The organism is Kamptonema formosum PCC 10802 (assembly GCF_000332335.1).
Taxonomy (GTDB): domain Bacteria; phylum Cyanobacteriota; class Cyanobacteriia; order Cyanobacteriales; family Oscillatoriaceae; genus Oscillatoria.
The window spans coordinates 384,704-442,374 of sequence record NZ_KB235948.1; the positions used below are offsets into that span (position 1 = coordinate 384,704).

The window sequence follows — 57,671 nt, forward strand, 5'->3', positions numbered from 1 at the left end:
GGCCAATTATAATTGGACAGTCTTGTGAGTTCGACTATTCGGGATCGCAAGCCTGTAAAGCCCTGCGAGAGGAGGGCTTTGAGGTGGTGTTGGTGAATTCCAATCCAGCCACCATCATGACCGACCCCGAAATGGCCGACCGCACCTACATAGAGCCCCTAACGCCGGAAATCCTAGAAAAAATTATCGCCAAAGAACGCCCGCAGGCCATCTTGCCCACGATGGGCGGGCAAACCGGCCTGAACCTGGCAGTTGCCGTGGCCAAAAATGGCGTCTTGGAGAAGTACGGCGTAGAGTTAATCGGCGCTAAGCTGCCGGCAATTGAGATGGCGGAAGACCGGCTGCTGTTCAAAGAAGCAATGGCGCGGATTGGGGTGCCCACCTGTCCGTCGGGAATCGCCAGCAACCTCGACGAAGCGAAAGCCGTCGCTCACCAAATTGGCCTCTACCCCCTGATTATCCGACCGGCATTCACCCTCGGAGGCAGCGGCGGGGGCATTGCCTACAACCAAGAAGAGTTTGAAGAAATGGCCCAAGGGGGCATTGACGCCTCGCCGGTGTCCCAAATCCTGATCGAGCAGTCGCTTCTGGGCTGGAAAGAATACGAGCTGGAAGTGATGCGGGATCTGGCAGATAATGTCGTGATTATCTGCTCGATCGAGAACTTCGACCCGATGGGCGTCCACACCGGCGACTCGATCACCGTCGCGCCGGCGCAAACCCTCACCGACAAAGAATACCAGCGGCTGCGCGACGCCTCAATTAAGATTATCCGCGAGATTGGCGTAGAAACCGGCGGGTCAAATATTCAATTTGCCGTCAATCCGGTCAACAGCGACTTTATTGTCATTGAAATGAACCCCCGCGTCAGCCGGTCATCCGCCTTGGCGTCGAAAGCCACCGGCTTCCCGATCGCCAAAATGGCCGCCAAGCTGGCTGTGGGCTACAGCCTCGACGAAATTCCCAACGACATCACTAAGAAAACACCGGCCAGCTTTGAGCCCACCATCGACTATGTGGTCACCAAAGTCCCCCGGTTTGCCTTTGAGAAGTTTCCCGGAAGCCACCCCATACTCACCACCCAGATGAAGTCCGTGGGCGAAGCGATGGCCATTGGGCGCACCTTCCAGGAGTCCCTGCAAAAGGCGCTGCGCTCTCTGGAAACGGGGCGTGCCGGTTGGGGTTGCGACCGGCAAGAAGTCCTGCCCAGTCTGGAGCATATTCGCGCCGGCTTGCGCACCCCCAATCCAGAGCGCATCTTCACCATCCGCCACGCCATGATGATGGGCATGAGCGTCGAGGAAATCTACGAACTCACCGGCATTGACCCGTGGTTCCTCGACAAAATGGCTGATTTGCTGCAAACTGAGAAATTCCTCAAGCGCACTTCGCTGCAAGCCTTGACAAAAGAGGAGATGTATGCTATAAAGCGGCAGGGTTTCAGCGACCGGCAGATTGCTTTCGCCACCAAGACGACAGAAGATGAGGTGCGGGTTTGCAGGCAGAGTTTGGGAGTCAAGCCGGTGTACAAACTGGTGGACACCTGCGCCGCTGAGTTTGAGGCGGTGACGCCGTACTACTACTCTACCTACGAGGACGAGTCAGAAGTGCGGCAGTCCGAGAAACGGAAAGTGATGATTCTCGGCGGCGGGCCGAACCGGATTGGCCAAGGGATAGAGTTCGACTTCTGCTGCTGTCACGCCTCTTTCGCGCTGCGAGCTCAGGGGTTTGAGACAATCATGGTCAACTCTAACCCAGAGACGGTTTCCACAGACTATGACACCAGCGACCGGCTGTATTTTGAGCCGCTGACCAAAGAAGATGTGCTCAATATTATAGAAGCGGAAAATCCAGAGGGGATCATCATCCAGTTTGGCGGGCAGACGCCTTTGAAGCTGGCGGTGCCGTTGCAGAAGGCGCTGGAATCGGGTCTGGTTGCTAATGTGGGAACGAAAATCTGGGGGACTTCTCCCGACTCGATTGATATCGCTGAGAACCGGGAGCGGTTTGAGAAGATTCTGAGGCAGCTGGATATTAAGCAGCCGGCGAATGGCATAGCTCGTCACTACGAGGACGCGCTGGTGGTGGCCAAGCGAATTGGCTATCCGGTTGTGGTGCGCCCCAGCTATGTGTTGGGGGGACGGGCGATGGAAATTGTCTACTCTGACGCCGAGTTGGAGCGCTACATGACTTTCGCGGTGCAGGTGGAGCCGGATCACCCGATTTTGATTGACAAGTTTTTGGAGAATGCTATCGAGGTGGATGTGGATGCGCTGGCAGATCCGACCGGTCGGGTGGCGATCGGCGGGATTATGGAGCACATCGAAGAGGCGGGGATTCACTCTGGGGACTCGGCTTGCTCTATTCCTTATATCACTCTGTCGCAGTCTGTGCTCGATACCATCCGCAGCTGGACGGCGCAGCTGGCCAAGGAGCTGAAAGTGGTGGGGCTGATGAATATCCAGTATGCCGTTCAGGGCGAGCAGGTGTATATTCTGGAGGCCAACCCCCGCGCTTCTCGCACGGTGCCGTTTGTTTCTAAGGCGATTGGCGTACCTTTGGCCAAGTTGGCGTCTCGGGTGATGGCGGGGGAAACTCTGGAGTCTTTAGGGTTCACCCAGGAAGTGATTCCGCAGCACATTTCGGTGAAGGAAGCGGTACTTCCGTTTGATAAGTTTCCTGGTGCGGATACGCTTCTAGGGCCGGAAATGCGCTCTACGGGTGAGGTTATGGGGATTGACAGCGCGTTTGGAACAGCGTTTTCTAAGGCGGAACTGGCGGCGGGGGTGCGCTTGGCCAAAGGCGGCACGGTGTTTGTGTCGATGAACCACCGCGACAAAGTGGCGGTTGTGCCGGTGGTGAGAGAGTTGGTGGATTTGGGCTTTAAGATTGTGGCCACTGACGGCACCCGCCACGTTTTGCAGGAGCACGGCATTGAAGATGTGGAGCTGGTGCTGAAAGTCCATGAGGGCCGGCCTCATGTGATTGACTGGATTAAGAATGAGCGGATTCAGTTTATTATTAACACTCCTTCGGGTGAGGACTCGCAGACGGACGCCCGCCGCATCCGCCGCACGGCGCTGGATTACAAGTTGCCGATTATTACGACGATTGCCGGTGCTCGGGCCACTGCTGCCGCCCTGCGAGCTATGAACTCCCAACCCCTGGAGGTGAAAGCCCTGCAGGACTATTTCCATTAAGTTGGGCACTGGGGATGGGGCATGGGGCATAGGGCATGGCGCATTGGCAATTTCCCCGGCTCCCCCGCTCCCGTTACTCCCCTGCCCCCCCGCCCCCCGCTCCCTGGCCCCCCTGCTCCCGCAGCAGGGGGGTTTTTTATGGCAAAGATTAAGAAAACTAAATGCCACGGGGTTGGGGGAGTGTTCGGTAATCCGCAAACAGATGGCTGGGGTTTTGTTTTCCAGGATGCAGTCTTCAAGTTGATTTCCCCGTAAAGTGGTGTTTTGAGGCTTGTTTAGAAGGCCACCGGCAGGATCGGTTTTCCGATCCGGGGGGGTAGACAGTCGTTAAAAGAATGTTACAATCGTTTACATACCAAGCAGGCGAGACCTTAACAAAATTTATGACAACCGAAATAATCCTAGTGACGGCAGTGGGTTTGGCGATTGGGCTGGTGTCGAAGGCCCTGGAGGCCAGCGAGGCGGAATCGCAACCAGAAGCGGTGCCGGTGCCGGTGAGAGTCCGAGACCGGTAATCGCAGGTCGGGAGGCGACTGTTTGTAGTTGGGCTAAAGCCCAAAGGTTTGTAGTTGGGCTGATGCCCAAAGGTTTGTAGGGGCGGGTTTATCCAAAATGTCTCTGGGAAGTTCAGATGCTGGTAAACCCGCCCCTACTTTAGCCCAACAGCGCCGGCAGTCGTGGCCCGATACTGTGCCCGCCCTGCGTGAAGAGTCGCACTCGCAAAGAAAACCAAGCTGGCAATGCCAGCAAGATTTCTCCAACCCTGTCGCTATCCCTATCCCGATGCTATGAAGACCGCACAGACTTCTACAGACCTAGTTCGCACTTACCTGCGAGAAATTGGCCGGGTGCCGCTCCTGACTCACGAGGAGGAGATAATGCTGGGTAAAGAGGTGCAGCGCTCAACCGCACTGCAGTTGAAGAAAGATGAGCTAGCCGCCGAGCTGGGCCGCGAGCCGAGCTTGGCGGAGTGGGCGCAGCACGCTGAGCTGTCTGAGGCTCAATTGCAGCAGGCAATAGCCGCCGGCGAAATGGCCAAGCGCAAGATGGTGGAGGCCAATTTGCGATTGGTGGTGTCTGTGGCCAAGAAATATATCAAGCGCAATGTGGATTTGCTGGACTTAATCCAGGAAGGCACGATCGGCATGCAGCGGGGTGTGGAAAAATTTGACCCCACTAAGGGATACCGGTTTTCCACCTATGCCTATTGGTGGATTCGGCAGGCGATTACTCGTGCTATAGCAGAAAAAAGTCGCACAATTCGCTTGCCGATTCACATCACCGAAAAGCTCAACAAAATCAAAAAGGCTCAGCGCCAGCTCGCTCAAAATCTGGGACGATCTGCCACAATTGCTGAATTGGCTGAGGCGCTGCAGCTGACGCCAAAGCAAATTCGGGAATATCTGGAACGGGCCCGCCAGCCGCTGTCGCTAGATTTGCGCGTGGGCGATAATCAAGATACGGAGCTAGGAGATTTGCTCGAAGATCCCGGCCCAACTCCTGAAGATTTTGCCGTGCACTCTTCCCTGCGGACTGACCTGGAGGTGATTATGGCTGACCTAACGCCTCAGCAACGTCAAGTGCTGTCTCTGCGCTTTGGCTTGGACGACGGTAAGGCCATGACGCTGGCCAAAATTGGCGACCGCCTCAATATCAGCCGCGAACGGGTGCGCCAGATCGAGCGCGAAGCCCTAAGTAAGCTTCGCAAGCGGAAAGCTGATGTGGGCGAATATGTGGCCAGCTAGGTCGATCTTGGATTTTGGATTTTGGATTTGGGATTTTGAAGAAAATCTAAAATCTAAAATCTAAAATCTAAAATCTAAAATCTGGTGAGTGAACCCGCCGGTCTTGGTTCGGTTTCTTCTCTCTCGCAACTGACATCAGGCTGCTAAATTAATGTTTAGAAACGTAACAGTTCCCAATTGCAGTTCTTGAATCAACCCCTGTAAAGATAGAGGCGGGAGCTTTTGCCGCTAGGAGGTACAAGGTGAATCACGCATCGAATCGATCTCCAGAATTTTTTGGTGGCGAGCCAGAAGTTGGCAATTTGCTGTGGCACTACGTGCAATCGATGAGCCCGGATACTGTCGCTCAGCTGTCGAGACCCACTACTTCTGAAGTGTTTCAGGTGATGGAACGGAATATTGTCGGGATGTTGGGGAACTTGCCTTCCGAACACTTCGGAATAACTGTTACCACCAGCCGCGAAAATCTCGGTCGGCTGCTGGCTTCGGCAATGATTAGCGGCTACTTCCTGCGCAACGCTGAGCAGCGAATGCACTTTGAAAAGTCGCTGCAGCATTCGGAGGCTAGCGCTTCCGAGAGTGATTAGGTGCCGTCAGTCTGCAAACTGTTATAGAAAAAAGCAGCTTTGAAACCCCAGCACCTAAAAATCTCTGCAGGCTGTCAAGAGAGTGTGCCGAAATCTACTGTTTGGGAGTTGCGGCAAAGGCTGCTGCAGTGGTACGCAGCAAGCGGTCGCGATTTGCCCTGGCGGCGCAGCCAAGATCCCTACAAAATCTGGGTTTCGGAGATTATGCTCCAGCAAACTCAGGTGAAGACGGTTGTGCCTTATTACCAGCGGTGGCTGGAAAAGTTTCCCACAGTCGAACATCTGGCAAATGCGGATTTGCAGCAGGTGCTGAAAGTCTGGCAGGGGTTGGGTTACTACGCCCGCGCCCGCAACGCGCACCGGGCGTCTCAAGAAATTGTGCGGCGTTACGGGGGCGTTTTTCCCAACCGGCCCGAGGACGTGCTAGCATTGCCTGGAATTGGGCGCACGACTGCCGGCGGCATACGAGAGCGCGGCATTTAATCTGCCGGTGCCGATTCTGGATGGCAATGTGAAGCGGATTTTGGCCCGGATCTCGGCGCTGCCTGTGCCACCGGCAAAGGCAGAAAAACAGCTGTGGCAGCTTTCGGAAACGCTTCTCGACCCAGAAAATCCGCGAGATTTCAACCAAGCGCTGATGGATTTGGGGGCGACAGTCTGCACGGCGAAAAATCCCACTTGTTTGCTTTGTCCGTGGCGGGGTAACTGTCAGGGGTATAATCTGGGTGTGCAATCTGAGTTACCCATGCGCGAAGCTGCTTCTCCTGTACCGCATAAATTTATTGGCGTTGCCGTCATCTGGAATGGTGAGGGTAAAATTTTGATTGACCGGCGCAAGCAAAATGGTCTGCTGGGCGGGCTGTGGGAATTTCCGGGCGGCAAGGTGGAGGATGGGGAAACCATCGAAGCTTGCATTCGGCGAGAAATTCTGGAGGAGTTGGCGATTGAGGTGGAAGTGGGGGAGCATTTAGTTACGGTGGAACACGCTTACACTCACTTCCAGGTGACGCTAAATGTTTATCACTGCCGGCACGTTGGGGGGGAGCCCCAGCCTTTGGAGTGCGATGAGATTCGCTGGGTGACGCTCGAGGAGATCGATCAGTTTGCCTTTCCAGTGGCGAATGTGAGGATTATTGAAGCGCTGCGGCGGGATGCTCGGTGATCTAGCAGCAGACAGTAAGTTTAGGACAAGGCATCTCACTTGCTAGTTGAGATAGGGACAGGCGAGACGCCTGTCCTACGTCCTAACCTAAGTGGCTACTGCTATACCAATTTTGGATTTTGGATGCAAGGATTTTGGATGCAAGGATTTTGGATTTTGGGATTGGGCATTGCGGCGGGAGTGGGGCAAAAACTGAAAATATTCCCCATGCCCCATGCCCCATGCCCCATGCCCCATGCCCCATGCCCCATGCCCCATGCCCCATCACCTGTGCCGTGTCAGGCGCGAGGGCGCTCTGGGAAGCGCGCGGTGAAAGCGGAACCAGCGCCGGGTTCGCTCTCGACGGAGATGTCGCCGCCCAGCATCTGGCACAAGCGCTGGCTGATGGCCAGCCCCAAGCCGGTGCCGCCATATTTGCGGGTGGTGGAGGCATCCGCTTGGGTGAACGCTTGGAAAATATGGTCTATCTGCTCTTGTGTCATGCCAATGCCGGTGTCTTTTACCTCAAAAACGAAGAGAGAGGCGGGTTGAAAGCTGGGGGTTGAATTTGTGCCGGTTTCCTCCCCGACAGTTTGCACGGCGACAGTTGGCGCGGGCTCTTTTTTAACGGTGAGGGAAATCGTGCCATTTTCGGTGAATTTTACCGCGTTGCCGAGCAGGTTCAGGAGTACCTGGCGCACTTTGGTGAGGTCTGAGTGCATAATCCCGATATCGGAAGCGCAGTTTACCTGCAAGGTATTGCCATTTTTCTCCACCAGCGGCTGGACAGTGGCGGCTACGTCCTTCACCAGATTTGCAACATCAATGGTTTCCAAATAGATGGTGACTTGACCGGCTTCTATCTTGGAAATGTCTAGAATATCGCTGATCATGTTCAGCAGGTGTTTGCCCGCGTTCTGAATCTTCTCAAGGTCCGGGATCAATTCGTTGACTTCCAAATCCTGCGCTTCTTCTGCGAGGATCTCGCTGTAGCCGATGATCGCGTTCAAGGGGGTGCGCAGTTCGTGGCTCATGTTCGCGAGAAACACGCTCTTAGCCCGATTAGCGGCTTCAGCTTTATAGGCGGTATTTTGCAATTCTTCTGTATACTCTGCTACCCGTTTTATCAGATGATTGAGAGAGACGGTCAGCTTGCCAATTTCATCGCGGGTGGTCACGGGTGCCTGAAGGTCAAAATTTGATTCTGCTGTCACCCGCTCAGCTACTTTAGTTGTGGCTTCTAGGGGCGCGGAGATCGCCCAGCTCGTGTAGGATATGAGAGCGGCTGCCAGCGCAACTGACACCAGCAGGCTAATTATAATAATGCTGGTTCCGAGTGTTTCCGCACTCTCGTAGGCTTGAAAGGCCATACCGGCACGCTCGCGAAATTGGCCCGCTAGGGTGGCGGAATCGCCCGACAAGTTATTCAGCTCGGAAGCCACTTGGCTGCGGTCAAAATTTATCAGGGATTCCCGCGCTGCTTTCAGGTTTGCCTGATTGGGCTTGGGCAAGGTAACTGGCTTTAACAGGTCGTTGATTTCCTTGGAGTAGGCGGCCACCACACCGGCATAATTTTTACTCAGTGTTAGCAGCCTGGTTTTCTCTTCTTGAGTGAGGGTGGGGTTGGCGAGTGTCAAAGCGTTCAGTTCGGCCAGCTGCTGATTTATCCCCACAATATGCTCCCGCCATTGAGAAACTTCTTCCTCAAAAATCTGGGGGCTGTTTAAAACCGGCGCAAGCATATGGTTCTGGACTCTAGCCCGCAAGCCTTCTGCGGTGAGTGCTGTCAGGGTGTCGGCTGTTTTTAAAGTCGCTGTTAGTTGGTCTTTTACTTGTTCCTTATAATGACTTTCAATGACTCTTCCCGTAATAGCGCCGGCAAGAGCTAGACCAATAGCCAGAGCCGAACCCAAGCTAATTTTCTGCCTGATTCCCAATCGCCCAAACAATTGTCTGAACCCGATTTTAGTCAAGTTGTTAGGTCGCTCCTGCGGGGCCATATCATAATTTCTTGTTTTGCTATCCGGGGAGAGTTTAGAAATTTTGGATGCCATAAATAGTTTTCGCACGACGGTCTCAACATAGACGGGCACCGAAAAATTTTAAAATTTTTCGCCCTCTCAGGAGTTCCAGTTTACCATTTCTGACCTGCCCTTGCGCTGGATTCCTAAAAGAAATTTTTTCGCGCTCTTTTCTTACCCTGATGTGCTGTTTAATGTGCCGGCTGGGCAAGCGCAAGCAGAAATTATTCTCAGTCCCGCGCTTGCAGAAATAGGTGCCCCGCTATATTTACCCATGCGCCCAACTTCGCTCCAAACGGGTGAGAGATTGGTGCTGTGCCGGCGGGCTCGGGTGCTCGCTCCCCACAGGCATTTTAAGTGAGCGAAACCCGCCCAACCACCGCTCCTTGCTGGGTGCGGGGAGTATCCGCTTTTTGCAAAGATTTTCTCCCTCACCCGCCGTTCCCCCCCTCTCCGGGGCACCCCCCTCATTCCCCCCCTATTAAGGAAGGGAGGACGGGAGAAGATTTTTTATTCACGGCGAGGGGAGAAAAAATCAATAATTCTGCCCTCTGCCCTTCTGGGAGAGCGGTTGGGGGTGGCGGGAGTGCAAAAATGGGACGCTCCTCGGGCACACCCATATTATTCTAGTTCAAAATGAATTTTTGGATATTACAGCTCTGGACGGCACGCCAGGAAGTCGTGGGGTGTGCGAGAGGACTGGCACTGACTGGAAAATAGGGCACAGGGCATAGGGCGTGGGGCATCATCCCATTGCGGGGGGAGTGGGGCGCGCCGCTCCGCAGGAGCCGCAAAGCTAACGCCCGCTCTCAGCTGTGCCGCCGTGGGGGATCTGCCGGTGCCGGCACCAAACACGCGCTCTGCCCCGTTCTGGATGCCAAGTGAGCGCCGGGGGTAGGGTTAAGCTTTTTCTATTTAATTCGCACTACAAAAATCTATATTCGCCATTAGTTTATGCATGCGCTCAAATCTAGACTGGTTAGATAAATTTCAAAAAATAGGCAGATTAAAAGCATAAAAGCTTATGCCGTATCCGGTAACACCGGCATTCCACCGGCGCGATTCGGCGCTCCACAAGAGTGTTGCAATAATGGTGCTGCCGAATATTGTATCAGGAGTCAGGGGTGTGGGCCTTTGAGCGCCGGCCCCCGTACCGGTACTGAGAAACCCGGTTTCTTTAAGAAACCGGGTTTGTGGGCCATAGTTCATCCAACTGAGAACCGGTATCAATCCTTTGTGGGGGTTCAAAGCCCCCAGAGGTTGGGCAAATCATTGAGAAGAGGCAGCATTTGGGCATTTTCCAGGCAGGTTGCCGGTGGCGTCACCGGCGCTCCGCCTTTTATTCTGCCTCGCTTGGACATGCGCTATAGCAATAGACAGTCAGTTAAGGACACGCTCGATCGGAGGGAACGCCTGTCCTACGAAGTATAGGCGTAGGGCAGGCGTTCCCTCCCTGCCCTCAAGGTCTCTGGGACAGGCGAGACGCCTGTCCTACGTCCTAACCTAACTGCGACTGAGGTAGTGAGAAAGCCGATTTCTTTAAGAACCCGGGTTTCAAAGGGCTACTTCATCCAACTGAGAACCGCTATAAATTAGCAATTTGCTGAGAGAACCATAAAGCAGCATTAATATTATTTCCCTCATTCATACGCTCTAACATTTGCGACAGCAGCGAAATTGGCAGCCCCGACAGCACCGCAGAAGTTTCAATCTGCTGGGATCTCCCACTCTCCTGCAAGTAGAAGGCCAGCACCCGCCAACCCTTGATATCGGCTCCCCAATATTCGGGAATTCCCAACCCAGCATAAAGCTGTTTTTTCTCATCTAAATCCGTAGCTAAGGTTGTATCGGCAATTTCCCCCACTAAATCGGGCACGCGCCAATTATCCAGATTAATTCGTCCCGATTCTCCCTCCGCCCACTGTGGCGAACCTCCGCCTACATACAAAATTTTATCGGGAGCCGCCGAGCGCGAGTTGGGTTTCTCAAGCGCGCAACCGCCTAGGGAATCGACCGGCACCCCTGGCTGACGCGCAAACCAGACACCAAATACGAGGGTAAACAAATCGTTAAATCGAGCGTGGTTAATTCCTTCATTGCCCCTATCTACCCAAAGATACCCCGCGTTAAAAAACAGCCGGACGTCTTTATCCAAATTCGTACTGTCGCGCCACGCTAAGTAATCATCCCAGGTAGCCGGTGTCCATTGGGGAGCAGCAAGAGACAAAGCGGGCGCAACAGGAGTTGTAGAAGTCATATCGATTTTGCCTTTTGGCTTTCACTAACTGTACCAGGCCGGTTGCGATGAGAGCTGATATTTTATTGTATCATTGTTTGTGGTAAAATCTTGATATTCTCTTTAAAATTAGAGAAAATTAAGGGGGGTGACGCGCTTCGCGTCACCCACCCTACAAGGGCAGTTTAAATGGATGACCCGCCATCAATTACGAGCGCTTGTCCCGTCAGATTGCCGGCTTCAGGAGATGCCAGCCAAGCCACCAGCGACGCCACTTCCTCAGCAGTTGTAATCCTGCCGGTTGGAGTGTTCCGCGCTACCTCTGCTGCCGTGGTTCCCAGATCCGAGAAGCGCCCTTGTGCCATCTCCGTATCCACCCACCCCGGACAAATCGCATTGACGGTAATGCCACGAGGGGCGAGTGCCAGCGCCAGGGCGCGAGTCAGTCCAACAACCCCGTGTTTAGCCGCGCAGTAGGCAATTTGATCGGGCACAGCACGCAATCCCAAAATTGAGGCAATGTTAATAATGCGCCCGGTGCGATCTGGCAAAAGCGGAATGGCGGCCTTCGCGCAACGATAGGAACCGTCGAGATTCGTGGCAAGAATTGCCCGCCACAGTGTTTCATCGCCGTCCAGGGTATCGGACCCAGCTAGTCCAGCGCTATTGACTAGCACGTCCAGCTTTTCAATCTGGCGGAACAGTGCCGTAACGGAGTCTGGATCTGCCACGTCACAAGGAATAAAACGCACACCGGCCAGGGGATTTTGCGGTGCGGTCCGACCGCAAATTACGACATCAGCGCCCAATTCCTGGAAACGTGCGGAGATCGCCCGACCAATACCTCGTGTGCCGCCAGTAACCAGTACGTTCACTGCGCCGTTCCCCCTCCATCAACCGGAATCACCGCGCCGGTCATAAAAGATGCAGCGTCGGAGGCAAGAAACGCAACCGCCCAAGCAATCTCTTCTGGTTTGCCAAAGCGTCCCAGCGGCACAGCACTTTTGTACAAATCCTCACAGGCATCGTTATAAAGATTGGGATATCGGGCAGGGAGCTCGCGGATTACTTGGCGCAACATGGCTGTGTCTGTGCTGCCGGGGGCAATACAGTTGACGCGGATGCCGTGCGGTGCCCAATCCAAGGCGGCGCTGCGCGTTAGCTGCGCCAGTGCTCCTTTTGTCAGTCCGTAGGCGGCGCTGACTCGTTTGCCAATTAAAGCTTGATCGCTGGCAATATTGACAATAGAGCCGTGCTGGCGCTGGATCATTCCAGGCAGTACGGCTTTCATCAAGACAAAGGGCGCGCGGACATTAACGGCGAAAAGGTTGTCCAGCATCTCAATGGGGGTGTCAAGGACGCTGCCAAATCCTGTGGCCCCCGCATTGTTCACCAGAATATCTACCTCACCAAAATCGGCAGCCCGTTCTTCAATGGCGGCGACATTGCCTAAGTCGATTTCCGGCAAGTCGAGTCCGATCACCTTGACGCCTTCAGCTTCCAGTCGGGCGACGATCGCCGCCCCGATTCCGCCTTTGTGGCCGGTGACGACCGCTGTTTTATTACTAAGTCCGGGTAAAGTCAAGCTCACTCCTTTGCTTTTTGGCTTTTTCGGTCACTCCAAAATTTATCACAGTTAGCAGCACATTTTCTATCGACTTTGTTAAATTTTATTTAAACCTTAATTGCTACTTGAGGAGGCAGTCGCTTCGGAGTTGCGCACACCGCCACATAAGAAAACTTGGCCTATCTCAGGCGAGCCGGTAGGGCCGGTAGGGGCGGGTTTACTTAAAATGTCTCTACGAAGTAATGCGCTAACGCGCATCGCTTCGCTATCAGATGTGGGTGAACCCGCCCCTACAAACATTTTAAAGTCAGAACCTGTAGGAGCCGGTCCCCGTGCCCGCCCTGTTTCCCGGCTGTAGGGGCGGGTCCCCGTGCCCGCCCCGGAACGAGGGTATGAGGGGTAGATTTTCCCAACGTAGGACAGGCGTTCCCTCCGACCCAAAAAGTCGGGGGGGTTCTGGCGGAACTGTGCCAGTCATGCCGGTGTCCCAAACCTCTCCCGAAATCAAATCATCAAGATTATATTATAAAGTAGGCAACCGTGCCGGTCTTATGAAAAAACGAGGCCAATGAAATGGTTTCAGACAAGTTTCGCCACCAGCTGCGCCAGGAAGCCAAACTCTGGCGCGCTGAGGGGCTAATTCATGAAGATTTATACCAGCAACTGTCAGAGCGCTATCAGTTTGACAGCCTGGAAACCGCTGCCAGCAACAGCTTTATTGCAGTTATCACCGGCTTGGGAGGAATCCTAATCGGCTTAGCCGCAATTACCTTCGTAGCAGCGAATTGGCAATTTTGGTCGCGGGAATTTAAAGTCGCCCTGCTCCTGAGCTTCTTTATCGGGGTGAATGCCGCCGGCTTCTATCTGTGGCGAACGCCCACCGGCACTGCGGCAAAGCGAAACGGGTGGAAACAGCGGCTGGGGCACGCATTGTTGCTGCTCGGCGCAATAATCTTGGGGGCGAATATGGCGCTGATGTCGCAGATGTTCCACATCTCTGGCTCCGCCTACGGATTGTGGCTCGTCTGGGGGCTGGGCGTGATAGCAATGGCGTACAGCCTGCGCTTTACTTCTTTGGGCGTCTTGGGAATGATTTTAATGGGTTCGGGTTACTGGCTGGGCGTGTTCGACTGGCGCTCAAAAGAAGAATTTTCCTGGCTGCAGTTGCTGGTGCAGCACATGCCGGTGGTGTCTTGTGTGCTGTTTGTGCCCCTGGCTTACTGGTGCCGGTCCCGCGCGATTTTTGCCCTAGCTGCGATTGGGACAGTCTTTTCCCTGGAAACCTCTCTTTTCCAAGGTTCTAGTGTGTCACCGGCTTGGATTGCCGCCATTGCCTGCGCCCTCCCACCGGCTCTGCTTTGGGGCTATGACGACACCCTTTGGCCAAACATTCACAGCCGGCTCTTTCAGTCTCTCGCCCGAAATCTGGCGCTGTGGTTTCTCGGCGGAATGTTTTATTTTTGCTCCTTCCGGTGGTGGGAAAACGCTTCCAGCCAGCAACTTGAAGCTGCAGCGCTGCTCAGCTGGATTCCCCTGCTCGACGTGGCGCTGCTTGGCGGTTTGACAGTTTGGGAATGGCTATATCTAGCGCGTCAGGGAAGAAAACACCCATCCCGCAGGGGAGTCGATCTCACCACCAACACCATTGCCTGCTTTATTGCAGTCAGCGCCCTAATTCCCCTCTGGCATTTCAGTTTCAGTCCCATTCCCCTGCTGGCTATTTTTGCCTTCAACGCCCTGCTGTTTCTCTTAGCTGCCGGCTTGATTCGGGAAGGGCTGGCGCTGGGGAATCGCGGCACGTTTTGGGGCGGCATGCTGCTGTTAGTCCTGCAAATTATCAGCCGGATGCTGGAGTACGACACCGGCTTGCTGTTCAAAGCCTTTGTCTTTTTCCTGTGCGGCATTGGCGCGATTGCCGCCGGCTTGGTGTTTGAGCGCTACTCCTCTACTTTAACCCCTTCTCAGGAGAATTAGCTATGACTTCTAACTTGGATGATTCTAACAAACAGCTGCTTCCAGAAACACCCCCTGCGGATGTCAGCGGTGAGACTGAGCGAAATATCAGCTGGGAGGCTCCCAAAAAGCCTCTGCGAGCTTGGCGGCTGTGGGTTCCCCTGCTGTTCCAAACGGTGCTGATTGCTGCCGTGCCGGCACCGGCATTTTACACCTACGTCACCGGCAAGACTGTGACTCTGCAAACCGCGCCGGTTGACCCTTACGACCTGTTGCGCGGCTACTCCCAGACTCTCGGCTATGATATCTCCACTCAAAACACTCTGAAAAGTCTCCCCGGCTGGAAAGATTTGCCCGGTCACACGTCAAGTTGCCCTGCGGTTAAACCGCCGGCTAAAAGCACTTGCACGGAAGAGAAATATGTCGATGCGGGAACCAGTTTTTATGTTATAATGGAAGCGCAAAAATCGGCGGCGGCTTCTGGGCGTCCCCAACCTTGGAAGCCGGTGCGTGTCAGCCGGGAGCGCCCCAAGGATTTGCCGGCAAATCAGGTGGCTATCAAGGGCAAGTACAGCGGGTGGAGCGCCGAGTACGGACTGGAAACCTATTATATGCCAGAAGACCAGCGAGAGCAAATTAATAATGAGATTAATCAAGCTCAGCAACGCCAGCCTGGGCAGAACAGACAGGCCATACCTTTCGTAGTAGAAGCGAAGGTAGACGCGCAGGGAAATGCCGTGCCGGTGAGTTTGTGGGTGCGCGAGCGCAACTATCGCTTCTAGAAGTATATATAGCGGTTCTCACTTGCATTATAGCCCAGAAACCCGGTTTCTTGAAGAAACCGGGTTTCTCGCCTTAACATTTGGGCCAAACGGGGATGATGCCGGTGGCAATGAAGGTGCGCCGGCCTGGATTTTCCTCTGAGTTGGAGTTGGATTCGCCACCGCCGGCTGGAGCTTCTACCGGCAGCTCAATGATGAATTCCGCTCCCTCTCCCGGTGCGGAAATGCAGCTCAGCCGGCCCTGGTGTTTTCCCTCCACAATCTGGCGGGAAATATATAGCCCCAGTCCCGTGCCAAACCCTACGGTTTTAGTGGTGAAGAAGTGGTCAAACGCCCGGTCTTTTACCTCACCGGACATTCCGGGGCCATTATCTTTGATAGAGATGATAGCGTGAGTGCCGTCGTAATTCAAGCCGGTGCGGATGGCAATCGTATTGGGGCGAGCGATGATCTCATCAAAGGAATAACCCTGAGACAGCTCCTCAAGGGCGTCAATGGCATTGGCTATTAAGTTCATAAATACCTGGTTGATCTGTCCGGGGTAGCACTCAACCATTGGCAAATCGCCATATTCAGTTATAATTTTAATCTCAGGGCGTTTTTTGTTGGCTTTCAGCCGGTGTTTTAAAATCAGCAGGGTGCTGTCGATGCCCTCGTGAATATTGAAATCTACTGGAGCCGCAGTATCGGAGCGCGAGAAAACCCTCAGAGAAGTGCTGATGTTGCGGAGGCGCTCTGTGCCCGCTTTCATCGAGGTGAGCAGTTGGGGCAAGTCCCCCATCAAAAAGTCCAGGTCAATATCCTCCATTTTGGACTCAATCTTTGCGCCGGCCTTGGGAAACTCGTCTCTGTAAAGATTTAAGAGTTCCATCAGGCTGTTTGTGTAAATTTCTATGTAGTTGAGATTGCCGGCGAGAGAGCCAACCGGATTGTTAATTTCGTGGGCCACACCGGCGACTAACTGGCCGAGTGCGGACATTTTCTCGGTTTGTACCAGCTGGACTTGAGTTTGCTGCAGCCGCTCCCAGGCGCTTTGCAGCTCAGCCGTGCGCTCCCCCACCCGCCGCTCCAGCTCTTCAGTGAGCTGCTGCAGTGCGGCTTCTGCGGCGCACCGCTCAGAGATTTCCTGTTTCAATAAGGAATTTTGCTGAGCGTACTGTTTTGTTAATAAACTCAGTCTCAGGTGCAGCCTAACCCTGGCTATCACCTCTTCTTGCTGAAATGGCTTTGTGATATAATCTACTGCTCCTAGGGAGAGCCCTTTTACCTTATCAATCGTGTCTGAAAGGGCGGTCATAAAAATTACCGGGATGTCGCAGGTTCCCGGGTTGGCCTTCAGCCGGCAGCAGGTTTCAAACCCATCGATTCCTGGCATCATTACATCCAATAATATCAAGTCAGGTTTGGCATATTCTGCTAGATCGATAGCCGTTTCCCCCTCGGTGGCCACCAAAATTTCCCAGCCGCAAGAGGTAATCGCTCCAGTCAGCACTTTCAGATTGGTCGGGCTGTCATCCACCAGCAATATAGTAGCCTCATCAATGTTAATCTGATTCATGGGTTATCACACCTAAAAGAATTGATAAACTCCCTGATTTTCTTGACCTGAAAACCCTCGGCTAAGTCCCGTATCTCGGTGGCAAAAGGCGCGAACTTGGCATCCAGCTGTTCCAGCTCTCCCACTGCTTTTTCTATCCCTTGGATGTTGCCTCTCATGGCCAAATTAAACAGCTTTTCCAGTTCTTCTGCCGGTGGGGCGACAGCACGTGCCGGGGTTCCAGAGGGTAGAGGTTCAGCGGCGAGTGGGGGTTGCAATTTTCCACTGTTCCTCTGGGCCGGCACGATTGGCCCCTCCCCGGCGGCCCGGCTCTGTTGATAAATCCACTCCAGTTGCAAATACTTCTGCAAGTGAGCCAGAAGAACATCTAGCTCCACCGGCTTGGGCAAGAATTCATCCCCCCCCGCCCGCAAACTGTTCTGTTTGTCAGTCTCAAATACGCTGGCAGATGATACTATAATAACCGCATTTTTGAATTCAGGCGATTGCCGCAATGCCCGAATCATCTCAAACCCGTCCATTTCTGGCATGGCCAGGTCAGTCACGATGGCATCGGGCTGGAGTTCGGCGGCTCTGTCCAAACCCTCTCGACCGCTAGCCGCCTCAACGCAAGAAAATCCAATCGGTTCCAGCATCTTGACTATAACCGAGCGATTTTCCCAGCGATCGTCCACGATCAGAATTTTCGGCTTTTTCTCTTTAATCCCAACAATCTTTCCGCTGTGGGCTGCTGCAGCTGCCGGCGTCGGGCCGGTGGCTACCGGCACCACCAAATCCAGCCAAAACCGGCTGCCCTTTCCAAAAGCACTCTCGACGTTTAGCTCGCTCCCCATTATCTCCACCAGCTTCTTGGAGATCGCCAGTCCCAAGCCGGTGCCTTCTGCCTGTTTCTTCCTGTCCCCCACCTGCTCAAAAGGCAAAAATATCTTTTCCAGCTGTTCGGGCGTCATCCCCACACCGGTGTCTTCCACTTCAAACCGGATTTTGGCGATCGGGCATTGGGCCTTTGGCACGGGCAATTCTTCAGTTTTTCCCTCTTCCCCATACCCGGTGCCCCCTGTCCCATGCCCGATTACCCCCACCTTAAACGTCACCCCCCCGCTGCTGGTAAACTTAATCGCATTGCCGAGCAAATTAATCAGCACTTGCCGCAGCCGCTTTTCATCAGCCTGAATGCCAGCCGGCAGCCCGGAGTCGAATTGCGGAACGAACGAAATCCCTTTTTCGCGAGCTCGAATCCGGCAAATTTCCACCACTCCCGTCAAAAACGAAGGGAAATGAAACTCACTCTGGTGCAGGTCAAGTTTCCTAGCTTCTATTTTCGACAGGTCTAGAATATCATTGATTAGCGTTAGCAGGTGTGACCCGCACTGGTAAATGATGCCGATGCCATCAACATCTGATTTTGCCAGAGTTGAGGAGCGCTGCAAAATTTGCGCGTATCCCAGGATACCGTTTAGAGGGGTGCGCAGTTCGTGGCTCATATTGGCCAAAAATTCGCTTTTGGCTTTGTTGGCCACTTCAGCTTGGACTTTTGCTGCTTCTAATTCCCGGGTGCGCTCGCTCACTTTTATCTCTAGGGTGCGGGTATACTCCTGTAGCTGCTCGTTGGCTTGCTGTAGCTGCCACTGATTTTTCCAGTTTGTTACCACAATAGCAGACGCGACAAGCGCCAGTAACGGGGAAATCACTGGAATCCACCAGCCTCCTAGAAAGGCCAGATAGCCGGCACTGAGCAGAGTGCCGGCTGCCACAGCTGCGGCAACAGCGGTCCCTTGAGAGGTTGCCTTCTCTCTCAAAAATTTGGACTCTGGAAACGCCCAAGCGATCCAGGAGCCAATCAAAGACCAGCACACAACCCACAGCCACTCTCCCAGCTGTGGCCACACTCGAATCAGCGGTCTGCCATCCAGCGCCGCACTCAAAATCTGGCTGATGGTATTGGCGTGAATCACCACACCGGCCATCAGTTCCCCAGGAGCCATGAGACTGCTATTGTAGGGCGTGTGAAACAAGTCATTGATACTCTGTGCTGTTGAGCCAATCAAAACAATGCGACCCCTGATCCGCTGCGGCGAGACCTGATTAGAGAGCACCTCACTCATGGTAACCGTATGGAAGCGCTTCTCGGTGCCGCGATAGTTCAATAAAATCTGGTAGCCGCCAACATCTGCATTTTTATACCCCCACTCCTTTCCTGTCAGGGGAACAAATCTTGCCCTCCCCAACCCCAAAACCTTTCTTTTGGCATCCAGCTTCTTGAGGGTTACGCCCTTGCTTTCCAGATACATCAAGCTCAAGCGAGCCCCTAAGCTTAATGCAATTTGACCGGTGCTATCGTTCGCAGAAATAAGGCTGCGCCGCACTTTGCCGTCCGCATCCAGCACCAAATCTGCTAGGGCAACTCTATCGAGTTTAGAGAGAGCCGGGGGTGGTGCCACTTTTTCTCCCGCCACTTTCTTGACCCCAATCAAGTCAGGTGACGACTTCATCACCCTCACTAATTGCTGGTGTCCTGGTTCCACCGGCAAATCCCGATAAATATCCAGGCCAATGGCCGCTGGCTGCTTGGCTTTCAGTTTTTGAATTAACTCAGCTAACACAGCATCAGGAATTGGCCACTGGCCCATTTTTGTGATGTCTGACTCATTAATTTTAACAATCAGAACGCGCTCATCAGCCGGTTCAGCCGGTCGCAAGCGAAAAAATTGATCCAGAGTTGCCCACTCCAACTGCTGGAACAGTCCTGCCACCCCCCCAGCCATGACCGAAACCGCCACCGCCGGAGACGCCGCCAGGACAAACCGCCACCGCCAAACAAGCTTTTTGAGATCGGGAAACATGGCGCTGTTGCTATTCGATCACCGGCTCTATGGCGATGGCGTCCAGTTTGACTGACTCCAGCAGTTCTTTCCAGTGAGCTATCAGGGCCGGATTTTCCGGTTGCGCCTGCCTTAACTGGGCCAGTGCCGACAGGGCGTCGTACCAAATGCCGGCCTTCGCCAGCTCGGATGCCTCCTCCAGTGAGGCTTCCTGGTGTTTCTCACGCTTGAGGTTGGCCGACGGCGCGACTCGGCGAACCCATCCCTCTACCCCCGGACTGTCCGGCTCGATCTCGCTACCGCAAACCATCACCAAAGACCACTTGTAATTCTTCCCGACTTCCAGCGCCGGTGCGGAATCCGGGAGTTTCACCCCGATCACCCCCGGCTTGTCAGGCAGGGGTAAAGTGGTCTGGTAAGCCTGCTTCCCGTCTTCATCTTGAACCGAGAAAAACATCTGCTTAGCTCCCGTTTTTGGGAGGTACACAAAGAAAGTCGGGCGCTCGGCCACCGTCAGGCCATAGTGAGTGTCCGGCGTCAGCGGCGTCACCGCCGCACTTGTCTTTGCCTGACTGAAGCACTGCCCTCCGTCCCGCGACGCTCCCCCACTCGATTGTTTGGGCGCGTCCCCCGCCGGCGGCTCAAAGGTCACCGCCTGTGCGGGCCATTTGGGGAGCAGCGTCACCCCCAGGCCAAAAATCAGCCAAAACAGAGCGCTTCGCAATGACAACTTGTTGCAATACATAAAGCAGCCTTTTGCGCATCTATCTATAGATATACTTCCCTCAAGGGGTCGGAAATTCTCAAAAAAGCTAGCGTCCCCGCACCCGACAGCAAACGCAGAAGCTTTGCCTGCGGCACCCCACCACTCCCCAGAAAAACGCACCCCACAGCTACATCCAATTTCCTATCAGCAGAAACGGTGCCCAGTAAAAGGGGTGCTGGTACTGCGGCTGCTTCAAAAGCGCAAGCTGGGCTTGACGGACGGCTTCCGCTCTGCTAACGCCCGGTTGGGTGAGCTGCTTGTAAAACTCAGCCATAAAACCGGCAGTAGACTGGTCGCGCACCGCCCACAGCGTAGCCAGGGTGCTTCGCGCCCCACTGCGCACCGCCACTCCCGCCAGCCCCAGGGCAGCTCGGCTGTCCCCTTTGGCAGTTTGGCACGCACTCAGCACCAGCAATTCAACCGGATTTGCTGAGGATTGGTTTCGCGCTCGCAGCAGCTGATCTAATTCTCTCACATTAATGCGCCCGTCCCACGTGAGAATAAACGTGTCCTCAGCGCTGCTGCTGAACTGCGCGTGGGTTGCCAGGTGAAGCACCGGAAAAGGCGTTGAGCCGATCTGGTTTTTCAGGTTGGTGTCGGTAAACTCCTGATTCAAAAGCACTTTCGCGGACACTTCAGACGAAATCTGAGCCATTTCCGACTCCACCCCTGGCAAAGCTCTGAAGCCCTGGACAGCTTGCGACAGCCCCGCCGTTATCGCTTTGAGCTCTCCGGGTTTGAGGGATCGCGGCTCCAGCAGCTGCCACCCCTGCGAGAGAGCGACGCTATATTTCTCCACCAGATACTGCTGGCCATCATACAGGGCGGCCATTGGCAGATTTCGCAAAGAACCGTCGGGCACAAAAACCAGCGTTTTGATGCCACCGGCCCGCAACTCGGATTCCACCGGCCCCACCAGCCAGCCATACATCTGCAGGTATTGCTTCAAACGCTCCTGATTTGAAAACGCTGGATTCAAAGACTGCCGCATTTGGCTGATAATTTTCTCCAGCATCTCTTGCGGCACAGCCGCTTTGTAATTGCGCAGCAGCTGCCCCGGCAGCGACACAATCACCTCTAAGCGATCCGGCAAAATAATCGGATAAATCACCGCAGCAGCCGCGTCAACCCGGTCAACCGGCTTGCGCTTGGCACTATCCAAACACGCCTCTCGAAAAAAGTTCTCTAATTCCGCAATTTGCAGCGATTCCATCACCTCCAAACTTTGCTTGAGGTTCTTTTGGCTGGGAGTTTCCGATTGCAGCAGCAACCCCACCAGCTCGCGATACACCGGCTCGACACTCTCCCGAAAATTAAACTGCACCTCCGGATTTACCGCCACCAAATCACTGCGCAAAGACTGGAGAGCGCTAACTGCAGAGCCATAAGCTGCGATTGCCCCATTCATGTCTCCCTGCTGTTTGAGAAGCCGGCCCAGCTGCCACCCCGCCCCAGAGGCAATATCCGAAGCGCTCATCCCCTGCGCGATCGCGAGCGCCTTTTGCGTCAGCGCTAAAGCGTGAGCTTGCTGCTGCGTCTTTTCGTACAGCGAACCCAACTCCGTGAGGGCTATTGCTTCCGCTCGCAAATCCTCCAGCTTTTGCGCCTGCTGCAGCCCTCGCGCCAAAACTCGCGCCGCCTTTTCATACAGAGAAGCTTTTTCAACGCCCGAACATTTACTAGCAACATCTCCAGCTTCTCCCTCACGGCAGCCCGCCAACTTCTTCAGGCTATCGGCAAAATTAACCGCCGCATAAACCGACATCCGGCTCGGCGGCAAAGCCGCGATTTCCGCTTCAATTTCCGGCAGCAAAACAAGCGCTATAGAGGGCTGCCCTATTTTAACATAAAGACTGAGCTGGTTGAGCAGCGCTTCCAGTTTAACCCGCCGGCTGGTTGCAGCCGCCGCCGCCTTTTGGTAATAATCCAGCGCCGCTTCATTCTGTTTAAAATCTCTAGCCGTATTTCCCAGACTGAAAAGAATGTCGCTCGTACCGGCAGGGGAGCCGGCTCGTTTCGCCGCAGCCAAACTTTGCGCTAAAACCTCCTGAGATTGCCGCAAAGACCCCCCCACTTGCAAAGCAACTCCCAGACTCCGCAATGCGGAAGCTTTCAGAGGAGAGTCCGGCTGACCGGCAACTCGCGCATTCGCAGCGGCTAAAATATCCTGCGCTCGCCGGTACAGCCCCAAAGTTTGCAAAGCTTGCGCTTGATTGATCTGGCTCCCCAGCACTCCAACCTCATCCCCCGCCTCCGCATAGACTTTTTCCGCCCGCACCCAGCTATTGAGCGCCGCTTCAGTTTCTCCCGCTGCGAATCGGAGATTTCCCTCAGCATTCAGCGCTTGCGCCAGAATCGCCGCATCCCCCTGCTCGCCGGTGCGCTGCAAAATATTCAGGGATTTATCAATCGCACCCCGCGCCTCATCCCATTTCCCCAAATTTTGATAAGCCAGCGACAGATAGCTCAAACTCCAAGCATAACCCGTCTCATCCCCCATTCTCTCAAAACTTGCCGCCGCCTGTTTCCAAACCTCAGCCGCCTCAGAAAACCGTCCCGCTTCGTAAAGATTTCGCCCAGCATCAAGCAAACTGCCGGCACGGTCTTCTGCGCCCTGCGCCACCGGCTGAGGGGCCTGCTGCGCGGCGGATGGAATCGCCACCGTCACAAGAAACATCGCCAGCACTCCCAACCAAACCCTCGCCCAGACAGATATCCTCAACACTCGCATTTTTGCCATATCGCAGTTCTAAATAATTTGTGAAATCCTCTCTCTTACCTTGGCGTTCTACCCTTGGGAAAGCCGCTTCGCGTCTAGGGCGTCTTGGCGGTTTTTCCCCCCCCACATCTCCCAGATTTTTGCCACCCTTCTTGCAGAGTAACATCAGGAGAGTTCGCCACCAGCCGCACCCTACCTCTCTCGTCAATCGCCCAACCGGTAGCCTCTACAATTGGCGATTGGTAATTCTCCCCAGAATAAGACGAGATTCGGCGTTCTACAACAGAAGCAAAGCTTGTGCGCACAGGGCGCACATCCGACCAAAGCGTCGCGCCTCTGAGTGTTTGGCTGGGATCTTCCGGCAAACCGCCCCGCCCGCTAACTGAAAATCTGTTCCCCCTATCCGCCGCACAGCCAGTGACAATTTGCCCTGCAGGATCGGTTAAGTTTGCCGGCAATTCCACCAATCCCGAACTCGGATCTACCTCAGGGTTGGAGATTGTCACCGTGCCAGAAACCCCAAACTCCGAACTGGCAGTAATGTCACTTTCTGCGGTGGGCGCAACCCGATACTGGGTGCCAAAGATGCCAGAGGTGCTGATTTGGATATTGCCACCGGCACCTTGAAAGGCATTAGCGCTGATGTCGCTATTTTCCAGCGCTGCTATCACCGGAGCGTCAATCGTCAGGTTGCCCCCATTGCCGGTGCCGCCGGCAGTGGCAGAGATAGAGCTGCCATGTCTCAGCAGCAAGGCGTCGCGCACTTGCAGGTTAATGTTGCCCCCTGAACCGGATGCGGTTGATGCTGTGATGCCAGCTTCAGTGTCGAGAAAAATAGAGTTGGCACTCACCCTGAGCGTGCCGGCATTTCCTGAGCCATCATTTTTCACCGTCACTTGAGCCCCATCTCGCACAATCAAAACAGGTGTGTTAAGCCTCACGTCTCCAGAAGCTCCAGAAGGCGCAGCCGGCAGTCGGAATGTCTGCTGCAATATCGGATCTGCAAGATTGGCAGAAGAAATCACCTGGCTGGGATTGCGAGAGCCCGGCACCGAACCGCTCACCTCTACAAACTGCGAAGCGTTGATGGCAAGACTTCCGGACGAACCACTCCCTACAGTCGAAGAATCGACCCTCCCCCCATCCCGAACTGTCAGCCTTGACGTGTCGAGCGTCACGCTGCCGGCATTTCCCTGACCGAGACTTGCAGATCCCAAAAGGCTTGGCGTTAAAATAAAGGGTATTACTCCGGTGACTTCTACCGAGTCTGCGGCCTGAATTTTCACATTCCCACCGGCTCCCGTCCCAAAGGTTCCAGATACCACAGTCCCCCCGCCGGCAGCTCTCAACCGCCCCGCTGATATAGCGATATTTCCTGCCGTCCCTGAACTCAAAGTTCCCGCACTAATCAGGCTGTTCAGTACAGGGTTTACCGGTGAGAAACCCATTAATTGCACTTCCTCTGAAGCGAGCGCAGTGATATTGCCTCCCGCCGCTGACGTGAAGGTTTTAGTGGCGATTTGTGCCCCCCCCTCAAGAACCAAACGCCGGCTTGAAACCGCAATATCCCCGCCTTTCCCCAGTCCCAGATTTTCATTGAGCAAGATGCTGCGAATCCTTCCATCTGGGGTAGTTCCAGCCAATTCCAGAGACTCGGAAGCGGAAACAGTGATGCTTCCGGAGGCTTGACTCCCCTGGTTTTGAATCAAGATTGCCGAACCGTCGCGCACCTCAATGCGCCGCGCCGCCACCGCCACCGCACCCCCACCGGCACCCCCACCGGTATTTGTGCCGCTGGCGTCTGCTAGCGCCTGCTGGGAGAGGCGAATATCCCGAAAGCTTTGCACCCCAGAATACCCCAGCGCCGGCACCCCCGCACTCGAGCTGAGGCTGACCGCACCCCCGCCAACACTGCCGAGCTCAATCCGCCCTCCCTCCGCAGTCAGCACTCCGCCTTCTATAGCGATATCGCCCCCAACCAGGGCGAGTGTGTTTCCGGGGCTGACGCGCAAACCGGAATTGCTCGCCGCACTCCTGTCGATTGGGGAGAAAAATGGATCGGCCACGCTTAGCGTGTGACCGGCACCCCGGACGCGAATCGCTCCCGGATTTGGCCCAAACTGCAGGCCGGCAGGCACGCTCACGGTCAGCAGGGGTGGCGCTTGCGGGCTGGCAGCGCTGTAAAAGCTGCCATCGGACAGTTGGATGCTGCTGGCGGTACTGCCTATAAACGAACCGCCAATATTTAACCGGGCATTCGGGCCAAAAATAATCCCGTTGGGGTTGATGAGAAATAGGTTCGCCTTGCCGTCGGCGCTTATTATACCATCTATATTGGAAACTGTCAACCCCGTGACTCGCGCCAAAATGTTGATAATTTCGGGGGCGCTTGTGAAGTGGGCCGTCGTGCCGGTTTTGACAGAAAATTCCTTGAAACTGTGGAAGAGATTGCCACCGGCTGCTGTGCCGCCGGCGATCGCACTCGTGGTGCCATTTGGCGTCACGGCAGAATTCACCGGCAGGGTGGCATCCGGGACAATTTGCGCGCGGAGGGGGCCGGTTGTGGCCAAACACAGCAGGAAAATACTGCAAGCCGTGTGGAATCGGTCAGCACCTTGTTGCATATACGTCGCGCTGCCAGCGCACTCGAGGGGGCGGTTGCCTGAAGCCGCAGGTTTATTGACGCTATCTGCCGGTGGCAGAGTTCTCGCTGCAGATGATTTCTCATTCCCTTGTGCTAATGCAACCCTGCGGCTAGCCTGGGAACGAAGGTTTGAAAGCTCTGCTTCCTGCTTGTTGCGAGAGGTAAAGGATGTGAATTCCAGAAAAATTGCTCGCTACCTTATTCCAGGAGAGCTGGCTTTGTTTTTCTTGCTTCCATAATAGCCGAGTTTCGTACTTCACGTCAAGGTTGGGATTGAACCGCCGGCAGCTTATTCAATCAATCCTTTTCTAGGAACTTTTGCCCACTCTCTCAGCCTCACCGCCAGTAAAGCCGGCTTTCTTGCAGCGCTGATTGCAGAGACTGCTGCTGCCCACTGGCGGCAGACCTGACTGACCCCGGAAATAAATATTATCAAATCCGTTTGATTAATTTATTTCCTAAGGGAGGGGTTCCGGTGAATTGCCCAACATTAAATTTGCTCTTTCTCCCCCTCACCCCCCAAGCCACCGGCACTATCGGTTCACCCAACGGTCGCTCTTAGGGCAAGCTAAGCTTAAAGAGAGGTTTCTTAAACATTTTTTAAGTATGGGGGAGAGACAAAAAGCCAAAAACCAAATTCTGCACCTATTGAAAACACACGGCTCCCAGAGTGCCGCCGCCCTAGCCAAAGAATTGCAGCTGTCTCCGATGGCGGTGCGGCAGCACTTACAGGCGCTGCAAGCCGAAAAGTGGGTAGCCTATAAAGAACAGCGGCGGACAAAAGGGCGACCGATTAAACTGTGGCAGCTAACCGAGGCAGCTCGACATTTCTTTCCCGACAGCCACGCAGACTTGATAGCTGACTTGCTGCGAAGCGTCGAAACCGTGTTTGGCGCAGCGGGACTGGAAAAACTGCTCTGCGAGCGCACCCGCCGGCAGGTGCAAAACTACCAGTCGGGACTAGCGCCGGCTGCCGGTGGCGGCGGCTGGCAAAATGCGGTAGCCGCACTGGCGCAGTTTCGCACTCAAGAAGGCTACATGGCAGAAGTCATGGCACAGCCCGATGGCAGCCTGCTGCTGGTGGAAAACCACTGTCCGGTTCAGGCAGCGGCTCGCACCTGCCAGTTGCTGTGCCGGTGCGAGCTGGAGGTGTTTAAAACCGTGCTGGGGACAGCAGTGACCGTGGAGCGGGTGGAGCATATCATGCAAGGAGATCGCCGGTGCGCGTACAGGGTAAACCGCATTGACGCCAAGATCGTCAAGGAAGAAGGGGAGTGAGGGGCAATTTTGGATGCCCGGATTTTGGATGCCCGGATTTGGGATGCCCGGATTTTGGATGTCCGGATTTGGGATGCCCGGATTGGGCATTGGCTTCCCCCTAAACCCTAAACCCTAAACCCTAACCCCTCAACCTTAAACCCCTAATCCCCTAATCCCCTAATCCCGGCCCAAATCCCCACCGGTCAGTCAATCCGGAAGTTGTAGGGCAAGCGGGCGTAGATGCCCCAGCGGTTGTTCAGGGGGCTGAGAATGGCCACCTGCTGTTTGAGTTGCTCCCACTCAGCCGTCAGCGGGTCGAGCCGCACCCCGGAAGGGGCAGCCTTCGCGCCCAGCAGTTTTTTCACAATCCGCTCTTCCAGACTGCGGGTTTTCGGGTACTCTTCCACTTGCCAGCCGTCCCCCAGCTTGGCCAGTGTGGCAGCCTCAGCGATGGCGTCTCGGATGCCGCCGATCTTATCCACCAGGCCAATCTTCTGCGCTTCCGCGCCAGACCACACCCGCCCTTGGGCAATCTGGGCTACGGTTTGCTTGGGCATGTTCCGAGACTCGGCTACTTTATTTAAGAATTGCTCGTAAACCTGCTGCACCATCTGGCGGTAGATGGCGAGCTCGCGCTCGGTTTTGGGGCGGACAGCGGTTTGAGTGTCGGCATAGGGGCCGGTTTTCACGACATCCCAAGTGATGCCGTTGTTATTGGCTATCTTTTGCACGTTCAGCAGCAGCCCGAATACGCCAATCGAACCGGTAATGGTGGTCGGTTCGGCAAAAATCCGGTCGGCATCGGTGGAGATCCAGTAGCCGCCGGAAGCGGCAACGTTGCCCATAGAGACAACCACCGGCTTTTCTTTGCGAGTCAGTTTGACTTCTCGCTGAATCACCTCAGACGCTGTGGCGCTTCCGCCCGGACTGTTGACTCGCAGCACTACGGCTTTGACATCTTTATCCTGTCGCAGCTTGCGCAGCTGTTTGGCCAAGCGCTCGCCGCCCACCTGTGTGCCGCCCCCATCGCCATCGACGATTTCGCCCTCGGCGTAGACAACGGCAATCTGGTTTTTTGACCGGAAAGCGGTTTGATTTTGGTTTTGCACTGCTTTGGCGTAGCCGCTCAGGCTAATTTGCCGGAATGACTGGCTTTCAGAGTCTTTGCCTGTGAGCTTTTTCAGGTCGGCAACCACTTGGTCGAAGTACGCTACCTTATCGACGAGCTGGCGCTGGCGGGCTTCTTGCGGCATCAGCAGCCCCCCACTGTCTGCTATCGCTTGCAGCTGTTTGGGGTTCAGCTGCCGGTGCTTGCCGGTGGTGTTGCGGAACTCGCCCCACAAGTCGTCGAGCATTTTCTGAGTCTGCAGCTGGTTCTCCGGACTCAGCTGGGTGCGCTCGAAGGGCTCGACTGCAGCTTTGTATTTGCCGGCTCTCACCACTTGCACGCCGATGCCGTATTTCTGCAAGGCACCGGTGAGGAACATGGTTTGGGAGCTGAAACCGTTGAGTTCCATCGCACCGAGGGGGTTGATGGCGATGGTGTTGGCCACGGAACCGAGGTAGTATTCTCCCTCTGTCCAGTCCTCGTCGTAGGCGACTATCTTTTTGCCGGTGGCGCGAAACCGCTCCAGAGCTTCGCGCACCTCTTTTAGGGTGGCCAAGCCGGCGCTGGTGCCGGCACTGCTGCCCTGGAGATAAATGCCTACAATCCGCTTGTCGCGGCTGGCTTTGTCCAGAGCGTCCAGCACCGCCCGCAGGGTGATGCTCTCGCTATCTTCATCGGAAAGCGCTTGTTCAATCGCTTCACTGGTTGTGGCCACCGGCTTGCTGTCGGTAATGTTGGCGGACAGGTCGAAAACCAGCACGGATTTGTTTTCGACTTTTGGCCCGCTGTCTTTGGAGGCGGCGGCAATCACTAGCATGACTAGCCCCCCAATCCCCAGACTGGCAATCAGCGCCAGTCCCAGCAGGCTTCCCACTAAACTGGCAAATGTGTATTTCAGGAAATCACGCATTGAAAACATCCTCGGCAAGAGTGCGGGTGCGGGAGTGAGGGAGTTTGGAGCCTGCGCGAGTATTTATATTTTCTATTAAAACTCTCCGCTAATTGCTCATTGCTAATTGCTAATTCAGCCACAGCATCGCTGGCTTTCGCCCAACTCCCCAACCCCCCACACCCAATACCCGTTACGCTTCTATCCTAATCGCTGCAAAACGCCAGAGTCTTTCAGCTCGGAGAGTGTGGCGCAACCGGCGCACAGCAGCACTGTAGCCAGCTCTGCAATTAAGACCTCCGCCAGCTCACCGGCAGCTTGTTCGGATTCAGCGGCGGCTTGCAAAAATGGCCGTGCCAAACCGGCCATGTCCGCACCCAACGCTATCGCTTTGGCGGCGTCCAAGCCGTTGGTCAATCCCCCAGAGGCAATCAGGGGAATCGCCGGCGCGACGGCGCGAATGCCGGTCACGCACTCGGCGGTGGGCAGCCCCCAGTCGGCAAATGTGGCTCCCAACCGGCGCTGGCGGGCGTCTTTGGCCCTCTGCCCCTCCACCTTCGCCCAGGATGTCCCGCCGGCACCGGCCACATCAATCGCAGAAACGCCGGCATCGATTAATTTCTTGGCCATTGCTGCGGAAATGCCGTTTCCGACTTCTTTGGCAATCACCGGCACTTCCAACTTATAGCACAACTTAGATATTTTGTCAAGCAACCCTCGAAAATTGGTGTCGCCCTTGGTTTGGACGCACTCTTGCAGGGGGTTGAGGTGCAAAATTAGGGCGTCCGCTGCCAGCAAGTCAATGACTCGCCGGCACTCATCAATGCCGTAGCCATAATTCAGCTGCACCGCGCCTAAATTGGCAAACAGCAGGATATCCGGGGCGACTTTTCGCACCGCAAAGGTATCGCCAACCGAGGGGTTTTCCACCGCCACGCGCTGGGAACCGACGCCCATCGCAATTTTATAATGCTGCGCGACTTCCGCGAGCCGGTAATTAATTGTCTTGGCGAGTTCTGTCCCGCCGGTCATGGAAGAAATCAGCAGCGGCGCACCCAGCTGTTTGCCGAGGAATGTGGTGCTTAGATCGATATCGCTGAGGCTGAGTTCTGGCAAGCAGCAGTGGGTGAAGCGGTAGCGTTCCAGCCCGCTGGTGGTTTCGCGGAATTGCACGTCCTCTTCGAGGCAAACTCGCAGGTGGTCGGCTTTGCGGTTTTGGGTTTCTGCCGGTTGGCTATTGGGCGAATTCACAGGTAGTAGTTCAGACAAACGCTGATAAAAAGACTCCTGATCTAGTTTACCTGCCGGCAGCCCCCCAGTCACTCGCTGGCGCTGGAATTTTGACAGGCCGGTTGGGTTGGGTCGCTCTTGGCTGGCGTCAGCTAAAGAGCGCACCCCAGCACCGCTGGCACTTTATCCCTTATCCTCGCGCCCTTATTTGATGAGCTCCACCGCATCTCGCCCATCTATCTCCTGTAAGTAAACCTTCACCTGTTCTTCATTGGCAGTGGGCAGCTTTTTGCCGGTGAAGTCTGGGTGAATTGGCAGCTTGCGATGCCCCCGATCTACCAGCACCGCCAGGTAAATGGCATCGGGCCGGCCATATTCATTGACCGCATTTAACGCGGCGCGAACCGTGCGCCCCTCGTAAATCACGTCATCGACAAGCACGACCATTTTGCCCGTGAGGTCAAAGGGAATATCTGTTCTTGCCGGCGTTCTCATGCCAATCTGATTCAAGTCATCCCGGTAGAACGTGATATCCAGAGCGCCCACCGGCACTTGGACTTGTTCGAGCACTTCAATTTGACGCGCCAGCAAGTGAGCCAGGCACACACCTCTGGTGTAAATGCCCAACAGCACCAGATCGGACAGATCGCCAGACTTTTCGACGATCTGGGAAGCCAGGCGGGTAAGAGTACGGCGCAACTCCTCAGCTGAGAGAATTTCTACCACTGTTGGGGACATACCAAATACCTAACTTGAATAACTGTTAACTTTTTCTCCTGACCTGTCCAGCACTTCTAAATGATTTGTGAAATTCTCTGCCTGTTCTTTCCTTGGCGCTCTACCCTGCGGGAAGCCGCTGGCGCGTCTAAGGCGTCTTGGCGGTTTCTGATTCAAAGAATTCTCACAACTCACTTAGAACCGCTACAGTTTTTATTGAACCGCAGGGCGCAAACCCTGAGTCTTCCCAAAGGCAGCCTGTTTGGCTTGGCTTCCCGCAGGTAACCCCGCCCGCGCCGGCCTGATGCCTGAATTATTAATCAACGGTATTTCATATTATAGCACGGGAGGCGAGGAGGATTTTGCGCTCTGCAAGCCGCTTCCCCTCGATTGAGGCGCATCTCAACGCCCGCACCTCACACCCCAGTGCCGGTGGCAACTCGGCAGTCATTTTTTTGGAAACTATAAATTATAGCTTATTGTGCGATGAATGTAAAGTCGGGTGCGTTCCAGAGGAACGCACCCGACTGTCTGCTGTCAAGTCCCTGGGAATCTTATTGTAGGGGTGGGGCCAGTTTAATAGATAATCTTTGCCCCTCGCAGATATCTCGTTTTAACCCGATACTTGAGCTAAAACTTCCGCTGTAACGGACACTTTCAGTGGGCGAATAAAAACGCAGCCAGCCTGAGTAACTAAGTTTATTTAAGACTCCCGGGTTTCTTAATTTTCAGTATCCTTATGTATACTTGCCGGTCACTTATTCTGACAGCAGCCCCTGTAGAGCGTACCATTCTCCAGGCTCACCAAGACGTGATGGGAGTATTTATTGTCGGACATGCCATCGATACAGCTATTATTCGCCGCTCTAATCACCGAGAGGACAATCTTCTCGGCACCGCTGTTGCGCGACGCCCGCACCTGGAAGGCAGTATTTTCCATTGCTCCCCTTGCTGTAGTGACTTGAGCGCCCCAGTATTTTTTTGCCTTGTTGCCCGAAAATTCCGGCGTGCTGAACTGCACCATGTTTCCCTCCACTTCGACGCCCCAGAAAGGCTCGGTGCCGATGCACTTGAGCTTGGAAGTATTGGGGCTAGCCGCTGAAGCAGACGCCGAAAGCGCCAAAAGGCAAAAGGCACTCAAAATTATCCCAGCTTTCATATTCAACCTCAATTCGTTTAATGGGCGAGACGGCTGAACCGGCGCTCAAAAGACGCGCCCTTGCTCTCTTGAAGAAGACGTGGATAGCGCCCCTGCTGTTCCACTGATTGTGCGAACGCCCCCGGGGTTACGCACTTATATTATAACTCAAGTTGCAACTTACAATCCGTAAGTTTTTCCATGCGCCCAGACGGGGCGGTTGTGCCCCACCCACGGAGACTGCTTTCAGGGCGGTTTTCCCCTCGCTTCCCCTTCCAGCCTTTGCCTGGGAAGGCGGCTTTCCCCGCTCCGCCGACTTCAGGCACAACTTAGGTGATGAGAAAGTAGGGTGCGTTCCGCAAAGCGGAACGCTACTACACTAAATAGATGCTCCCATCACTCTCACTCAGAGAAGTCACCCCCCGCACAACAGCAACGAGATCCGGAGAGGGTGCAGCTCCGAACCCCCCATTGAAAGCGTAATAAATATTAACATTTCCCTCAGATGTCTGGAAGAGATAGTCACTGATATCGAAACCGGCTAGCTGAATCCTGTCCTTTCCGACTGCAAAATTTTCAATCATAGCGAAGTCCGCATCACCGGCACCTGTATAGAAGCTCAGAGGCGTGTAAACTCTCGAATTGGCAATACTGCCCAGAACGAATGTATCGTTTCCGCTGCCGCCAATCAGCACATCAGCTTCACTCACACCCAAACTCCGAAAATCCAGACACTCTCCGCCGGTGGGAGTGCCGCCAATAACACAGGAACCGGGAGACAAATCAACTCCGCAGAGGGTATCTTGATTGCCAAAGCCAGTTACGGTATCATTCCCACTGGTGCCGCTAAAATAAACACCAGTGCGGTTTTCAAATTGTCCGAATTTGCTATAATGTTCTAAGCCCGATTTAAAAGCGCCCGCCGCAATTGCCGCCGCCACATCGGGGTTGGCCTCGCGGTAGCCAAATTCATTGAAAGTCGTGCCAGAACGACCTTCAGCTTCCCCGAAAAGCCTGTAGTGATCCAGCCCAGAACTGAAATCGCCCGCCGCTACCGCCGCCGCCACATCGGGGTATCTTCGCAGATACCACCCCAGATCAAATAATGAACTCGGCGCTCGACCTTCTGCTTCCCCAAACAGGATATAGTGTTCTAGCCCAGAACTGAAACCGCCCGCCGCCACCGCCGCCGCTACGTCGGGGTTTTTTTGCAAATAAAACCGCTCGTCATACAGCGGTGACACCAGCACCCGGCGTTCCCGCAGCCCAAACTTTTGAAAGTGTTCCAAGCCTGATTGAAAAGCCCCCGCCTTGACAGCGGCTTCAACATCGGGGTAACTTTTTAGATAGAAAGCTTCGTCAAATATAGCAAAACTCATCGCCTTATCTCCAGGAAGGTGCACTGGGAACGTGCCCTACAGTTCTTGCTAATTATTAAGGCCAAGTTGAGATATAGCGGCTCTCAGCTGGATGAACTATGGCCCAGCAACCCGGTTTCTTGGAGAAACCGGGTTTCCCAGTACCTCACTAATCTGAGAAACGCTATATAGCGGCTCTCAGTTGGATGAAGTACGCCGCAGGACCCTGGAAGGGGGCGGTCTCCGTGTGCCGCACCGCCCCTACCCTCACCGGGTTTCTCAGTACCTCACTAATATGATAAACGCTATAGATAGGATTTTTCCTGTGGCGGAAAAGGCTTTCCTGCCGCCTTTTTCAATCCAAAATCCCAAATCCAAAATCCAAAATTGCTACCAGCCCCCACCCCACAGCAGCCACTCCCAACCAACTCAGAAAGCACCACCGATTTAGCCGCAAGGCTTGACGAATGACAGCCGGTGTGATAGGATTAATATCATCCCCAAGTAAGGGCTTGTGTTTTGCCACTCCCCGGTAATAGTTCGTCCCGCCCAACTGCACGCCGAGAATGGCGGCGCAGGCACACTCACTCCAGCCAGAGTTGGGACTGGGGTCTTTTATCGCGTCCCGCCGGCACACCTGCCAAACATAGCCGAGTTTCCCAGAAATCAGCCCCAAGGTAATTACCGTGAGCCGGCAGGGGAGCCAAGTTAGGGCATCTTCCATCTTAGCACTAAACCATCCCAAATGGGTGAAGGGTTCCTCTCTGTAGCCGACCATTGAATCGAGAGTGCTGGCAGCCTTGTATGCTAGAGCGAGGGGAACGCTGCCCAAGGCTGGCACGAGCAACCCGAGAATGGCATAAAATAAGGGCCCAGTCACGCCATCCACCGCATTTTCACTGACCGTTTCCAAGACAGCGCGGAGGATTTCTGGCTCGGAGAGATTTTCTGTGTCTCGCCCCACATAAAGGCTCAACCGGCCTCTCGCCGCCGGCAAATCGCCCGCTTCCAGGGGTTGCAAAACGTCAAGAGCGGCGGATCGCAAACTCCGACCGGCAAAACAGCTCGCGAGAAGGACACTTTGTGCGGCGACGCCCAACACAGGAGAAAGCCGGTAGGAAACAGCAGCGATTAACCAGCCGGCTGCCCCAGAAACGGCGAGCAGTCCAGTAGCGAGGACAGCACCGGCAAACCGTCTCGTTCGCGGACGATTACACGTTTTAAATATAAGCTGCGTGTAGCGATTAATCGCCCACCCCATGACCCGCACCGGATGTGGCCACCCCCAGGGGTCGCCGACAAGATAATCCAGGAAAGCCGCCAGCAGTAAAACGGTATGGGAAATGGGGAATTGGGCGCTGGGCATTGGGGAGTGGGAAGGGGTAATTTGGGCCGGTATTTGGGGATTTGGGGACGGTCACCCCAGACAAGGGGGCGAGCTATTCTTGGGGGCGCGATAGGGGATTCTATCATGTTTGGCCAATTGCCGGGACTAATTTCTCCCTCCCCCCCGCAACGGTATATTGCGGTAAAATCACCAGACTTGATTGGGATTCCATCCCTTCAGACGGCGCGTGGCGGGACGCGCCCCTACAAAAGGGGGCACAATCTTAGCCGCCCTTTTTAAGGGGGGTTGGCGGGATCTAAAACCGGCAGTGCGTGCGTCCGTCCTTAAAATATTAGCCCTGCGCCCGCAGCTGTTCTATGCTTTGCTCCCAGTTCGCGCCGTCGAAGGGCGTAATGCGAAATCGGGAGAGCTGATCGCCATCGAGACAGCGCACGTTCACTGAGTAACCGTCTGGATGGGAGCGGGGGCGATAAAAAGCGTGAATGCCGCAGATGCGGCAAAACCTGTGCTTGGCAGTGCCGGTGTTGAAGGTGTAGGTCGCCAGCACATCTTCGCCCTGGAGCAGGGTAAAGCGCTCTGCCGGCACAATTAAGTGTAAAAAGCCCTTTTTTGTGCAGATAGAGCAATTGCACTCCACCGCCTCGTACTGGTCAACAATCACCTGGAAGCGAACTGCGCCGCAGTGACAGCCGCCTGAACAGGTTACAGGTTCATCCACTGTTGCCATCTGGTGCCGGGAAAATTATATACTCCTTATTTATATAACAAAGCGGGCTTCTTCTCCTTGGGCGGCGATCCTGCTGCGGGCGTCGTAGTAGAGGTCTTCGAGGGAAATGCTGTACAGCGCTTCCTTGAGTTTTTGGTGCAGCCGTTCCCACAGGGTAAAGGTCACCCAGTCCCCAGCTTGCTCGCTGTCGGGAGCGTACCCGGAGAGGGGCTCAATGGTTTCGCCCACAGCTTCCAGTATTTGTCCGAGGGAAATTTGTGCCGGCGGTTTTGCCAGCTGGTAGCCCCCAGAAGCGCCGCGAACCGACTGGACTAAACCGGCGCGGCGCATTTCAATCAGCAGTTTTTCCAGGTAGGGTGCCGGTAAGTCTTGGCGCTGCGCAATCGCTCTCACCGGCGCAGGGCCATACTCAGGCTGCATGCTTAAATCGAGCAGCGCCTTGACGCTGTAGTGTCCGCGAGTGGTTAGCTTCATGCCGGCAGTCAACCTAGGAATTCTTACCTCACCAGTTACAGCATACTTGAGTTTATCCGAGGCGGAGGGCAGCCGGCTTCAAGTGCGCCTCCAGATCCTCTGGTGAGCTTATCGATTTTTTCCCCGCAATGGCTTTGGGAGGGCGCGACAGGTGTGAGGGTTGTGTCGCCTGGGGGGTGAGGGCGGTCCTCACTGCGTCTTCCGCTGCCGGCTCAACCCCGTCTTTCCCTCTTCTCCCATCCGTTACATCTGATATAATCAGCTGTCGGCCTGAAGCAGCTGCCACTGCCGGCGATCGATTCAATTGGCTCAATCGGTATTGAGGCTATTGCCCCCAGGATCTGACCGGCAGCACAGCCGAAAGGAATTAGGGAGCGATTCGACATGAGTGCGAGCCGGCATGAATGAGCTCGTTAGCTTCTTCAAGATAGCCGCTCTCCCACACCTCGACCGGCAGCCAGGATCTGACTCGCCCGCAAGGGTGATCCATCGCTCCCCCAACCGCCCGGACGCTGCCCGAAACATGGCAGCTCAACCGAGATCGGGGCAGCCAGTGAACCCATTAACCCAATTGGCGTAATATAGTTTCACAAGCTGACATCAAACTATAGTTTCTTTTTCTACCAAAGGTCAGCTAAGATAGACTACTGTACACCACTTGTTGAGAAGTAACAGACAAGATGACTAAGGACAAGAAGACCGACCCACTAACCGGCGAGGAGCTCCTGCAGCGAGTTAGAGAGCTCGGGAACCTCAGCAAAGAAGAAAAAGCCAAAGCCTGCGGCTACTCTACCATCACCAAAAATGGCATAGAGCGCGTCAATATGATGCAGTTCCTCAACGCCCTGATCGATGCCGAGGGGATCGAGCTCGATGGCAAGGGCGGCGGACAAGGCCGTGGCGGACGCACTGCCAGCTATCGGATTAGCGTCCAGTCCAACGGCAACCTCCTGATTGGCGCAGCTTACACCAAACAGATGGAACTCAAGCCCGGAGATGAATTTGAAATCACCTTGGGACGCAAACACATTCATCTCAAACAAGTTGACCGCAGTCGCGCAGAAGATGCGGATGCTGCCTAGCAATCCCGAGGCAGCCGGCAGATGTCCCCGCCGCACCAGACGCTCGCGCTAAAAGCGCGGCTCAATGAATTCCCTGATCAGTGATGGCAGCGGTGGCTTAGCAACCGCAGCCCACTTGCATTCGCCACAGCGGCTTTCACGCTTGTGATTGAGAGGGCGGTCGGGTTTCCCAGGGTTCGCCAAAGCGCTTTCCTCACGGAACAAACCGGCTGCCACCCTTGCAATTTCTGGCAAATTCATTAGGCCCAAGCGCCGGCAGCCCGTGCCGGTGCGACTTGCGTTTCGGGGCTGATTCTTCCCGGATCTCCGCCCTCACGGAAACCTCTGCGCTGGAATGGCGCTTTTGGGAGCTTCCTGAAAGCTTTGCGGGATACCGCCTCTATCGTCTTTGATGGCGATAGGGCCATCGTTGCATTGTCCGGAGATTACCGGATAAATGTCGCGTAAATGTATCAGAATTGAACATTCTCTGCCAGCCAGACGGATGTGCCGGCACTGGACTCAATCTTTGAAACAGTTTCAGCGTTTTTAACTGCCATTTTTTGCGCCCCCTAACTAGCGCGCAGCGTGCGGTCTTAACGCACCCTGATGTTAAGCTCTTACGCTTTTAATATGCTTATTTAAAAAAGGGGGCAGAGCCTCCGGCGGCCCGTTAACAGGCGGAGCCTGGGAGCGAGGAATAGAGATGGATAGCACAAATTAAATGCACAATAGCTTGCGCCGGCACCCCCCGGCGCAACAAAAAAATAAGCAACAGCGGGCCGCCCGATCTCCAGATCGGGCGGGAGCTGGATTTTCATGGGGGCGGAGGGACTTGAACCCTCACGACCTTTTCGGGTCAACGGATTTTCACTCTCCCGCAGCTTTCGCTGCTGCCGGTGGGCAATTGCCCGCCGGCTTTGAGAATTGGACTCTCCCTTTACCCTCGACTTCACGTTAGGGCAGCTCCCGTCGAGTCTCTGCACCTTCCGACAGGCGCGCGGATCGGCTTACCGCAGGGAGCGCGTTTTGAGCTCAACTCACTCGCGTCCCCGCTCCCGACACCGGGCCATGATTTCGGCTTGGCTCAGGATTGCCTTATCTGTGGCCAGATTTAGGTTTCCCTGAATTTGAGAGCGTTCACTTGCAGGATTTCTCCTCCAAGGCTCAGCTGTCTAAGTCCGTAGCGTCTACCATTCCGCCACGCCCCCCCAATTGGGCTGACTGAGGCACTCGCACAGATAGCGCGATTCCCTCACTTTTCTTATTTCACCACAAACAGGATATTTATGCAAGGGGTTGAGCGGCAGAACTCCCTGAGGCGCGCCCCCAGAGCGGGCCAGCCGGCGGCCAGCGCTCTCCGGCCAAAAACCCTCTCCCCGCGAGCCGGTGGGGCGGTACAATAAAAAAGTTCAGGACACCGGCACCCTCCAAGAGGCCAGCAGTGGCGGCAGGTCAAGACCGGCACCCGATCTGGGGACACAGTTTCTGCGAGCGCCTTCATCGGGCGTGCGCCCACTCTTGGGCCGGTGCCGGTGCCCTGACTGGCGGATCTAGTTGTTTCAGCTGTGGGTTCTCAAGGGATGGAAGTTGCGCTGCTCCTGTATGTGATTTTGGGTGGAGCTTACCTGCTGGTGGTTCCCTTCGCTCTGTTTATTTACCTGCAAAAACGCTGGTATGTGGCTAGCTCCTTTGAGCGGGCCTTCATGTACTTCCTAGTGTTCTTTTTCTTCCCCGGTTTGCTGCTGCTCAGCCCCTTTTTGAACCTGCGCCCCCAGCGCCGGCAGCTCACCTAATGCGGTTGGGCTGTGAATTTTGAATTTTCAATTATACAGCGTTTCTCGATCTGAGTGCGGTGTCCAGAAACCCGGTTTCTTGCAGAAACCGGTTTTCTGGGGCGTCCTCAATCCAGCGGAGAACCGCTATAATGCAGAATTCAGGATTCAAAATTCACGTCCCAACGCCCCCAACCAGATGCGACGAATTGACATCATCGGAATTGGCCTGGGTATTTTTGCTGCAGGCGGCTTGGCGTACCTGGCTTTGCAGGCTGCCGGTCTTGACAGCGCAAATGCCGGGATATGGAGCCAAGTGTTTTTAGTCGGCGGGTTAATCGGCTGGCTGCTGACCTATTTATTCCGCGCCGTGACTCAGAACATGACCTACAACCAGCAGCTGAAAGAGTACGAGTCAGCGGTTTTGCAAAAGCGCCTCGAAGAACTGACGCCAGAACAGCTGGCACAGCTGCAAGCAGAAATTGAGCGGGAAAAGGAAAGTGAGGCGTCTCCTGACGCAAAAAAGCAGTAAGTGTTCAGAGAAACCGGGTTTCTTGGTGCTGGCCGGTTTAAAATCTTAAGACAGCTTCAAGAGAAATCCGGTTTATGGCCGCCGGCGGGGCTTAACAGTTACGTTAAAACCCTCTCCCAGTCTAGAGCCTGAAAAATTAGAAAATTTAACAGTTATTGGAATGAATTCGGTTTCCCATTGCTTTGAATCCCTGCGCGCAAAAAACGAGTGCGCCCTGATCCCGTTTATCACCGCCGGCGATCCGGACTTGCAGACAACCGCTGAAGCCTTGCGCGCGATCGACCGCAGCGGTGCCGACCTGATTGAGCTGGGAGTTCCCTACTCCGACCCCCTGGCGGACGGGCCGGTGATTCAAGCGGCAGCCACCCGCGCTCTCGCTAAGGGAACCCGCATAGATGGGGTGCTGGAAATGCTTGCCGGCACGGTTCCGGCACTGCGAGCGCCGATTGTTCTGTTCACCTACTACAACCCGATTTTGAACTTGGGGACAGAGAAATTCTTGCAGAAAATTGCCGGTGCCGGCGTCCGGGGGCTCGTCGTCCCCGACTTGCCCCTAGAAGAAGCGGACGCCCTGCTGCAACAGGCGGATAGCTTCGGAATTGAGCTGACTTTGCTGGTGGCTCCCACCAGTCCCAGAGAGCGCATTGAAGCCATCGCCCGCCAGTCGCGGGGATTTATTTACTTGGTGAGCGTCACCGGCGTCACCGGCATGCGCTCCCAAGTGCAATCGCGAGTCCAGGATATACTCGCCCAGATGCGGCTTCTCACCGATAAACCGATTGGCGTCGGTTTTGGCATTTCCGATCCCCAACAAGCCCGTCAGGTAAAAGACTGGGGGGCAGACGCCGTAATTGTCGGCAGCGCCTTCGTCAAACGCCTCGCAGAGGGCCCGCCGGCAGAAGGGCTCTTGGCCATCGGCCAGTTCTGCCACAGCCTGAAAGCCGCTCTCACCACTCCCTAAATCAGAACCGCGAGCCTGGGGGAGGCCAAACGCCGATTTCATACAGGCTCGCCAGCGCCGGACCGCCAGTCCCGCCAGGCTGGAAATCCCTCCGCCACTCCGCCCCTTGATGCGGGCCGGCCCGCCAGGAAATGTTAAGAATTCTTAACACAGGCGAAATTTTTGCTCTACAGATTCAAAACTAAGCTGTTAAGCTTTTAACCTGCTTTTCCGTTGAAAGGGGGCAGATCCTCCAGATTGCCTTCCCAGCTTGAGCTGGGAACGAGAGAATAGAGATGGGCAGTGCAAATTCAATGCGCCATAGCTAAAAATCTCCTGCTGCCTCCTGCTGGCTTATACATCTGCTGCCAGACCGGATGGCGTTTATAAACATTTAACTAGCACAAATTTATAAAGCTTAACAATAGGGAGAATATTTTAGTATCGTATATAAATGGTTATTTTGACCGCATGATGGCTTCCTGCGGATTGTAAAAAACGCAAATTAGATGCGTGATATCGGGCAGCCGGCCACGGGCCCCCTAGAGGTAGGGCCGCCGGCAGGCCGCTCTGTTGCCAAAATCCCTGAAATCAAGGCGGGAGAAAGCGTCTAGGTCTTTTTGCCGGCTCTAGCTTCCGGGAGGGGCGCGGCGAGGTCGGGGAAGCGCCGGCTGGCGCTGCGGCTGGCAGCAGGGGCTGGGCCCGACTGGGCCGACTTTGGAAATAATTAAGAATCTGCTTATAATTTTGACAGGAATCTTAGTATTCCTGAAAAGGTTCTCAACGAACCTTAAAAAAACACTGCAGTCAAACTTTTTAATGATGCCCCGCATACTTGTCATCGACGACGACCCCGCCATCTCGGAACTTGTAGCCGTCAACCTGGAAATGGCTGGCTATGAAGTCAGCCAAGCCGAAGATGGCATCAAAGGACAGGCGCTGGCGCTGCAACTGATACCCGACCTGATCATGCTCGACCTGATGCTGCCCAGGGTGGATGGATTCACCGTCTGCCAGCGCCTGCGGCGAGATGAGCGCACCGCCGACATTCCCGTCCTCATGCTCACCGCCTTGGGCCAAACCCAGGATAAGGTAGAGGGCTTCAACGCCGGTGCGGACGATTACATGACCAAGCCGTTTGAAGTCGAAGAAATGCTGGCGCGGGTGCGAGCCCTGCTGCGGCGCACCGACCGCATCCCGCAAGCCGCCAAGCACGCCGAAATTCTCAACTATGGCCCCCTGACCCTCGTCCCCGAAAGATTTGAGGCGATCTGGTTCGACCAGACTGTCAAGTTGACTCATCTGGAGTTTGAACTGCTGCACTGTCTGCTGCAGCGCCACGGGCAAACCGTTTCGCCCAGCGAAATTCTCAAGGAAGTCTGGGGTTACGATCCAGACGATGACATAGAAACCATCCGGGTGCATGTTAGGCACTTGAGAACCAAGCTCGAACCTGACCCCCGCCACCCCCGCTATATTAAGACGGTTTACGGTGCCGGCTATTGCTTGGAGCTGCCCGGCACTCCGCCAGGAACCGAGAGCGCAGCAACAGCCAGTGGGGCGGGAACCGGGGCAAATTTTGCCAAGGAATCTTGAGCCTCCAGAATTCCAACACCTGGAGCGGTAAGTCTTGGACTTGCCCTTCGGGCTGGAGTTTGCCCACCGGCAAGCCGATGTCTGTATCTCGCTCCCTCTCCCGCACTTGTGGTGGGAACCCCCTTTTTGGGCACAGATCCTAGGGCATAGGGCATGGGAAATGCCTTATGCAGCAAGCCTGGGAAAAAACGAAGAATTTTTGCCCCTCGCCAGAAGTCCACAAGCGAGTCTTGCTGCTTTTAAAGGCAAATGATATGAGAGAAATCCGTCTTTTCATAAAAAACGGGTTTCCAAATTTTTACACCGGCCCTCTGTGCGCCAGCCGCTTGGGAACTTGCGCACCGCTCTATTTTCGCAGTCATGTTGGTTTGAATCCCCATCTGGTGCCGGCACTGCCTTTTCGCAGAGATAGCGGTCGAACCCCAGCTTTTGCGCGTCCCGACCGGCACGCCTCTCCAAGAAATCTTTTCCGGTGGCGTCAGGACAGGCGCACTGGCGGCAAAACTCCTCACCAGCCAGGGGTGCTGCTGGCTGCCGGCTGTATTATTTTTTCAAGGAAAATTAAATAAACGCAGCTCGACTGAGCCAAATTTTGGATGCAAGGATTTTGGATGCAAGGATTTTGGATGCAAGGATTTTAAAGCCGGTTGGGAGCTATTTTTACTCCTGCTAAAGAGCCGATTGATAGCCCTTCTAAATAATTTGTGAAATTCTCTCTCTTTTCTTTCCTTGGCGCTCTTGGCGTCTAGCCAACGGGCAAGCCGCTGGCGCGTCTATGGCGGTTTATAAAAAAAATCATTTTCACCCATCAATTAGTTAGTGGGGCAGGGTGCGTCACTCCGAATGCACCCTGCCGCCATCAGCGACTCAGCCGCTAGGGAGCGAGGGCGTTACCGCGCAGCAAGCTGCCAATGGTTTTGGCAGTAATCTTCATCTGAATGAAAGGATTTGCCGGCACCACAGTCTTGTAGAGATAGCTGTCAAACGTCAGCTTCTGAACATCGCGGTCAGAGCACATTTCCACGAAAGCTTCGCGGGTGGCGTCAGTGCGGTAAAACACGGTTTGCAGGATGTCAAGCACCTTGTAGGTGAGACCGTATTTCTTATCCCACCGCTTCAGGTAGACCTTGAGTTCATCCTCAGTGGGAATGCGAGATCCCCCGCTGGAAAACTCGACAATGGTTTCCGCGCACATGCGACCGGACTTAGCGGCAAAGTAAATGCCTTCGCCAGAGGATTTAGTCACGTAGCCGGCGGCGTCTCCCACGAGGGCGACGCGCCCCACCACGCGGCGGGGGCGGGGGTGTTCCGGAATCGGGTGAGCTTCCACCTTGATAATCTTACCGCCTTCCAGCTTGCGGGCGGCGCGGGCGCGAATGCCGGCTTGCAGGTCTTTGATTTGGGCCTTGTTCACCTTCATCGTGCCGGTGCCCACAGCCACGTGGTCGTATTTGGGGAAAACCCAGGCGTAGAAGTCGGGGGAGACATCATTCCCAACGTACATTTCGGCGAGGTCTTCGTAGAAGGCCATTTTGTCTTCCGGGAGGCGAATTCGCTCTTGGAAGGCGATGGCGTAATTGTAGTCACCGGCATCGATTTCCTTGGCGATGCGGGAGTTGGCACCATCTGCGCCAATCACCATATCCACTTTCAGGGTTTTCACAGTCCCTGTCAAGCTGCCGTTGGAGTGGTCGGCGTAGTGGATAGTGTAGGGTTGGGAAGTGGAAGCAGGCAGCTCCAGTTTGTGGACCGTGCCGTTAATCAGAGTCGCCCCCAACTTTGAGGCGCGATCTCGCAGGAAGCCATCGAGCACTTCCCGCCGGCACATGCCGATATACTCTTCTGGGTTATCCAGCTTGATATCGACCTCAATGTTCGACGGTGAGATCATCTTCATCTGTCTCACCCGCCGGTCAATGATATGGGGCGGTAAGTCAAACTCGCTCACCATACACAGGGGAATCGCCCCGCCACAGGGCTTGGCATTGTCTAGCTTGCGCTCGAACAAAAAAGTTTCAATACCGGCTTTTGCCAGAGTCTCAGCGGCAGACGACCCAGCAGGGCCAGACCCAACAACAGCAACCCTCAGTGCCAAAGCTTTTCTTCCTATATTTTGGTCTACAACGTCTGATGGTATCACGGACGCGCCGGACCGCTCACCCACACTGCCCCCAAATCCGGCGAAGTTGCAACATAGCTTAACAAAACCGGGCAAAAACCCTGAAGTTTTCTTGCGAATTGTGTACTTTGCCATTCCGGCACTGCCAAAAGCACCCATCTGTGGTATAAAACTACAGTAACTCCATCGGCAAACCGGGGTTTAGGGGGCGGCGTGCCGGTCGGCTCAGCCGCAGGGCTGTGCAGCGCCTTCCGCCATCTGGGGCGTCAAAACCGGCCCCTGGATGGAGTGCCGAGAAACCGGGTTGCTGGTGCGAAACTGGCGGAAGCTAGGCGAAGGGCGCACTCGCGCTCCCGTTGGGTCTGCCGCGCCCCACAAGTGGGGGATACAGTCGCGGACGGCCTGAGCCATCTTCTGGAACTGGGAGAACACACTTTTGCCATAATGTCAAGAGGCCCGGGAACTCAGCAGATGTTCCCGCCAGGTGGGTAAAATTCAACCCAACATCCCCAGGCTCAAGGGTTTCCCAGAGAAGCCCGGTTTGTCAACCCCGTCACTGATAACTGCTATTGTCCAGAGGTTTCTTGCAGTGGGCATTGTTGTTGAGAACGTATCCAAACAGTTTGGCAGCTTTCAAGCTGTGGACTCTGTTAGCTTAGAAATTAAAGCCGGCTCCCTAGTCGCCCTATTAGGGCCCTCCGGTTCAGGGAAATCCACGTTGCTGCGGCTGATTGCCGGTCTGGAGACGCCAGACACCGGCAAAATCTGGCTCACCGGCGCTGACGCCACTTTCCAGAGCGTGCAAGACCGCAATATCGGGTTTGTCTTCCAGCACTACGCCTTATTCAAGCATCTCACCGTGCGGCAGAATATAGCCTTCGGGCTGGAGATTCGCAAGGTGTCCCCGGCGAAGGTGAGAGCGCGTGCCGAAACACTGCTGGAATTAGTGCAGCTCAAAGGGCTCGGAGATCGCTACCCCTCGCAGCTGTCCGGCGGGCAGCGGCAGCGGGTCGCCCTGGCCAGATCTCTGGCGGTGGAGCCGTCAGTATTGCTGCTCGACGAGCCGTTCGGAGCCCTGGACGCCAAAGTGCGCAAAGACTTGCGAGCTTGGCTGCGACGCCTGCACGACGAGGTGCACGTCACCACAGTTTTTGTCACCCACGATCAGGAAGAGGCGATGGAAGTCTCCGACCAAATTGTGGTGATGAACAAAGGGCGCGTCGAGCAGGTGGGGACGGCGGCAGAAATTTACGACCGCCCCGCCAGCGCCTTCGTGATGAGTTTCATCGGGCCGGTCAACGTGCTGCCCAGCAGTTCGCGGATCTTCCAGGACAGTGGGGTTGACTCCACTCACCCACAAATTTTCCTCCGCCCCCAAGACGTGATCGTGCAAACCCAACCAAACGGCACCACCGCACCGGCCAGAGTCAGCCGGCTGATCCATCTCGGCTGGGAAATTCAGGCCGAGCTGACCTTGGATGACGGCCAAGTCGTCACCGCTCACCTCACCCGCGACCGATTTGACGAGCTGCAGCTGGAGCCGCAACAGCGGGTTTATGTCAAGCCAAAAGATGCCAAGTCTTTTCCGCTATCTTACTCGATTTAACCGGAAAGGATAACGGTGTGTGCTCTTAGATAGTTTTATTTAAAGGGATGTAACAGATAGTTGAGCAGCATATCCGGCAAAACAGTATCTGTTACACCCTCCGGCTGGCCCGAAGTGGGAGGTGCCTGGAGACTTGCCGGCTCTGGAGGGCTGGAAACCGGGGAAAAATCCGCCACAATTTTCTTTAATTTTCTCCAGCCGGCATCTAACTGCGGTATAATGTAGGTTTGATGAAAAAAGCGTTCTTGCCTCAGGCCCTGCGATGGGCTGCCTCCGGGGGTTGAGCAGTGCTAGCCACCACAGGAGTGCCGGTGCCTCACAGCAGCTAGCCGGCCCCTGACGCGAGAAACCAGACGCGAGAAACCCTTCTGTGTGCAGCTGCTCGCCTTTCCCCCACAGCGGGCCACGGGTTTTGGAGCGCCCGGTCTGGCCGCAGGAAAGCAAGGATATGAGCGGCTTTCAGCCATTGGAAGCGCAAAAGCTGCCGGGCAGCAGTCCGGGAGCAGCTTTGGCTTGGAATGGCCGGCGTTGCCACCGGGAAGGAGAGACAAACATGATAGGAGGGTGCTATCATATACTATAGGGAGAGGCGATGAAAAGTTAATTAAAAATTAAAACTTAAAAATTAGAAACCCAAAAGGCAACTCTGTTAAATTTTTAATAGATGAAACCGCCCCTGCGCTTCCTGCTAAGTGACGGCACCCAGATGACCGAGCCAAGGCTTGACGGCAGCTGGAAGGGGAATTTTCCGACATTACGGTACAGGGAATCAGGCTCAGCTGAAGGCTTTTATCAAACGCTTTGCGGGGCGAATTCGAGGCTGGCAATTGCAGACGGCCAGCTGCTGCCGGCGAATGGTCTGAAGGTGCTGGAAACTTTAAAAGAGCGCTATCCCGACTGCGACAGCAAGATGATTTGGATAAGCCACAGTGAATCAGTCAAGTTTTGTGTTGGGAAGGGACAATGGAGGACATCACCTCGGAAAGGCGGGCGCAAGAGGAACTCAAACTTTGTGAGGAGCGGTTTCGGATTGCGCTGTTGCACTCACCGGTGACTGTATTCAATCAAGACCTCAACCTGCGCTACACCTGGATTCAGAATCCGCCGCTGGGGTACAGCGTCGAAGAGGTTTTGGGGCGGACAGATGCCGAGCTGTTTCCGCCAGAGAACGCTGAGATCCTGAGTGCAATTAAGCGCCGAGTCATAGAAACCGGAATGGGGGTGCGCGAGGAGATCCGGACCGCCAAGAACGGAAAGACTTTTTACTGCGACCTCACGGTGGAGCCGCTGCGCGACAGTAATGGCAGTGTCCGGGGCATCACCGGCGCTATAGCGGACATCAGCGATTGCAAGCAGGCGGCTGCTGAGCGCGAGCTGCTGCTCAAAGAACAGCGCCGCCAGCGGCAGTTCCTGGAAAAGCTGCTGGAAAACGCACCCATAGGCATCGCCGCCGTCAAAGGGCCCCAACACCGGCACATCCTGGCCAACCCCACCTACAGCGCTATTGCAGGGCTGCTGCCCCAAGATGTGGTGGGGCGGACGGTGGCGGAGGTGTTCCCAGAGGTCGCCGCCAGAGGGGCGACCGACTGGCTCGATGAAATCTACCGCACCGGCAAAACAGTCAGCGTGCGCAATTGCGAGACGAACGCCGGCCCTCAAAAACAGCAGACGTACTGGAACATCGATGGCGTGCCGGTGCAAAGCTCTGATGGCCAAGTGGAAGCAGTCCTAATTCTGGCTCAAGAGGTCAGCGAAACCGCACTCAGCCAGAAGCGGCTCGCCTTTCTCTCCGAGGCTTCCGCTGTGCTCGCCTCCTCGCTGGAGTGTGAGACCACGCTCGCCAACGCCGCCCGCCTGGCCACACTCACCCTCGCTGACTGGTGCACCGTTGAGATGCTCGAAGACAGCCAGTGGGTGAGCCGAGTGGCGGCGGCGCACCAAGACCCAGTGAAGGAGCGGCTGGCACAGCAGCTGCCTCCGCGCTACCGCCTGGACCCGCAAGCCAAAATAGGCGTGCCGCAAGTGCTGCGCACCGGCAACCCTGAAATTTACCCAAAAGTCACTGACTCGCTGCTGGAACTGGCAGTTGGAGACTCGCAACAGCTAGAAATCCTGCGCCGGCTGGGCCTGAAGTCCGCCATGTGCGTGCCGCTCACCGCTCGGGGCAGAACCCTGGGCGCAATCTTTTTCGCCCTGGCCTCCAGTGACCGCCGCTACGGCCCAGAAGACCTGGCCTTAGCTGAGGAGCTGGCTCGCCGCGCTGCAGTGGCTGTGGATAATGCCAGACTCTACCGCTCGGCAGAAGAAGCGAACCGCATGAAGGACGAGTTTCTCGCCATCCTCTCTCACGAGTTGCGCACCCCCCTGAGCGCCATGTTTGGCTGGGTGCGGCTGCTGCGCTGCTCCGAACTCGACGAGGCCACCAGCGCTCGCGCCCTAGAGGCAATCGAGCGCAATGCCAGGGCGCAAACGCAGCTGATTGAGGACTTGCTAGACGTATCGCGGATTATTCGCGGCAAACTCCAGCTCAATGTAGGCCCAGTGGATTTGGTGAGTGTGATTGAAGCCGCCACCGACACCGTAGAACAAGCGGCTGAGACTAAAGGAATTGCCCTCAACCTCAGGCTCGAGCAAACGGTTGGCCCGATTGCCGGCGATGCCGACCGCTTGCAGCAAGTGGTCTGGAACCTGCTGTCCAACGCCATCAAATTCACTCCCGAAGGGGGGCGCGTCGATCTCCGCCTCGAGCGGGTTAACTCTGCTGTCGAGATCCACATAACCGACACCGGCAAGGGCATCGGCCCGGATTTCCTGCCCTTCGTCTTTGAGCGCTTCCGCCAAGCTGACAGCAGCAGCACCCGCGCCTACAGCGGCTTGGGACTGGGGCTGGCCATTGTGCGCCACTTGGTGGAGCTGCACGGCGGCAGTATCAGCGCCTTCAGCGCCGGCGAGGGGCAGGGCGCAACCTTTACCGTGAGGCTGCCGGTCGGGGCTGTATCCTTCGCGGATGTGAGCTTTGAGCAGGTTCGCGGGCCGGTTGAGGGAGTTTCTCCCCCTGACAGCGCCCCTTTGCTGGAAGGTTTGCGGGTGCTGGTTGTCGATGATGAGGCTGACGCCCGCGAGCTTGCAGGGACGGTGCTGGAACAGTACGGGGCTGAGGTGACGCTGGCGGCTAGCGCTATCGAGGCGCTGGAGGCACTCGACCGGCAGCGGGCGGATGTGATGGTCAGCGATATTGGCATGCCAGAGGAGGACGGCTATTCTTTAATGCGGAAAATCCGGTTGCGGTCAGCAGAGCGCGGCGCACAGGAGATGCCGGCAGTGGCGCTGACGGCTTACGCTCAGGAAAAAGACCAGCAGCAAGCCCTCTCTGCTGGGTTCCAGGTCCACCTGTCCAAGCCGGTCGATCCCGTCGGGCTGGTGGCCGCTGTCGCCCGGGTGACGGGGCGAAGTTGAGAAACCCGGTTTCTTAAAGAAACCGGGTTTCTGGGACAACTAACCCCCACCCCCTAATTGCGTTTAGTCTCGATTGGTGAGTTTTTCCAGCGCGCGCTCCACCTGTTCCTTCACGCTAGTGGCGTTCGCTGTTTCTGGGGTGATCATCTTGTCCCTGTCAGCGTCGCCCTGAACTTCATTGATACCTTTATTTGCTTCCGCCTGGGTTTTTTCCAGGTCGTAGGGTTTGGACAGGACCGCTTCTTGTGACTTCTTCTCAATTTGTGTCAGGTTCGCCTCACCTTCTGTGGGGTCGCTGCGGTGAGCAGCAGAAGCCGGCAAGGCGCTGGAGACAAACAGCAATACGCACACGCACAGAGCTGCCAAAACGCGAAACACACGCCGCACGGGTAAGTTGAATCGGATAGATTGCATAAAGTCGTTTTCTCCCACTTGAGAATTTAACATCGTTCAGGCTGGCGCGCCGTTTGAGGCCAACCGGCATCCTGAACAATTTGTTGAACTACTCTACTTCTAATTGATATGGCATCCCGACTGAATCTTTCCCGGGATAGATTTTCTGCCCGCCTTAACCTATAGGGTCGGTTAAGAATCCCTCCCTCTTCCCCTAGATAGATTTGTGCGATATATGGGGTTTTTCATCTGACGGAGGTACTGAGAAACCCGGTTTCTTTAAGAAACCGGGTTTCTGGCATGTACTTCATCCAACTGAAAACCGCTATAAATGATGATTAGCTCAGTCATAATTGATTGCGCTCTATCCCTCACGCGCAGGATCTGGCAGCGAACAGTGAAAACTTCTCCCCCACGGCGTCCCGATCTCAGACGCGATCCGGCACTCGGCAAGATGAAACAGTGGCACCGGCTCGGACAATTGCTCTGCTCGCTGTGTGTTTGCGGCTTGCTGCTCGCCACCTGCACTCTGCTGCCGGCACCTGAGGGGCACAATGCCGGCACAGATCGCATCACCATTGGCACTACCTTGAAAGTTCGCACCCTTGACCCAGCTGACGCCTACGAACACGGGTCGAGCTTGTGGATTAATAATCTGGGCGACCGGCTCTACAGCTACGAGACAGGCACAACCGAGCTGAAACCCCAACTGGCCACAGCCTTGCCGAAAATTAGCAAAGATGGCCTGACTTATACTATCCCCCTGCGCACCGGCGTTCTCTTCCACGACGGAACTCCCTTCAACGCCGAGGCGATGGCCTTTTCCCTGCGCCGGTTTGTGGCAAACAAGGGCAACCCTTCCCAGTTGCTGGCGGAAACCGTGGAATCCGTCAGCGCCACCGGCGAGTACGAACTCACCATTCAGCTAAAAAAACCCTTCGCGGCCTTTCCCGCCCTCTTGACATTTTTCGGAACTTGTGCTATATCTCCCCAAGCCTACGAGATAGGTGTCGGCAAATTCAAGCCAGACACCTTTACCGGCACCGGCCCCTACAAATTGGCCAAATATGGCCCTGATTCCCTGAAATTGGACGTTTTTGAGGAATACTGGGGCGAAAAGCCGGCCAACGGGGGGGTAGACGTTCAAATCTTCAGCAGCGCGGCTAACCTGTACAGCGCCTTTCGCGCCGGTGCGGTGGATATCGCCTACCAAGACCTCGACCCAGAGCAGATTAGCAGCCTGGAGCAAATGGCACCGGCACAGGGGTGGGGTGCGATCGCAGCCACCGGCAATTATGCCAGCTACTGGGTGCTCAACACCAGCAAGCCGCCTTTGAACAGCCCGGATGTCCGGCGGGCGCTGGCGGCATTTACCGATCGCCCCTTACTGGTGGAGCGGGTGCTGAAAAAGCAAGCCGAACCGCTCTACAGCCAGATTCCCACCACCTTTGACGTTTCTGTGCCGGCGTTCAAACAGCGGTACGGGGATGGGGGTGCCGGCAAAGCTAGAGAACTGCTGCGAAAAGCGGGATATACCAAAGACCGCCCCCTGAAAATAGAAATCTGGCACGCTTCCGACGCACCCGTCCGGGGTTTGGTGGCCAGCACCCTGAAAGCCTTGGCGCAGCAGCGCCTCGATGGAGCCCTGCAGCTGGAAATCAGGAGCGTCGAGTCCACCACCGCTTTTGACAATTTGGAAAAAGGCATCTACCAGACATTTTTGCTCGGCTGGTATGCAGACTTTTTCGACGCCGACAACTACGTCCAGCCGTTTCTCGACTGTTCCAAAGGCTCGCCAAAGGACGGCTGCAAGTCTGGGAGCAGCCAAATGCTGGGTTCATTCTACTACAGCGAGCGAGCCAACGAGCTGATTGACCGAGAGCGAAAAGAGCAAGACCCCCGAGCTCGCAAGGCAATTTTTGGCCAACTTCAGGAGTTGAGCGCCGAGGATGTCCCCTACATTCCCCTGTGGCAGAACATCGATTACGCTTTTGCCCAGAAAGGCGTCACCGGCGTGCGGGTAGATCCCACCCAGCAGCTTCCCCTGCCGGCAATTCGCCGCAGTCGGGGCGTCCCGCCTGTCGAGAAAAACCGCAATTAGGCGTAGGACAGGCGTCCCGCCTGTCCTTCCCCCTTGGGGGAACGCACCCTACTTTGGCAGATATAAGCTTTTAGGCTTTTAATCTTCCTATCTGCCCAAAGGAGGCAGTCGCTTCGGAACGGCGCACACCGCCACCAATGAAAACTGGCTCCACCGCAAAGGAGCCGGTAGGGCTAAAGCCCAACTGCGAACCTTTTCAAGGCAGAGCCTCCAGGACGGCGTTCCCCGCCTGAGGCTGGGAACGAGGGATAATTAGGCGTAGGACAGGCGTCCCGCCTGTCGGGGAAAACCCCAGCTTGCAGGGCGCACCGCGACAGCGACAGATAAGAGCAACAAAAGCGCGGAACTGAGCTCTCGTCTCCCGAAGGGCGGTGGCGGATGGCGAAAGCTGATACCTAACAGCAGATAGCTGATAGATTCTTTATTGTCGCACTGTTTAGAATTCCGCAAGGGAGGCATTGGGTTGAGGGAAATGTTGCACAAGTATGCCGCAAGGTTAAACAGCCGCCGGTGGCGGTTGATGGGAAAATTCCTCAGTTTGTTCAGTTTGTGCTGTTTTTTGGCCGTTAGCTGCGGTCAGCGACCTGCAGCCCCACCGGCAGCCACCGGCGGCGAACCCGGTCGCGTTATTATTGGCATGACCTCAAAGCTGCGGACGCTAGACCCGGCTGACGCTTACGAGGTCGCTTCCGGCACCCTGCTGTACAATCTGGGCGATCGCTTGTACACTTACAAGGCGGGAAGCACCGAGCTCGAACCCCAGCTGGCGACGGCGCTGCCCACAATCAGTGACGATCGCTTGACTTACACTATCCCCCTGCGTCAGGGTGTCACTTTTCACGACGGAACTCCATTTAACGCCAAAGCGATGGAGTTTTCCCTGAAGCGGTTTATGGAAAACGGCGGCAACCCCTCATCGCTGCTGGCAAACGTGGCATCTGTGGGGGCGACGGGCGAGTACGAGCTAACTGTTAAGCTGAAAAAGCCCTTTGCTGCTTTTACGTCAGTCTTGACATATCCGTCAATTTGTGCTGTGTCGCCGAAAGCTTATGAAATTGGCAAGGGGAAATTCAAGCCGGACAGTTTTGTGGGCACCGGCCCGTACAAACTCGCCAAATATGGGACGGATTCTATCAAATTAGATGTGTTTGAGGGGTACTGGGGCGAGAAGCCGGCGAACAAAGGGGTGGATATTCAAATCCTGAGCAGTTCATCTAATTTATACAGTTCCTTCAAGACTGGCGCGGTGGATATTGCTTACCAGAGTCTGGATTTGGATCAGGTGGGGGATTTGCAAAAGCAAGCGGCTTCTGCCGGCTGGCAAGTGTTTTCGGAGCGCAGTAATGGGATTTCCTACTTGACGATTAATATGAAGGACAAGCCGCTGGACAGTCTGCCGGTGCGGCAGGCGATCGCAGCGATGGTGGACCGCCCCTTGCTGCAAGAGCGGGTGTTCCGGGGGCAGATAGAGCCGCTGTACAGTCTGGTGCCGGCAACGCTGACTGATGTCTACAAGCCGGTGTTTAAGGATCAGTACGGGGATGGCAATGCGGCGAAAGCCCTAGAAGCGCTCTCGCAAGCCGGTTATTCTAAAGACAAGCCGGTGAAACTGGAGCTCTGGTATCGCTCTAACCTCGCCAGCAACAGTCAAGCGGCGCAAACGCTGAAAGCAGTTGTCCAGCAGAAATTGGGCGGGGCGATGGAACTGGAGCTGCAAGGTGTGGAGTCGGCGACGGCTTACGAAAATCTGGATAAAGGCGTTTACCAGATGTTTATTCTGGATTGGAGTCCGGACTTTTTGGATGCGGATAACTACATTCAGCCGTTCATGAGTTGCGAGAAAGGTTCCGCAGCCACCGGCTGTGAGGAAGGGGAAACCAAGCTGCAAGGTTCGTTTTACTATAGCGAGCGCGTCAACGAGCTGATTGACAAGCAGCGACAGGAGCAAAACCCCGAAGTTCGCAAGCAAATCTTTAGTGAGCTTCAGGATATTCTCGGGAAAGATGTGCCTTTCATTCCGCTGTGGCAAGGCAAAGAGTACCTGTTCGCTCAGAAAGGCTTGCAGGGAGTTCGCTTGGAGCCAACCCAGAGAGTTCCTTTCTGGACAATCCAGAAGGCTTAACTATCTGTGATGGCAACCTGATGCGAGTGCCAGAAACCCGGTTTCTTAAAGAAACCGGGTTTCTTCACCTCGATCTCAGGCAATCGAAAGGAGGCGGAGCCTCGTAACTTTCGCTCCCTGGCTCCGCCAGGGAGCGAGACAATTAGCGATTAACCCTTAGCAATTAGGCTCGATGTCACGTTCTAAAGCGCTACAATATTATATCAGCATCCGTCTGCTCCTAGCACCGTTAATGCTGTGGACAATTACCACTGTGGTGTTTTTGCTCTTGCGGGCGACTCCGGGCGACCCAGTGGATGCGATTCTAGGCCCGAAAGCGCCGCAAGAGGTGAAAGATGCTCTGCGAGAGCAATTGGGTTTGGGGGGTCCGCTGTGGCTGCAGTATCTCAATTACATGGGAAAATTGCTGAGTTTTGACTTGGGAACTTCCCTCACCAGTCGCGGACAAAAGGTGTGGGATATTATCCAGGCTTATTTTCCAGCGACGGTGGAATTGGCGATTTTTAGTATGGTGGTGGCGCTGGTTGTGGGGGTTGGCGTCGGGATGATGTCTGCTTCGCGCCCGAATACGGCGTGGGATGCCGGTGGGCGCTTATTTGGCATTATCACTTACGCCGTTCCCGCGTTTTGGGTGGGGATGCTGCTGCAGCTCATTTTTGCGGTGCAGCTGCGTTTGTTTCCCCTGGGAACGCGCTTTCCGCTGTCGCAACCGGCACCCCAGCCTATCACGGGACTATACACGATTGACAGTTTGCTGAGCGGCAATTTCGGTCAGTTTTTCACTGCAGCGCACCATTTAGCTTTGCCCTGTCTGACGCTGGGGATTCTGATCAGCGGTATTTTCGAGCGGATTGTGCGGGTGAACCTCAAGCAAACCCTGCAAGCGGATTATGTGGAGGCGGCGCGCGCCAGGGGCGTTCCGGAATTCCGCATTTTGGTGGCTCACGCGCTGAAAAACGCTCTGATTCCGGTGATTACGGTGCTGGGGCTGACTTTGGCGTCGCTTTTGGGCGGGGCGATTTTGACGGAAGTGACGTTTTCTTGGCCCGGACTGGCGAACCGGCTCTACGAGGCGATTTCTTTGCGGGATTACCCGACTGTGCAGGGAATTGTGGTGTTTTTTGCGGCAATTGTGGTGATGGCTAGCATTGCGATCGATATTCTCAACGCCTACATCGATCCGCGAATTCGGTATTGATATCCAGAAACCGGGTTTCTGCGACAACTTTTGCCCGCCGCCGAAAGATTAATTCAGAAACCCGGTTTCTCAGCGCCCGCCAGAGGCCAGAAACCGGGTTTCTGCGACAACTTTTGTCTCCCCCCGATAGATTTATTCAGAAACCCGGTTTCTCAGCCCCCTCAGCCCCCACTGGGTTTCTGCTACAGCATGGGCATCCCCCTTGCGATAGATTTATTCAGAAACCCGGTTTCTCAGCTCCCCACCCGCACCCAGAAACCGGGTTTCTGCGACAGCTTTTGTCTGCCGCCGAAACATTGATTCAGAAACCCGGTTTCTCAGCCCCTAACCAGAAGCCAGAAACTGGGTTCCACCGGCACTCCCCCTCTCCCCAAAGTGCGGGCGCGGAGCAGGTGACGGAGTATTTCTAGGTTAATCAACTGTTGGGACAGGCCGTTCCGTGCGGGCGCGTAAGCGCGACGCCTGTCCTACGTCCTAACCTCAGTGCGTTCCCGGGGGGAACGCTACGACTTGACAAATGTATGGGAAGGTGGCATGATATTACTTGCTGGATCTCCACGCTCTATTGAGGGTGAGTTGGGTAAGCCGAACGGGCACAGCGTGGGGAACCTTTTCGCGAACAGAGCTGATTCAGGGTGTCTCAAATTTCAAACTCGTAATTTGGGCCGGCAGAGCGGTGACGCTCGTCCTGTTTGAAGTTCTGCGAGACTTAACTATATTTAGATTTCAGGAGAGAGCAGTGTCCTCAATTACCATCACGCCAAATACAGAGTCAGTCATCCTCTCAGAAGGAGAAGTTGTTGAGCGCGTAGCCAAGGTCTATGTCCCCAAGCCGACCCCAATCCCCCAAATCGACGTTTATTTTTTGGCCGACACAACCGGCAGCATGGGGTCGATCATCAACAGCGTTAAGTCGGGGATAAACCAGATATTAAATGGCTTCCGTTCGGAGATCGATATTTGCTTCGGTGTGGGCGATTATAAGGATTTTAATAGCAAAGATCCCTACGCCTTTAACCACCGGCAGAGCCTCACGGCAGATAAATCCCTGGTGACTGCAGCGATTAATGCTTTGAGCGCTGCAGGCGGGGAGGATGGCAGCGAAGGCCAGCTGTACGCGCTCGACCAGCTGGCGCAGCCTGCCGGTGGCTCAATTGGCTGGCGGCAGAATTCCAAGCGCCTCATCGTTTGGTTTGGCGACGCACCGGGACACGACCCGATTTGCAGAGCAATGTCACCGCTGCTGACTGCCGATATTACGGAAGCCTCTCTGACGGCGAAGCTGGTTGCTGAGAAAATCTTGATCATCGCCATCAGCACCACGACGAGTTACCCGCAAGGGCTGGATGACGATCCAAACGCACAGGTGGCGAATTACCAAGGACTATGCCCTATTGGTGGGAGTCGCGGTCAGGCGACGCGCCTGACTCAGGCGACGCGCGGGGTCCACTTCACAGGAATTGACGCCAACCGGATTGTTAATCAGATTATTACGTCGGTGGAAACGGTAATGTCTGCGATTAACAATCTGACGCTGGTTCCCAGTAAGGATCTGGCTCCCTTTGTTGCGTCGATTTCGCCGGCAGGCGGATATGGCCCGCTGGAGACGACGAAGGAACACTACCTCGACTTTACTGTGCGCTACACCGGCAAGAAGTCGGATCTGGAAAAGAAATTGAGTTTCCAGGGGACGATCGATGTGGTCGGTGATGGTGCGGTGATGGCGAAGCAAGATGTCACGATCGGGCGGCGGAAAGTGCCGGTCGAGTTTAAGGTGGAATCTGCCGGTGCGGACTGCGGAAATTTTGCCCGCATTCTCAAGTCGGGAGAGGAAATCAACTTTGGCCCCTACACGCGCGGCTTGAATGTGGCTGTTTTTGATGAAATTACAGGTCAGCTGCTGGTTAGCACCGCGTTCGACACGTTTATCGCCGCTAATTGCCGGAGCTTTGCTAACTTCATTGAAAGTCTTCCCGCTGGGCGAATTGTGGCGATTGGCGTTAAGGATGAAGCCAGTTACAATTTGCTGTCAGACCCAAGTATTGCACCGACTGTCTCGCAAGCGTTTCAATCGATTGGCAGCATTAAATTCCCAACGCTGACATACCGAGCTTCTTGGGCGCTAATCGGGCAAAAAGGCAGTGCGCCGGGAACCGCCGTCGAAGAGATATCTCCTGTCTCAGCGGTGAGTGTGACTCGTTCGTTTGAAGTGACGCCTTTAATCCCGCTGACCCCGGTGGTGGTGGCGACTTCCGCTACCCAAGACCATCACGGAGAGCCGGTGGGAATTAGCGTCAATGGCACAAAGGTGGAGATTGCCGGTGGCTATCAGGCGGGACTGAATGTGGCGGTTGTTGATGAGGTCAGCGGCGCTGTGGTTTCGAGTCGCGCTTTTGATGTCTTTGCCAATCCTGCGGCGGCGAATGAGTTTGTGCAGCTGGTTGACAGTCTGCCGGCGAAACGAATCGTGGCGATTGTGATGAAAGAAGGGAACAAAAATTCCCCCAACAGCAACCCATTTCCAGAGTCTGTCAAAACAGCTTGTATGAGTCTGGGTTCTTTGCGGGTGCACTATGTTTGGGAGCAAGGAATCTGGGCGATGGTGGGCGCGAAAGGCGCTGCGGTTGGCACGGCTCGCGAAAATATGGACAACAGCTATCACTATTACGTTACCTACGGTTGGGGTTTCGTGCTGGGGGCTGGTGTTTCTGTCCGCTCCTGCGGCTCTCTGTGAGCTGAACTTTGATTTAGATTTTCCATAGTCTGGTTCTGGATTCCGGCA

The 57,671-nt window shown here is 55.2% G+C and carries 45 protein-coding genes and 1 pseudogene (1 of these 46 cut by a window edge); 24 read left to right on the plus strand and 22 right to left on the minus strand.

The genetic code is table 11. The features are described 5' to 3' along the window. The 6 genes from carB to mutT all read left to right on the plus strand — a co-directional run. Nucleotides 1–3,200, plus strand: partial view of a carbamoyl-phosphate synthase large subunit gene (carB, locus tag OSC10802_RS0101660; RefSeq protein ID WP_026098075.1) — the 3' portion only. 46 nt of this gene lie to the left of the window's left edge; the window shows 3,200 of its 3,246 coding nt (coding positions 47–3,246); its start codon lies off the left edge, out of view; its stop codon occupies nt 3,198–3,200. A gap of 383 nt (nt 3,201–3,583) precedes the next feature. Further along, nucleotides 3,584–3,715 carry a hypothetical protein gene (locus OSC10802_RS55380; protein ID WP_017715050.1) on the plus strand — a complete coding sequence of 44 codons (132 nt, stop codon included), beginning with the start codon at nt 3,584–3,586 and terminating at the stop codon, nt 3,713–3,715. Nucleotides 3,716–3,988: 273 nt separating this feature from the next. After that, nucleotides 3,989–4,945, plus strand: a complete 957-nt coding sequence (locus OSC10802_RS0101675; RefSeq protein ID WP_026098076.1) for an RNA polymerase sigma factor, RpoD/SigA family — start codon at nt 3,989–3,991, stop codon at nt 4,943–4,945. 242 nt (nt 4,946–5,187) lie between these two features. After that, the gene (locus OSC10802_RS0101680) at nt 5,188–5,532 is read left to right on the plus strand and encodes a DUF760 domain-containing protein (RefSeq protein WP_017715052.1); all 345 of its coding nucleotides are present in this window, start codon (nt 5,188–5,190) and stop codon (nt 5,530–5,532) included. Nucleotides 5,533–5,616: 84 nt separating this feature from the next. Next, nucleotides 5,617–6,015, plus strand: a complete 399-nt coding sequence (locus OSC10802_RS53945; RefSeq protein ID WP_232731598.1) for an HhH-GPD family protein — start codon at nt 5,617–5,619, stop codon at nt 6,013–6,015. Continuing rightward, the gene (mutT, locus tag OSC10802_RS38255; protein ID WP_232731599.1) at nt 5,972–6,694 is read left to right on the plus strand and encodes an 8-oxo-dGTP diphosphatase MutT; all 723 of its coding nucleotides are present in this window, start codon (nt 5,972–5,974) and stop codon (nt 6,692–6,694) included. The genes OSC10802_RS53945 and mutT overlap by 44 nt, the downstream gene beginning before the upstream one ends. Before the next feature lie 278 nt (nt 6,695–6,972). Here the strand turns inward: mutT and OSC10802_RS0101690 are convergent, their stop codons facing one another. The 4 genes from OSC10802_RS0101690 to OSC10802_RS0101720 form a co-directional block, all read right to left on the minus strand. Next, the gene (locus OSC10802_RS0101690) at nt 6,973–8,727 is read right to left on the minus strand and encodes a sensor histidine kinase (protein WP_017715053.1); all 1,755 of its coding nucleotides are present in this window, start codon (nt 8,725–8,727) and stop codon (nt 6,973–6,975) included. Nucleotides 8,728–10,279: 1,552 nt separating this feature from the next. Further along, nucleotides 10,280–10,951: a Uma2 family endonuclease gene (locus OSC10802_RS0101710; protein ID WP_017715057.1), complete on the minus strand. Its 672-nt coding sequence runs from the start codon at nt 10,949–10,951 to the stop codon at nt 10,280–10,282. A gap of 164 nt (nt 10,952–11,115) precedes the next feature. After that, nucleotides 11,116–11,805, minus strand: a complete 690-nt coding sequence (locus OSC10802_RS0101715) for an SDR family NAD(P)-dependent oxidoreductase (protein WP_026098077.1) — start codon at nt 11,803–11,805, stop codon at nt 11,116–11,118. Then, complete coding sequence (locus OSC10802_RS0101720) at nt 11,802–12,521, minus strand: SDR family NAD(P)-dependent oxidoreductase (RefSeq protein WP_017715059.1); 720 nt, start codon at nt 12,519–12,521, stop codon at nt 11,802–11,804. Before OSC10802_RS0101720 ends, OSC10802_RS0101715 begins: the two co-directional genes overlap by 4 nt. 549 nt (nt 12,522–13,070) lie before the next feature. On the opposite strand from OSC10802_RS0101720, the gene OSC10802_RS0101725 reads away from it, so the two are divergent. Both OSC10802_RS0101725 and OSC10802_RS0101730 read left to right on the plus strand, forming a co-directional pair. Next, nucleotides 13,071–14,471 carry a DUF2157 domain-containing protein gene (locus OSC10802_RS0101725; RefSeq protein ID WP_017715060.1) on the plus strand — a complete coding sequence of 467 codons (1,401 nt, stop codon included), beginning with the start codon at nt 13,071–13,073 and terminating at the stop codon, nt 14,469–14,471. Nucleotides 14,472–14,473: 2 nt separating this feature from the next. After that, nucleotides 14,474–15,232, plus strand: coding sequence for a GDYXXLXY domain-containing protein (locus OSC10802_RS0101730; RefSeq protein ID WP_017715061.1), 759 nt, complete (start codon nt 14,474–14,476; stop codon nt 15,230–15,232). 73 nt (nt 15,233–15,305) lie between these two features. On the opposite strand, the gene OSC10802_RS56280 is transcribed toward OSC10802_RS0101730, so the two are convergent. The 6 genes and pseudogenes from OSC10802_RS56280 to OSC10802_RS38260 form a co-directional block, all read right to left on the minus strand. After that, nucleotides 15,306–16,211 (minus strand): sensor histidine kinase, encoded by a 906-nt coding sequence (locus OSC10802_RS56280; RefSeq protein WP_369797109.1) that lies wholly within the window; start codon nt 16,209–16,211, stop codon nt 15,306–15,308. 198 nt (nt 16,212–16,409) lie between these two features. Further along, nucleotides 16,410–16,790 (minus strand): annotated as a pseudogene (locus tag OSC10802_RS56285) (response regulator); the annotation flags it as partial. Further along, entirely contained in the window at nt 16,787–19,633 is a 2,847-nt protein-coding gene (locus OSC10802_RS0101740; RefSeq protein WP_017715063.1) for a CHASE2 domain-containing protein, read from the minus strand. The gene OSC10802_RS0101740 and the pseudogene OSC10802_RS56285, both read right to left, overlap by 4 nt. Nucleotides 19,634–19,643: 10 nt before the next feature. Continuing rightward, a complete protein-coding gene (locus tag OSC10802_RS0101745) occupies nt 19,644–20,336 on the minus strand; it encodes a DUF928 domain-containing protein (protein WP_198525039.1) in 693 nt (230 codons plus the stop codon). 169 nt (nt 20,337–20,505) lie between these two features. Then, a complete protein-coding gene (locus OSC10802_RS0101750; RefSeq protein WP_017715065.1) occupies nt 20,506–23,118 on the minus strand; it encodes a CHAT domain-containing protein in 2,613 nt (870 codons plus the stop codon). A 74-nt stretch (nt 23,119–23,192) separates the two neighbouring features. Continuing rightward, entirely contained in the window at nt 23,193–25,721 is a 2,529-nt protein-coding gene (locus OSC10802_RS38260; protein ID WP_017715066.1) for a beta strand repeat-containing protein, read from the minus strand. A 626-nt stretch (nt 25,722–26,347) separates the two neighbouring features. Here OSC10802_RS38260 and OSC10802_RS0101760 point away from each other — a divergent pair. Beyond that, the gene (locus tag OSC10802_RS0101760; protein WP_017715067.1) at nt 26,348–27,019 is read left to right on the plus strand and encodes a helix-turn-helix transcriptional regulator; all 672 of its coding nucleotides are present in this window, start codon (nt 26,348–26,350) and stop codon (nt 27,017–27,019) included. A gap of 185 nt (nt 27,020–27,204) precedes the next feature. On the opposite strand, the gene sppA is transcribed toward OSC10802_RS0101760, so the two are convergent. The 3 genes from sppA to pyrR form a co-directional block, all read right to left on the minus strand. Then, nucleotides 27,205–29,019, minus strand: a complete 1,815-nt coding sequence (gene sppA, locus OSC10802_RS0101770; protein ID WP_026098078.1) for a signal peptide peptidase SppA — start codon at nt 29,017–29,019, stop codon at nt 27,205–27,207. 180 nt (nt 29,020–29,199) lie between these two features. Further along, entirely contained in the window at nt 29,200–30,249 is a 1,050-nt protein-coding gene (gene fni / locus OSC10802_RS0101775; RefSeq protein WP_026098079.1) for a type 2 isopentenyl-diphosphate Delta-isomerase, read from the minus strand. A 183-nt stretch (nt 30,250–30,432) separates the two neighbouring features. Next, entirely contained in the window at nt 30,433–30,966 is a 534-nt protein-coding gene (gene pyrR, locus OSC10802_RS0101780; RefSeq protein ID WP_017715071.1) for a bifunctional pyr operon transcriptional regulator/uracil phosphoribosyltransferase PyrR, read from the minus strand. 60 nt (nt 30,967–31,026) lie between these two features. Here pyrR and OSC10802_RS0101785 point away from each other — a divergent pair, with 60 nt between their 5' ends. Further along, nucleotides 31,027–31,230, plus strand: a complete 204-nt coding sequence (locus tag OSC10802_RS0101785; protein WP_017715072.1) for a hypothetical protein — start codon at nt 31,027–31,029, stop codon at nt 31,228–31,230. Between the two features lie 77 nt (nt 31,231–31,307). After that, a complete protein-coding gene (locus tag OSC10802_RS48580) occupies nt 31,308–31,508 on the plus strand; it encodes a hypothetical protein (protein ID WP_155967303.1) in 201 nt (66 codons plus the stop codon). A 191-nt stretch (nt 31,509–31,699) separates the two neighbouring features. Here OSC10802_RS48580 and OSC10802_RS0101790 read toward each other — a convergent pair whose 3' ends face one another. The 6 genes from OSC10802_RS0101790 to OSC10802_RS0101820 form a co-directional block, all read right to left on the minus strand. Continuing rightward, nucleotides 31,700–32,104 (minus strand): hypothetical protein, encoded by a 405-nt coding sequence (locus OSC10802_RS0101790; RefSeq protein ID WP_155967305.1) that lies wholly within the window; start codon nt 32,102–32,104, stop codon nt 31,700–31,702. 353 nt (nt 32,105–32,457) lie between these two features. After that, entirely contained in the window at nt 32,458–33,462 is a 1,005-nt protein-coding gene (locus tag OSC10802_RS0101800) for a calcium-binding protein (RefSeq protein ID WP_017715075.1), read from the minus strand. A 334-nt stretch (nt 33,463–33,796) separates the two neighbouring features. Next, entirely contained in the window at nt 33,797–34,807 is a 1,011-nt protein-coding gene (gene cbiB / locus OSC10802_RS0101805; protein WP_017715076.1) for an adenosylcobinamide-phosphate synthase CbiB, read from the minus strand. A 313-nt stretch (nt 34,808–35,120) separates the two neighbouring features. Next, nucleotides 35,121–35,516 (minus strand): GFA family protein, encoded by a 396-nt coding sequence (locus tag OSC10802_RS0101810; RefSeq protein ID WP_017715077.1) that lies wholly within the window; start codon nt 35,514–35,516, stop codon nt 35,121–35,123. 30 nt (nt 35,517–35,546) lie between these two features. Beyond that, nucleotides 35,547–35,990, minus strand: coding sequence for an Rrf2 family transcriptional regulator (locus tag OSC10802_RS0101815; protein WP_017715078.1), 444 nt, complete (start codon nt 35,988–35,990; stop codon nt 35,547–35,549). A gap of 52 nt (nt 35,991–36,042) precedes the next feature. Continuing rightward, nucleotides 36,043–36,276 (minus strand): hypothetical protein, encoded by a 234-nt coding sequence (locus OSC10802_RS0101820; protein WP_017715079.1) that lies wholly within the window; start codon nt 36,274–36,276, stop codon nt 36,043–36,045. 394 nt (nt 36,277–36,670) lie between these two features. Between OSC10802_RS0101820 and OSC10802_RS0101825 the strand changes: the two genes are divergently transcribed. The 7 genes from OSC10802_RS0101825 (at nt 36,671) to OSC10802_RS0101870 (ending at nt 42,463) form a co-directional block, all read left to right on the plus strand. Next, nucleotides 36,671–37,072: an AbrB/MazE/SpoVT family DNA-binding domain-containing protein gene (locus tag OSC10802_RS0101825; RefSeq protein ID WP_017715080.1), complete on the plus strand. Its 402-nt coding sequence runs from the start codon at nt 36,671–36,673 to the stop codon at nt 37,070–37,072. Between the two features lie 1,368 nt (nt 37,073–38,440). Then, nucleotides 38,441–38,608 carry a hypothetical protein gene (locus tag OSC10802_RS48585; protein WP_155967308.1) on the plus strand — a complete coding sequence of 56 codons (168 nt, stop codon included), beginning with the start codon at nt 38,441–38,443 and terminating at the stop codon, nt 38,606–38,608. 26 nt (nt 38,609–38,634) lie between these two features. Continuing rightward, nucleotides 38,635–38,847 carry an NAD(P)H-quinone oxidoreductase subunit L gene (ndhL, locus tag OSC10802_RS0101845; RefSeq protein WP_017715084.1) on the plus strand — a complete coding sequence of 71 codons (213 nt, stop codon included), beginning with the start codon at nt 38,635–38,637 and terminating at the stop codon, nt 38,845–38,847. Nucleotides 38,848–39,025: 178 nt separating this feature from the next. After that, nucleotides 39,026–39,358, plus strand: coding sequence for a DUF3007 family protein (locus OSC10802_RS0101850; RefSeq protein WP_026098081.1), 333 nt, complete (start codon nt 39,026–39,028; stop codon nt 39,356–39,358). A 160-nt stretch (nt 39,359–39,518) separates the two neighbouring features. After that, complete coding sequence (gene trpA, locus OSC10802_RS0101855) at nt 39,519–40,319, plus strand: tryptophan synthase subunit alpha (protein ID WP_017715086.1); 801 nt, start codon at nt 39,519–39,521, stop codon at nt 40,317–40,319. 801 nt (nt 40,320–41,120) lie between these two features. Further along, entirely contained in the window at nt 41,121–41,894 is a 774-nt protein-coding gene (locus OSC10802_RS0101865; protein ID WP_017715089.1) for a response regulator transcription factor, read from the plus strand. Nucleotides 41,895–42,061: 167 nt separating this feature from the next. Beyond that, nucleotides 42,062–42,463: a hypothetical protein gene (locus OSC10802_RS0101870; protein WP_017715090.1), complete on the plus strand. Its 402-nt coding sequence runs from the start codon at nt 42,062–42,064 to the stop codon at nt 42,461–42,463. A gap of 305 nt (nt 42,464–42,768) precedes the next feature. Here the strand turns inward: OSC10802_RS0101870 and chlP are convergent, their stop codons facing one another. Both chlP and OSC10802_RS0101880 read right to left on the minus strand, forming a co-directional pair. Further along, on the minus strand, nt 42,769–43,989 hold the full coding sequence (gene chlP / locus OSC10802_RS0101875; protein WP_044170291.1) for a geranylgeranyl reductase: 1,221 nt from the start codon (nt 43,987–43,989) through the stop codon (nt 42,769–42,771). A 249-nt stretch (nt 43,990–44,238) separates the two neighbouring features. After that, the gene (locus OSC10802_RS0101880; RefSeq protein ID WP_017715092.1) at nt 44,239–44,424 is read right to left on the minus strand and encodes a hypothetical protein; all 186 of its coding nucleotides are present in this window, start codon (nt 44,422–44,424) and stop codon (nt 44,239–44,241) included. Nucleotides 44,425–44,602: 178 nt separating this feature from the next. On the opposite strand from OSC10802_RS0101880, the gene OSC10802_RS0101885 reads away from it, so the two are divergent. Further along, a complete protein-coding gene (locus OSC10802_RS0101885) occupies nt 44,603–45,619 on the plus strand; it encodes a sulfate/molybdate ABC transporter ATP-binding protein (protein WP_026098083.1) in 1,017 nt (338 codons plus the stop codon). Nucleotides 45,620–46,582: 963 nt separating this feature from the next. Then, a complete protein-coding gene (locus OSC10802_RS38270) occupies nt 46,583–49,075 on the plus strand; it encodes a hybrid sensor histidine kinase/response regulator (protein WP_017715096.1) in 2,493 nt (830 codons plus the stop codon). A 63-nt stretch (nt 49,076–49,138) separates the two neighbouring features. Here OSC10802_RS38270 and OSC10802_RS0101895 read toward each other — a convergent pair whose 3' ends face one another. Next, entirely contained in the window at nt 49,139–49,489 is a 351-nt protein-coding gene (locus OSC10802_RS0101895) for a hypothetical protein (protein WP_026098084.1), read from the minus strand. A gap of 376 nt (nt 49,490–49,865) precedes the next feature. Here OSC10802_RS0101895 and OSC10802_RS0101900 point away from each other — a divergent pair, with 376 nt between their 5' ends. From OSC10802_RS0101900 to OSC10802_RS0101920, 4 genes are all read left to right on the plus strand, one after another. Next, nucleotides 49,866–51,569, plus strand: coding sequence for an ABC transporter substrate-binding protein (locus tag OSC10802_RS0101900; RefSeq protein WP_232731600.1), 1,704 nt, complete (start codon nt 49,866–49,868; stop codon nt 51,567–51,569). A gap of 472 nt (nt 51,570–52,041) precedes the next feature. Beyond that, nucleotides 52,042–53,691, plus strand: a complete 1,650-nt coding sequence (locus tag OSC10802_RS0101905; protein ID WP_017715099.1) for an ABC transporter substrate-binding protein — start codon at nt 52,042–52,044, stop codon at nt 53,689–53,691. 172 nt (nt 53,692–53,863) lie between these two features. After that, on the plus strand, nt 53,864–54,889 hold the full coding sequence (locus tag OSC10802_RS0101910) for an ABC transporter permease (RefSeq protein ID WP_026098085.1): 1,026 nt from the start codon (nt 53,864–53,866) through the stop codon (nt 54,887–54,889). A gap of 739 nt (nt 54,890–55,628) precedes the next feature. After that, the gene (locus OSC10802_RS0101920) at nt 55,629–57,623 is read left to right on the plus strand and encodes an interleukin-like EMT inducer domain-containing protein (RefSeq protein WP_198525040.1); all 1,995 of its coding nucleotides are present in this window, start codon (nt 55,629–55,631) and stop codon (nt 57,621–57,623) included. Nucleotides 57,624–57,671 lie beyond the last annotated feature (48 nt).

Coding starts and splice junctions, on each gene's coding strand:
- OSC10802_RS55380 (WP_017715050.1), top strand. CDS start 3,584: ATGACAACCGAAATAATCCTAGTGACGGCAGTGGGTTTGGCGATTGGG.
- OSC10802_RS0101675 (WP_026098076.1), top strand. CDS start 3,989: ATGAAGACCGCACAGACTTCTACAGACCTAGTTCGCACTTACCTGCGA.
- OSC10802_RS0101690 (WP_017715053.1), bottom strand. CDS start 8,727: ATGGCATCCAAAATTTCTAAACTCTCCCCGGATAGCAAAACAAGAAAT.
- OSC10802_RS0101710 (WP_017715057.1), bottom strand. CDS start 10,951: ATGACTTCTACAACTCCTGTTGCGCCCGCTTTGTCTCTTGCTGCTCCC.
- OSC10802_RS0101725 (WP_017715060.1), top strand. CDS start 13,071: ATGGTTTCAGACAAGTTTCGCCACCAGCTGCGCCAGGAAGCCAAACTC.
- OSC10802_RS0101730 (WP_017715061.1), top strand. CDS start 14,474: ATGACTTCTAACTTGGATGATTCTAACAAACAGCTGCTTCCAGAAACA.
- OSC10802_RS56280 (WP_369797109.1), bottom strand. CDS start 16,211: ATGTCCGCACTCGGCCAGTTAGTCGCCGGTGTGGCCCACGAAATTAAC.
- OSC10802_RS0101740 (WP_017715063.1), bottom strand. CDS start 19,633: ATGTTTCCCGATCTCAAAAAGCTTGTTTGGCGGTGGCGGTTTGTCCTG.
- OSC10802_RS0101750 (WP_017715065.1), bottom strand. CDS start 23,118: ATGGCAAAAATGCGAGTGTTGAGGATATCTGTCTGGGCGAGGGTTTGG.
- OSC10802_RS38260 (WP_017715066.1), bottom strand. CDS start 25,721: ATGCAACAAGGTGCTGACCGATTCCACACGGCTTGCAGTATTTTCCTG.
- OSC10802_RS0101760 (WP_017715067.1), top strand. CDS start 26,348: ATGGGGGAGAGACAAAAAGCCAAAAACCAAATTCTGCACCTATTGAAA.
- sppA (WP_026098078.1), bottom strand. CDS start 29,019: ATGCGTGATTTCCTGAAATACACATTTGCCAGTTTAGTGGGAAGCCTG.
- pyrR (WP_017715071.1), bottom strand. CDS start 30,966: ATGTCCCCAACAGTGGTAGAAATTCTCTCAGCTGAGGAGTTGCGCCGT.
- OSC10802_RS0101785 (WP_017715072.1), top strand. CDS start 31,027: ATGATTTGTGAAATTCTCTGCCTGTTCTTTCCTTGGCGCTCTACCCTG.
- OSC10802_RS0101790 (WP_155967305.1), bottom strand. CDS start 32,104: ATGAAAGCTGGGATAATTTTGAGTGCCTTTTGCCTTTTGGCGCTTTCG.
- OSC10802_RS0101800 (WP_017715075.1), bottom strand. CDS start 33,462: ATGAGTTTTGCTATATTTGACGAAGCTTTCTATCTAAAAAGTTACCCC.
- cbiB (WP_017715076.1), bottom strand. CDS start 34,807: ATGCCCAGCGCCCAATTCCCCATTTCCCATACCGTTTTACTGCTGGCG.
- OSC10802_RS0101810 (WP_017715077.1), bottom strand. CDS start 35,516: ATGGCAACAGTGGATGAACCTGTAACCTGTTCAGGCGGCTGTCACTGC.
- OSC10802_RS0101815 (WP_017715078.1), bottom strand. CDS start 35,990: ATGAAGCTAACCACTCGCGGACACTACAGCGTCAAGGCGCTGCTCGAT.
- OSC10802_RS0101825 (WP_017715080.1), top strand. CDS start 36,671: ATGACTAAGGACAAGAAGACCGACCCACTAACCGGCGAGGAGCTCCTG.
- ndhL (WP_017715084.1), top strand. CDS start 38,635: ATGGAAGTTGCGCTGCTCCTGTATGTGATTTTGGGTGGAGCTTACCTG.
- OSC10802_RS0101850 (WP_026098081.1), top strand. CDS start 39,026: ATGCGACGAATTGACATCATCGGAATTGGCCTGGGTATTTTTGCTGCA.
- trpA (WP_017715086.1), top strand. CDS start 39,519: ATGAATTCGGTTTCCCATTGCTTTGAATCCCTGCGCGCAAAAAACGAG.
- OSC10802_RS0101865 (WP_017715089.1), top strand. CDS start 41,121: ATGCCCCGCATACTTGTCATCGACGACGACCCCGCCATCTCGGAACTT.
- OSC10802_RS0101870 (WP_017715090.1), top strand. CDS start 42,062: ATGCAGCAAGCCTGGGAAAAAACGAAGAATTTTTGCCCCTCGCCAGAA.
- OSC10802_RS0101880 (WP_017715092.1), bottom strand. CDS start 44,424: ATGGCTCAGGCCGTCCGCGACTGTATCCCCCACTTGTGGGGCGCGGCA.
- OSC10802_RS38270 (WP_017715096.1), top strand. CDS start 46,583: ATGGAGGACATCACCTCGGAAAGGCGGGCGCAAGAGGAACTCAAACTT.
- OSC10802_RS0101895 (WP_026098084.1), bottom strand. CDS start 49,489: ATGCAATCTATCCGATTCAACTTACCCGTGCGGCGTGTGTTTCGCGTT.
- OSC10802_RS0101905 (WP_017715099.1), top strand. CDS start 52,042: ATGTTGCACAAGTATGCCGCAAGGTTAAACAGCCGCCGGTGGCGGTTG.
- OSC10802_RS0101910 (WP_026098085.1), top strand. CDS start 53,864: ATGTCACGTTCTAAAGCGCTACAATATTATATCAGCATCCGTCTGCTC.